This window comes from Colwellia sp. BRX8-7 (assembly GCF_014077275.1).
GTDB lineage: Bacteria > Pseudomonadota > Gammaproteobacteria > Enterobacterales > Alteromonadaceae > Colwellia_A.
This window is the reverse complement of record NZ_JACGVP010000005.1, coordinates 1-57,671: the sequence shown is the minus strand read 5'-3', so window position 1 is coordinate 57,671 and position 57,671 is coordinate 1. Positions and strand designations below refer to the sequence as shown.

The following is a 57,671-nucleotide window of genomic DNA, read 5'->3' as shown; positions in this document are numbered from 1 at the left end:
TCTGGTACGCATTGGCAAGTAAGCAAAGCAGAGTACCAAACTTTGTTAGCAGAGAGTGAATATGCCGCTTGGGTTGCTGCTTGGGGATACCGTGCAAACCACTTTACTGTCAGTATCAATCACCTAGATAACTTTTCGACTATTGAAGAGGTAAATATCGCCGTTAAAGCAGGTGGATTTTTATTAAACACTACCGGCGGTGAAATCAAAGGCGACTCAATCGTTAAACTTGAACAATCGTCAACCATGGCAGATAAAGCTATTGTTAAGTTCTCAGATGGAGAAGCAGAGATCCCTAGCTGTTTTTATGAATTTGCTAAGCGATACCCATTAGATTCTGGCGAGCTATATGCTGGTTTTGTTGCGGCTTCTGCAGATAAGATATTTGAAAGTACCAACGTAGCAGCATAATTGTTGTTCGACACCCCATCAATGGGCTAGATTATAGCGAGCAGAAATAAAGCTCTGTTCGCTAAACTTTTACAACATTGATATGACTTTGCATCGCATAGTTCCCCCCTTTCATTCCACTGATATTAGTTGCATTGTCGATTAGAAATATCAAACACCTTTCATTGGTGCTCAGCCTTTCTATTTTGGCACTGAAATCGGATCCTTTGGTTCGAATAAGAACTTATCCTTTTCCGATATTATGATTAGTTTTTCCTGAACTAGTATTTAAAGCATCGCTGACGACTGAAAGGGATTAACCCTTACTATTTATTCTCTTCTATTTATTCTCTGCTATTTATAGGTAAGCGTTTCATTTAACGCCCTCTAATTTTTAATGTCTGGCATTTACCCTTATATAAATACAGCAAACGTTAAAGTTCAGTGAACAATAAATATCGCTTGTTAAATATTAACCATAAAAAAACCCGCTAAGTAGCGGGTTTTTTAACAACTAAATTATTGTTTAAACAATTTTTAGAAGCGGATTGAAGCGCTTAAACGAACATAACGTGGAGTCTGCCAGTTCTGTGCTAAGCCGTAAGTTGGGCTAACAAAGTAGTTACCTGAACCGTCTTCATTGAAATCAGTTCTAGATTCATCATCATAAATCTCGTCGAATTCAGATGCTGTATCATTGTTAAATACGTTGAAAACATCTGCACGAAGATTTAAGTCAAAGTCTTCAAATTCAATGTCGTAACTAGCCGTTAAATCAAGGTTCCAAAGAGAATTTGTTGTACCTTCTGAACCACGTTTAGCTAATTGACCGCCTTTGTAGAATGACTCTGAACCATATGCCTGAGCAAATATATCAGTTGGGTGAATACCAAATGCACTTCTTGGCTTACCTGCTTGCCATGAGAAGTTTGCACCAATATTCAAGTCATCAGTAACTTGGTAAGAACCAAATACTTTAACTGAATGACGACGGTCATTTGGTAAGTTACCATCACCACCATCTAATAAACCAGGTTGGTCAAAGTTAGTTGTTAAACCAGCGTCATCTTGACCGTTGTCTGAACGAACTAAACCTTCGTTGTTACCCCAGCTATGAGACCAAGTGTAAGTACCAGTTAACATCCATTTGCCATCCCACTCTTTGTTAACAGTTACGTCAACAGCAGCATATTTACGGATAGCTTCAGGGTAGTTTAAGTCAGATGCAGGAATAGTGTATTCTTGATTAGCTAAAGGACCAGCATCACCATCAGGGTCAGTCGTTACAGTAATATCTGTACCTGGGTTAGTTAATACATAGTAATGGAAACCTGTACATTCAGTACAAGCTGAACCGAATTCACGATTAACATATTCATTAAAACCAAAATCGATTGCAACATCTTCAATAGTTGTTGCTAGCTCACGGTAAGTACCTTGAACTGCCATGCTCCATTCGTCATTTAACTGGAACTGGTAACCGGCAATGAATTCATCTGAATACATAGGGTCGATGCTTGAATCAACGATTGCGCCTGCTTCTGGAACATCACCGTTTGAGAATACATCTTGAGGACGACCAGTGTAAGTACCACCAGTTAGGTTAGGAACTTCTAACCCATCGCTGCTCATTCCGTCGTAGTTGTAGTAATCTTGAACATAAGTTTCAGCACCGGCTAAACGAATGTTAGTGTTAGCAGCGATTGGAAGATAGTAACGACCGTAGCTTGCCCATATTTTAGACTCGCCATCGCCCATAACATCGTATACTGCGCCTAAACGTAATGCCCATTGGTTTTCAAGTTTAATGAAAGATTCACCAATACCATTCTTGTTTTCAAATGAATCGTTACGAATACCAGCATTAATAACTAGATCGTCTGTAGCTTGCCATTGATCTTGAATGTAGTATGCAAAGTTTTCTGATTCAAAAGAACCACCGCTGCTGTATGTACGGTGACGTACATAATCAATAGTAGTATCATCTTCACCGATTACGTATAAGTAGTAAGCGCCACCAGAGTTAATTGTTTGTTGGTTTGCCGTTAGTGATTCTTTATCAACACCAAAACGTATTTCATGATCACCTAAGTACCAATCAGCATCGATACGAACAACTTGACGCTGATCATCACCTTCACCAATGCTAAAGTTAGCAAAGTTACCACCAGGAACAAACGCTCCAGTTCTAGTAAAGTTACGGTAAATAGCTGGGTTAGCATCTAAAACACTACCAGCTGTACGGTCTGTTTCATTGATACCGTATTGAACTGATACTGAAAAATCGTCAGTAATAATAGACGTTAATTTAGCTGTGTAGTTCAAACCACCATTGTCTTCAAAACTTTCTTTTGGTTCAGCACCAGTAGAACCAATATAATCAGTTCTCAATGTAGTTGTAGTGCTTTGATCAGAGAAAGCTGAGATTTCAAGGATATTGTTTTCAGTAATATACCAATCTACTTTTGCACCCCAAAAAGAATCATCATCTTTTTCTGAGTATAAACTTTGTGCAATACCATCTGGAGTAGAAGCTTGTCCACCGTTGTATTCAAATTCATCGCTACGCGGGCTGTATAGTGCGTAGTAGAAAAGAGTATCTTCGATGATAGCGCCACTTGCCCATAAGTTAACTTCGTAGAAGTCATTCTCATCGCCAGTGTTATCAATACGTAAAGTACCGTCATCACGTTTTTGTGATTGCTTATCTTCTCTTAAAGCATCTGGTTCGTAGTAAACATTTACGCCAGCTTTAAATTCGTTTGAACCACTTTTAGTTTTTGCGTTAATTACGCCACCAGTAGCACGACCAAATTCAGCCGAGTAACCACCAGTTTTAACTTCAAATGTGTCATACATTTCAAATGGTGGTTGACTAGAACCAACACCTGTACGGAAGTTAGTAATGTTAAGACCATTCACGTAGTAAGCATTTTCAGCTACAGATGCACCACCAATAGATGGGTTGTTACCAAAAGCAGAATCACCTTTAGTTGTACCCGGTGCTAATAAAGCAACACCAGTGAAATCACGTGCAACAGGTACTCTATCAAGAGTTAAAGTATCAACAACGATACCTGTGCTTGAACTTGTGATATCAACCATAGCAATAGCTGAACCAGTAACTTCAATACGCTCAATATCATCAGCAGCTAGAGTCATGTTAAGGCTAACTTTACCGCCCATACCAACTTTAACATCTTTTTGAGCTGTGATTTGGAAGCCATCTTTCATTGCTGTAATGTCATACATTCCAGGAGGAAGAAGCGGGAAGCGGAAAGAACCTTCGCTATCAGAAACAACAGAGCGGGTTAAACCAGTTTCTTTGTTTACAATTTTAATTGTAACTGAACCAAGAACTTGACCACCTTGGCTAATAGAACTACCAGTAATATAACCTGTTGTGTTATTTGCCATTGCGGGCATTGCTGCACTCAATGACATCGCTACTGCTACAGCAGTAATTGATTGTTTAAAGCTACGCTTTAAATTAGAATTTTTCATATTAGTGTTTCTCTCTGGACTTATAGTTTAAATATTTATTGTTTTAAATTCTTTGAATATTTCAACAAATTGTTACATTAGGTAACAATATCCATTAATTCTGCCTGAATATAGAAATATTACAACCCCTATTACAAAAATGTTTTTGAACTTTTTTATTAGTACCTAACCAACTGTTTACCAATGAAATAATCAACCTATTAACCAAACCATATCCAAATATGTATCGATTTATAGACGCTACAAACAAAAAAAAAGCCTTTTTGTAACTTTTTTGTAAAAATATTTTATACAAAATATCCGTATTAATTGAAATATTCCAAATATCAGTAATCAAATTAAGCTATAAATCACTTGAGGGAGCTACAATGAGTTCTACTTTATATAATGCAGATCAATTTAACTGCAGCTCTGCGGCTGAGCGATTTAAAAAATATAACGATTTACCTCGCCCAGAAATAATGCCAATGATTGATTTATCCCCATATTTACATGGCCCGTTAAAAAGTTAAGGGGGAATTTTCGTTAATGTTTAGGCAAAGTGTTGAGTAGAAAAATAATGATCAGTTTAGATGAGCAAGCAGCTAAGGTTCTACGCGACGACAGTTAACGCATGAAATAAACCTAGTTAATAACTGAGGTATCTAGATATATAAAAAAAATGCCAGCAAGATGCTGGCATTTTTATTAAGTTATCATTTAATTAGAAAGAAAGACGCGCACCTAAGTATAGTCTTCTAGGTTGAACCCATTCAATAGCTTCACCAAAGGCATAAATACCGTCACCCGCTTTAAGATCTTGTTCACGTACACCTGCTTGATCATCCAAGACATTAAACATATCTACAAAAAATTCTGCTTTGTATTCATCAAAATCATAAACATATTTAACACGAAGATCTAAAGTACCATAGGAAGCACTAGTGTTAGCTGCGACCACACCATCTTGAACCCAACGTGAAGAAATACCGCCAAAATCATAAGCATTATCTTCACGTAACGGGAAGTGACGACTACCGCGAGCGTAGTTAGTACTATAAAGTGTCCCCGAGTTCCAGTTGTAAACAGCACCAACTTCAATGCCATTGTCAAAATAATAACTACCTGCCAGTTTCGCTAAGTATTTAATATTACCCGGTTGATCACCCCACATATTAGGTGCGGCTGGATCTAACTCTAATACATCACCTTGGTAATCAGCGTTGCCATCTGAGTTTGAATTACCTTGCGCATCGTTATAAGTAAAGGACGCAAGCATTGACCAATTGTCTGTACGGCGTTTACGGAAAGTTGCCTCAAGACCTTGATATTCACGTTTTGCACCAGACAGTGTGCCGATAACAAAGTTTGATTCAGGAGCTTCTGAATATCCAAAGTATGAATAAGGTAAGTAAAAGGGTGAATTTACTAATGCTTCATTATTTGGATCTGAGAAAGTTCCTAGGTCATAATCTTCCATGATATCTTTGGTTACACGCTTAGTGTAAGTAAGATCAATACTCATATCGTCAGATAAGGCTTGCGTATAACCAATTAATAACTCGTCCGTGTAGGGCGTTTTAATACTGGGAGCGAAAAAGGCATCTTGACCACCCTTTTGACCACCACGTGTACGGAATGTTAGCCAGCGGTCACCAGCAAAAACTTGCTCTTCACGAACAGGGCCCGTCAGATTACCCGCAAAACTTGTCATGTCGGTACGAATCGGATCATAGTAGCGACCAACAAAAGCAAAGACTTTACTTTCCCCATCATTATTAATGTCCCATGCAGCACTTAAGCGAGGAGCAATTTCCCAGTCGAACGTTTGAATCGTATCGCCTGCAGATGAAATATGCTCATATTTTTCCGAACGTATGCCAATATTCACCGAAATACCATCATCATTGCTCCATTCATCTTGAATAAAGAATACTTGACCTTCAATTGACATTTCAACCGGAGCTGTTTGGGTCATATTAATGCGATAAACATTATTTAAACCATTTGGATTACCCGTAGTACTATTAAAAGTCATCTCATCTAATTCTGCACGACTAATTTCACCATCATTATCTGAATCTAACAGGCCTAAATAGTATGCGCTATCAGTTGCTACCATCGCATCTAGAATGCCATCTACGTCACTGTCTGAATCAGAAATATCGGTAGTTCCTGTCCAGCTATCGCTAACATAGCTACCAAAGGTAGCACCTGAATTTTGACCTGGAATTGATGTGTATTGTGCGCCGTCACCAGTATATTCTAGGCTGGTTTTAAAGGTACTTTTAGTTTGTGAGTAACCGGTTTTAATAACATGAGAGCCAAAATCACTCGTATCTAAATAATATTCGGCAGTAATTTTCATTTCAGTGCCATCACGACTGGTAATAGAGTCAGAACCGAGTCCACCGAGTGAAAGATCACGACCCGTAGGGTTACCCCCTAAATAAGCCACATCATTTCTTGAAGATTGGTCTGCGGCTAAACTAGACAGTTCTCCTTCATGTGAAGCATATTCTGCAGTAACAATTAAATCATCCCATGTATGAGAGTATTCAAAATGCAGATTATCACCACCTTGTTTTCGAGCTCTATCTCGATTATTAAAGAGTGACGCATCAGCTGAACCACTTATTTCTGTTGGATCGTTAAAGTACGAAACAACAAAACGATCATTTTGAGTTGCTTGCCAAGTTAATTTAGCAAAACCTAAATCAGCTTCATTAGTAATCGTGCGTTGAAGTGCACCCGTTTCTGGATCAGCAACATCTTCTTCAAGGTCTTTGACTTGATAAGAAGTAAAGAACCATAATTCATCTTTGATGATTGGACCACCAAGCGTAAAAGCCGTATCAAAGGTTGAAAAGCTATTTGCATCTTCATTTTTGTTATCAGCAACTAAGCCATCATTTTGCAGGTAGTAGTTAACAGAACCATGAAATTCATTACTACCTGACTTAGTAATAACGCGAGAGACTAAACCTGCACCACCGGCAAACTCAGCAGGAATACCACCCGTCAGTATTTGTTGTTCTTGAATAATTTCGGAGTTAAAGTTTGCACCAAATGTACCTGTGTTATTATCGGTAACATTAATATTATCAATATAATAAACGTTATCTGTAGATACCCCTACACTGCCACCACTATCACTATAGTTAACACCTGATTTAGAGGAAGGGTTTCCACCTGTAGAAGGTTTAGTACCTGGTGCTAATTGTAAGTATGCTTGATAATTACGCGCAGTAGGCAAAGATTCAAGCATTTCTAAAGTTAAATCAATACCTGATGTCGTTGAGCTAGTATCAATGGTTGCAACAGAGCCTCTCACTGAAATCACTTCGATATTATCCCCAATACCAGATAAGATGTAATTTACATCAAAGCTTTTACCTGACACTACACGCACTTTATCACGTGAAAAAGGTTCAAAACCATTACCTGTTATTTCAACTTCATATTTAGTTGATGGGTCTAAACCTGATAATCTTAAGTAACCATTTTTATCAGTTACGCCTTTGCGGCTAACTAAACTTTCAGAAGTGCTTACATTTACAACGGCACCCGCTACAGGTTTACCCTCTGCATCAGTTACTTGGAATTTTAGACCACCGGTATCTGCAAATGCTGTACTCATACCTAGAACAGTCGTTACAGCGATAGCTGCAATTGAGCGTTTAAAGTTTCGCTTTAAATTAGAATTTTTCATTATTAGTATTTCTCCCTGAACTTATAATTTTAATTATTTAAAATCATGAGGTTAACTTTTAAACAAATCGTTCGTTTAATTAACAACCCCTTGATACTGCCTGAATATGGAGATATTACAAGCCTTTAGGTCAAAGTTATTTTGAACTTTTACAGACGAAGCTAACCACCTGATATTTATATAAATGTCTATTTATTCGTACAGTAATGTTTGCAACAATATATCTTTTTCAATAAAAAAAAAGACTAATTAATAGACATATTTCAATCTAAATTGTTTTTATAAATAACGAAAAAATAGCAGTGACCAACCTTGATCAAACGCCTACATAAGAGGTATGGTATATTTTTTTATAAAGGTTACATTTTTAATGGTTACAGATACTGAAGGTTACATCCATATTATTGAATACTTGACTGAGCATTTCAGTTTATTTGAAAACTCCTCCTCAGTAAGTGCTGATTCAGATACCGTTATGAGCGTTATTGAACAAGAATTAAGTGAACAAATCATCAGTATTTGCAGCCAGAACGAAGCGTTGTCTTTTAATCAGCGCAATACTATTATTCGAGAAGTTGATGCTATTGTTTATGATTTAGAAGAGATTCTTTCTGGCGTTATTAACAACAAAGTCACTAACGAGCAAAAAACATTCATTAAAGAATTTGCCTTACTGATTAAGAATTTATTTGATAGCGAAATTCACAGTCAGTTTTTATCTTAAGGCGTTGAGCGAATTATTTCGAGCAATAATATTTACCAACAAAAAACCTGATCACGACCCAAGTCTTTCGCTTGATATAATGCTCGGTCAGCGCGGGTAAAGAAATCATCAAAGTTATCATCTGCAAATCTTATACAAGTAACACCGATACTAACAGTTACTTTAATTTCGCCCTGCCACTCACCTTTTATAATTAGATTACTTTGATTAAGTCGAATACGCTCTGCGACAACCTTTGCTGACTGCAATGTAGTTTCAGGGAGCAATATTGAAAATTCTTCACCGCCAATACGGGCTAAAATATCTTCTTGTCGAAGACAAGGAAGTAAACATTGAGCCACTGACATTAGCACCTTATCCCCTATCGGATGGCCATAGCTATCATTGATATCTTTAAAGTGGTCAATATCAATAGCAATCAAGGATAGAATGCGAAGGTGCCTTTTAGCACGATGAAACTCTCGTTCAGCATGATCAATAAAATAGCGGCGGTTATACAGCTTAGTTAATGAATCGGTATTTGCTTGTTTTCTAAATTCTTCTTTTAACGCATACAATTCACTGACGTCGGTAGAAAATCCAATTAACGTTGGAAGTTCACCTTGGTGTTGATAAGGAATTTTTGTACTAATATAGTAACGTACATTACCTTGTTCATCTGCTGAGGTTTCTTCTATGGTTTGTTTTTCGCCCGTATCAAAAACTTTTTGATCAGATTGGTTAAAATGCTCAGCAACATCAAGTGGTAAAACCTCAGTGTCTTTCTTACCAATAATATTTTCTGCTGACGTACCAAATAATTCAGCAACTTTACTGTTTACATATTTAAATGTTCGCTCATTATCTTTCATGTAAATATAAGCATCAACATTATCAAGTACCGTATGAAGTAATTTTTTCTGTGCTTTAATTATTTTTTGGAGTTTTTTTTCTGCTGTTATATCTGTTGATACACCACAAATACCGATGACATTGTTAGCATCATCGAACAAGGGTTTTTTAACTGTTTTATATATCCGGGTTTCTTGTAGGGATTTGATGAAGTTTGTTTCTTCATTTTCTACAGTTATAGCCTCTTTAATAACCTTTCGATCATTTTCTTTTAGTTGCTGAGATAACGCTAAATCAAAAAAATGACTATCATCAAAGCCAATGATATCTGTTAAGTTAATATTAAATAAATCCAGTACAGCCTGGTTTACATAGGTATAGCAACCATGAATATCTTTAGTGAATATACAAGTGCCAACGTTATTTAACACTTCCGTTAACATCTTAACGTCTACGGATAAATTATCCTTTGACGGTGAAGTAACGGGTAATGGTTTCTTTTTACTCACTAATAAACCTTAACTGTTGATGATATTACAGAAAGTTTAATTGTAGTTGAAAATTAATAATAGGCATTATGCTTGCGACATAATCGTTATTTAGCCAATATTTATTCAGTGGGTAAGCTTGCATAGTGCAGAGACTGGAGAGAGGATTAAGCGCTAAAGTTATCTTGATATAACCCAAGAGAAAATGACTTTCTATTGGGTTATTAAATCATCAGTGTTAATAAGCTATGACTTTAAATTAGTAAGCGCCGGCCGCATAGGTTAATTCATAGCTGTGGCTGTATATTTCTAATATATTACCAAAAGGGTCTTCCATGTAAATCATACGATAGGGCTTTTCACCGGGATAGTAGTAACGCGGCTCTGCCATACGTTTTTTACCACCTGCTTCGACAATTTTTTCCACCAGTTCTTCAAGATTAGGATCTTGCACACAAAAATGAAACACGCCTGTTTTCCAGTATTCAAAGTTGTCTTCTGGATTTTCTTGATTAGCAAATTCGAATAGCTCAACGCCGATGCGGTCACCTGTCGACATGTGGGCTATTTTAAATTTACCCCAATTAGCGCCAAATACGTCGGTACACATAGCGCCAATGGGGCTATCATCTTCAATGATTTCTGTTGGTTTCATTATTTCATACCAACCTAAAACGCCAGTATAAAATTCAACAGCAGCCTCTAAATTAGGGACTGAAATACCGATATGGGAAAAAGTTCTTGGATATGCTTTACTCATTTTTATTACCTCGTTAAATTTGATAGACAAAGTATAGTGAACTTTATAAAGTATATAAAATTATCATTTGTAATATAAATGAGTACATTTTGTTATGATAAATCTTATTTGGTTAAAAACATTTTGCACGCTTGCTGACGTTGGACATTTTACCCAAACAGCAGAAATTCTTTTTATGACGCAATCAGGGGTAAGCCAGCATATAAAAAAACTTGAAGCGCAGTTGGACATTTTATTATTAACGCGGGAGGGTAAGTCTTTCTCATTGACCGATGCGGGTATTAAATTACGCCAACAAGGACAAGATTTATTAGAAACATCTGCTGATATCGAAGCTTCAATTAAACAAGATGATGCTTTTATCGGTGTCATTAAAATAAGTACACCTGGCAGTGTCGGCTTAAAACTATACCCAAAGATGCTTGATATGCAGCAACGCTATCCGGCGCTTATTATCGATTACACCTTTGCACCCAATAAAAATATAGAGCAAAATTTAATTGAGCGAAAAATTGACCTGGGGATACTCACTGAGTTAAATAGGAGCCCACAGTTAGCCTACAAAAAAATAGCCATTGAGCCTTTGGTTTTAGTAACGTCAAGTGATATCACAAGTATCAACTGGCAAGTGCTTACTTCTATAGGTTTTATCAGCCACCCTGACTCAGAACATCATGCACAACAATTATTGAGTAAAAATTATCTTGAATTTGAACATACAAGTCAATTTAAGCACAAAGGATTTTCTAATCAAATAAGTTTGATTTTATTGCCCGTTAGCCAAGGATTAGGTTTTACCGTATTACCCCTGCATGCGGTAAACGCTTTCCCAGAGCAAAGCCTGATAAAAGTACACACATTGGAGATACCGGTCAGTGAAACTTTATATCTTTGCCAAAACAAACATTCGTTTGACACTCAAAGGAGTCAATTAATTAAAAAATCGATTCGTAAATTTATTTTATAACATTGACTATAAAAACTCACTTAGCCTATTAATTTTTTAGCGATAAGCAAACACTCAAATCGGCTCATCGTGACTTAATTGTAAATTTATTTCCAGCCGACCCGCCATTGGTCACTGACTTTTAGATCACGCCAATCTATGGTGTATTCATTATGAGTCATCACCGCTTCGATAACACAGGCAATTACTTTTTGTTCTTCGTCAAACTCCACCTTAGTGATAATAAAGTGTTTTTCTTTATTGGTAATATCAACTTTAGTCCACTTACTATTGATGAGGGCTTTGGGATTAATTTTATTCATCTTTACCTTAGTGTATAAGTTATTGTTTCAAAAAAGACAGTGTAAATATCGATAATGAAAATTGCCCAGGGACTTTTTTAGTCATTAAAAATCCGACTTCTTTAATATCTTCTGAGTTAAGTAAAGGCGCATTTGGTATAGCCCTTCCACGAAAAGTTGCTTTAAAGTCTGCAAGCTCGAAGATATGATTTTCACGCTTATTAGCGACGGTTTTAAAGTCATGTTTATAAGCTAACCGGTAGCCATTTACATAAATAATTAGCCTTAATTGATAGGCTTGCCCGTCACCTTCGGTGTTAATAACAAGTTTCTTATAAGATTGTGGAAGATTATCGACAGCACGAAAAACCGAACTAAAGCCGCCATTATTGTCTAGAGAGATGCTACCGCTAAAAATGCCATGATCTTGAGCAAACATCATTTCCCCGTTTGATAAGCCGCCCATAACGCCATCATTGGTTATCCGCCAGCGTCCGTTTTCTTGTTTTGAAAAATCAATCATATAAGCCTTCTTATTGCCACTTGAATTATCATTGGCCTGGTTATTAATATTGTTACCACTGGCATAAGCACTGAAAAACAAACATAAAATTAAAATAAATCGCATCAATAAATTCCACTTAATTATTCTATATCGCCTTATAAATACGCAAAATAAACTTGTTAAGATCAAAACCACTAAAAATGAGCTAAAATTAATACTCTAACGTATGTAGTGTTAGATTTAATTTAAAATAATAACCAACGAGTAAAAATATATGCGCATTTTTTTATTGATATTGTTTATCAGCCTTGCCTCAGGTTGTAGCACAAAATATACAAATCAATCAGTCACAGGTAAAGCTTTTCCAGCGGTTACCGGACAAACATTAGAAGAAAACACAGTCAATATTCCAGCCGATTTCAACAAAGAATTTACTTTATTATTAGTAGGCTACAAACAGAATTCACAGTTCGATATCGATAGATGGTTAATCGGTTTAGATATGACTGAAACTAAAGTCCATGTCTATGAGCTCCCGACTATTCAGGGATTGTTCCCAAAAATGTTTAGTACTTTTATCGACAATGGTATGCGTGCTGGTATTCCAAAACCTCTTTGGAAAGGGGTGATTACAATTTATGAAGACGGTGATAAAGTTCAAGCTTTCACTGGAAATGAAAGCCCTAATAACGCGCGAGTATTACTGTTAGATAAAAATGGCATCATCGTTTATTTTTATGATGACGGTTTTTCAGTTGCAGCGCTTAATGAGTTGAGAGATAAGTTAACGCCATCGAGCTAGTGTAACTTTGTTGAGACTTGTGCAATAGACAGCAATTAACCGTTATTGTCTTTTGCCAACTTTATCTATTTACCCAAGGTTTATTCTTATCTATTTATATACCCATGCTTCTTTATTTCCTTCAACCTTGTTGTCAAAATATTTTGAAGCACGACATATTAACTCACCACTTCACCCTTGATTTTTACCGCACCAAAACGGGGCACTTAATCACATCAGTGCAATTTTCTCGGTTACTCATCATTTCAGAAACCCACTAACCTCAAATAAAAACCCTTTATTACAATGAATTAGTAGCAAAACACTGTTTACTAATGATCTGGCATAAGACTTGAAACTCTAATGATAATGAATAATTATCTACAGTGAAAATTATGCTCTCTGCTTTTATTGAACAACACAAACTACCTGATGAATTCAGCGACACCGTTAGACTGCATTACCAACCACTTGCTGAGCGAATATTGGGGCAATTCAAAAAACACAACACACCGTACTTTGTCGGCATCAATGGCTGCCAAGGTAGTGGAAAGTCAACATTAACAGATTTTCTCGCTGAATATTTAACAACACAATACCCTCTTAATGTGGTGGTAATGTCTTTAGATGATTTTTATCTAACAGGTGAAAAACGTCAGCAGCTTGCAGAAAACATTCACCCATTATTAGCGACAAGAGGTGTGCCAGGCACTCATGATATGGCGACTCTTGAGCACGTACTTTTGCAATTAAAAGCTAAAAAAACGGGGTTTTCTATCCCTAGATTCAATAAGGCTACCGATGAACCCTATCCAAAAGAGCAGTGGACTGTGGTTGATAAACCAATAGATATTATTTTATTAGAAGGATGGTGTTGGGGGGTAAAGCCTCAAACTGAAGAACAACTAAGGTCAGCTATTAATGAACTTGAATTGCAGTATGACGCTAAAGGTGAATGGCGAAATTACGTTAATCAACAACTGAGCGAGGCTTATGTTCCCTTGTACAAAAACATGGATTTTTGGTTAGCACTGCAAGCACCATCATTTGACTGTGTTTATAAATGGCGATTAGAGCAAGAACAAAAATTACAAGCTAGAAACATCAACTTAGCTAATTCAAAGGTAATGTCTCCTGAAGAAATATTAAACTTCACCCAATATTTTCAGAGACTTAGCGTACAGAGCTGCACGACTATCGCACAATCTGCCGACGCAATATTTTACTTAGATTATGCTCGCCAAATCAAAGATGTGCCGCTAAAGGAAGTACGATGAGCTCATTAAGAACACTTGTTTTTAGTGACTTAGATGGAACCTTACTCGATCACTTCACTTATCAATCAAGGCCCGCAGATAAAACACTTGCGCAATTAAAATGTGCAAATATTCCGGTTATTTTAAATACCAGTAAAACCCTTGCTGAATTAGCCATTATTCATCGTGAACTCAAACTAGATACCCCCTTTATTATTGAAAATGGTGCCGCTATTTATATACCTATAGCTACTTTTTCAGCACAACCTGCTGACACTGAAATTGTTGGTGACTATTGGGTAAAATCTTTCTGTTTACCAAGGCAGCATTGGTTATCTTTATTAGCTGAACAAACTGATGAATTTAAAAAGTATTATCAAGGTTTTTCCACTATGTCTGCAGCTGACCTTACCGAAATAACAGGGCTGTCGTTAACAGAAGCTAAGCGCGCTCAACAAAGGCAATATGGTGAACCCATTCAATGGTTCGGTGATGAGGTCAGCAAAAATAGCTTTATAGAGCATCTTATTGATCTAGGAGCCAATGTTGTTCAAGGTGGTCGGTTCATTCATGTCGGTGGCTACTGCGATAAAGGCCAAGCCCTAATTTGGCTAACTGAGCAATATCGAGAAAATTTTAATAACCCTGCAATTCTGACCATTGCCTTGGGTGATGGTGAAAATGATAGCCCAATGCTAGAAGCCGCAGATATCGCGGTACAAATTCGCTCACCCGTTCATAACTTCCCCAAACTCTATCGCCAATTTAAAACGACTCGTACGCAAGATTATGGTCCTGAGGGTTGGGCTCAAGCACTACAAACCCTGCTTGCAAAGCAACTACTTTCATCTTCTACTATTATATAAGAGGTAAACCATGGCTGATTTTTATCAAAACGGTACAGTAACCACGCTACATAACTTAGCACAGCGTGAACCAGCAGATATGGCAGCTGAAATACTAGCCTTCTCTAAAAAGCGCTCTTTAGGGCTTATTTTACCTTCATTATTTTCTGAATTAGAAGGCAAAGCCTTACCCGATATTATTAATAAAATTAAAGGTGTCGAATATTTATCAGAAATAGTTATTGGTCTTGACCGTGCCGATCTTAAACAATATAAACACGCCTTAACTTTCTTTGGTCAACTGCCGCAACATCACCGAGTATTATGGAATGATGGTCCAAGATTACAAGCGATAGATGCAAAATTACATGCCCTAGGGTTAGCCCCCAAAGAGTTGGGTAAAGGCCGTAATGTTTGGTATTGCATGGGCTATATTTTAGCTTCGGGTAAAGCGGAGTCAATTGCCCTACATGATTGTGATATTTTGACCTACGAACGTGAACTACTAGATAGACTACTTTATCCTGTTGCTAACCCTATGTTTAATTACGAGTTTGCTAAAGGTTTTTATGCACGAGTTGCCGGTGGAAAAATAAATGGCCGTGTATCTCGTCTATTAGTAACACCGCTAATTAAAGCGTTGAAAAAAACAGTCGGTCATTGTGACTATTTAGAATACATGGACAGTTTTTTATATCCTTTAGCGGGTGAATTTTCTTTCCGTCGAGATGTATTAAACGATATTCGTATTCCTAGTGATTGGGGCCTTGAAATTGGTGTGCTCTCAGAAATGTATCGCAACTATTCGCCTAACCGTTTATGCCAAGTTGATATTGCGGCGACCTACGATCATAAGCATCAAGATTTATCTTTGGATAATACTGATGGTGGTTTATCAAAAATGTCGATTGATATCAGTAAAGCCTTTATTCGTAAACTTGCTACCCAAGGCGAAACGTTCACGGCAGAAAAATTCAGAACATTGAAAGCGACTTACTATCGTATTGCGTTGGATTATGTCGAAACTTATCGAAATGATGCCATGATGAATGGCCTTAAACTTGATATTCATAATGAAGAAAAAGCAGTTGAGATGTTCGCACAGAATATATTAACCGCGGGCAATACCTTCTTAGATCAACCCATGGACACACCGTTTATTCCTTCTTGGAATAGAGTAGTTAGCGCCATACCTGATATTTTATCGCAACTAAAAGAAGCGGTAGAGTTAGATAACGAAGAATTCAGACAAGCATTATAAAAAAAGGTGCCACATGCCAACGCAAGATAATCAGTTAACACCTAAATTGCAGGGTAATTTAAAAGAAAAGTTAGTTCAGCAGCTTTCGACTATCTATCACGATGTCCCGCTTGAAAAGCCAGTAAGTGATATTGCCCAATCTCTGCTTGATATTATGGGGTTATCTAAAGAAACAATGGCGGCGAAGCCTTTCTCAAACCATTGGTCAGAAGAAGATATTATCTTAATAACCTATGGCGATAGTATCGTTAAGGCTGATGAAGCACCACTCAAAACGTTGAAGACTTTTTTAGACACTAACGTTAGCAATACGATTAACAGCGTGCATATTTTACCTTTTTTTCCTTATAGTTCTGATGATGGTTTTTCAGTTATCGATTATTCATCGGTAAATGAGTCGTTAGGTACTTGGCAAGATATTGGCCAGATAAGTGAACATTATCGTTTAATGTCTGATCTCGTCATCAATCATTGTTCAAGCAGAAGTGCATGGTTTGACAACTTCATTAAAGGTGAAGGACAAGGCAGCGATTATTTTTTTACGGCTCTTGCTGATGATGACTTGTCAGCCGTTGTGAGACCAAGGACATCGCCCCTCTTAAAGGAAATTGAAACTGGCAAAGGCAAACAATTTGTTTGGTGCACATTCAGTCATGACCAAGTTGATTTTGACTTTCGTAATCCTGAAGTTTTAAAAGCTTTCGCTTCTATTATTAAACAATACCTTGATATGGGTGTAAAAATATTTCGTCTAGATGCCATCGCGTTTTTATGGAAAGTAGTAGGAACACCCAGTATTAACTTACCGCAAACTCACGAGGTGGTCAGGTTATTAAGGACGCTTATTGAGTCAGCTAAACAAGATGCTGTTATTATCACTGAAACCAATATCCCCAATACGCAGAACCTCACTTATTTTGGTAATGCCAATGAAGCCCATGGGATATATAACTTTTCATTACCGCCGTTGTTATTAAATACCTTGCTAACGGGTAACTGTTTATACCTTAAACGCTGGCTAATGAGTATGCCTCCTGCGCAAGATGGCACTATGTATTTTAACTTTATTGCATCACATGACGGTATTGGTTTACGCCCGGCAGAAGGATTGTTAGATGAAGCTGAGCTGGATAATTTAGTACAGGCAGTAGAAAATTTCGGTGGAAAAATATCTTGGCGCACTACAGATACCGGCCAACAAAAAGCCTATGAAATGAACATATCACTTTATGATGCAATGCAAGGCACAGTGCGAGGTAAAGATCAGTGGAATTTTGAGCGTTTTATTTGTGCACATGCCATTATGTTTGCCCTCGAAGGCATACCAGGTATCTACATTCACAGCATGCTAGGCACACAAAATGATTATCAAAAATTAGCAAATACCCATCATAACCGTGCAATTAACAGGCGTCGCTGGCATGTAGAAGCTTTAGAAGAAGCACTTAATGACAGTAACTTACACCATGCAAAAGTGCTTTCATCATTAAAATCTTTATTGGCGTTAAGAATTAAACAACCCGCCTTTCATCCTAACGCAACGCAATTTACCCTGCATTTAGGTTTGCAATTGTTTGGTTTTTGGCGACAAAGTAAAGACCGAAAACAAAGCATGTTTTGTGTGAGTAATATTTCTGATCAACCGGTAGTATTACCCTTGAGTGAGCTGAACTTAATTATTACCGAATCATGGTTTGAACTTATTACCGCAGTAAAAATAACAGAGTTAAACCAAGAGCTTACTTTGTCACCTTATCAAACAGTATGGATATCAAATATATAAAGTGAAAAGTTAAAAATAAACGCTATACTAAAAATAATTTTGGTATTAACTGCAGATTAGCTTTGGAATAGCAGGGGGGATTATCAATGCATGATTATTTTGCACCTCATGGTGAATTCAAATTACACGTGAGCAATAATATAATTATCGCGCGCTTAACGGGTTCCTGGAATAAAGAGTGTGCGGAAAATTTTTCACAAGCATTTATAGCGCAAGTGAAATTGTTAAAAATACAAAAATGGGCGCATTTAGTCTTCTTAGATGACTGGCAAATAAGTGTTCCTGAAATTGTCCCTGTTGTTGATGAGTTAGCCGCTTTTTGTATTTTAAATGGTTTAGAAAAATCAGCGCAAGTCGCCAATGAATCAATGATGAAAAAAATGTACCTCGATAAAATGGCAATTGAAACACGCAGTAACTTTGAGAGGCGAATATTTTCTGATCAAGATAAAGCGATTAGCTGGCTCAATGAATATGGTTTTACTACAGAAAAAGGATTAAAAGCTTACGAATTAGTATAGCTTGATGGTGCTGCTAGAAGTTTTTCGTAAACACTAAAAGCAACTGTAAACTGCTTTTTTCTTCAACTAGAGGACTGTCAGTAATACTTTTATCAAACCAAGTGTATTCGAGATTTAAGCGGGTATATCCGCCAAAAAAAATAGGGGTCGCGATTGAAAATCCAAGATTTTTATTAACGCCACTGTGACCAAGGTAAGCCCCCCTATTTTGATTCACTTCATCTTTAGAAACACCATAATAGTAATCAACATGATGTTTATCTAAGAAACTGAGTGAAATTGAGGGTTCGAAAAATATTGGCCCATACCTAAAAACATGACCAATCGTTGATTTTATCTCAAAACCATTTGAGCGATTTAGTGCATCAAACATCGAAGAAAAGCCGATTTTCCAATCATTTTGTTGATAATCAACACCAAAGCCGACATCAAATGAACTTTTTCTTTTTCTCATCCCTTCGAAAATAGCACTATCAGATTCATCAAACCCTTGGAATCTTGGGGATAATTTTGCGGAGAGAGTTAATCGATTCGAATTTATTAACTTATAATTAATAAATGGTCCAAATACTGATAAGTTTTCTCCTTGATATCCCAATAAAGGTAAAGGCATTACTCGGGTGTTATATCCCTTATATATCTCTTTATTAACACTGATACCTACGCCGTATAAAAAACCTTCGGTTTTTTTTCGCTCAACAGATACGACTGTCCCCTGCTCTGAAAAAACGTAAAAAGCTGGAAAAACTAAAATTAATATTAAGGCTTTATAAATGCTTTGTATCATTGGGTGATTCTCACTGGATTTTTATCATACCGAGTATACGTTTAAAAGTGCAATGAGGTTTAAACCTCCGATGAAATTAACCGAGTAACAGCTTGTTATACATTTATCATAACTCTATTTATTCAGTGTTAATTTAATAATACGGTTATTAAAAATAATATTAATTATAACAAAGAGTAAAGTGCAGCCTTGTCTTTATTGTTAGCTAGGTACAATAATTAAAATATCTCAGCGAGGTGATCGACCTTGGCCTAAACTACGTATAGTTAAGCATAAATTATATTATCGGGTAAACCTAAAATGAAACACTTGAGCCATAACGAATTGTTAAAGATGGATTCACGCTACCGGGCTCAACTGATCAATAGTTTATCCGGATTTAAAAGTGCTAACCTCATTGGTACACGCAACAAGCAAAACCATAACAATTTAGCGATATTTAGCTCTGTTGTCCATTTAGGCTCTTCGCCTGCTCTAGTTGGTTTTATTACTCGCCCAGACATCGTCGAACGCCATACTTTAGAAAACATTCTGCAGACTAAACAATTCACCATAAATCAAGTTAATGAAAGTTTTTGGCAAGCGGCACATCAAACATCAGCACGCTATAATGCCGACCAATCAGAATTTGAGCAAACCGGTTTAACGCCTTATAACGTTGATGGTATCAATGCCCCTTTTGTTAAAGAAAGTCACTTAAAGTACGCCTTGAAACTACGTGAGATAGTGCCAATCGAACTTAATGGTACTCAATTAGTAATAGGTGAAATCACTGATATTATTTGTGATGAAGTTGCTATTAAAGCTGATGGCTATATTGATATCGAATCATTGGGTACGGTTGCTATTTCAGGACTAGATAGCTACCACACCAGTCAACGCTTATCACGATTGAGTTATGCTAAGCCAGAAGTTCAGCCTAGAGAAATTTCACTTGATGGCCAGGCACTTGACGGTAATTCATTTGAAATCTAAATAAGCTTCACTGAACTCTAGGGACAAAAATGAAAAGTTGGCAGTTACTTGGCTATCTTGGTCTACTACCTTTTGCAGGTTTTTTATATTTAAGTGTTGTGCTAGAAGACTCTTCTGTGTGGGCACAACAAGCTTTTATAGCCTATAGCGCTATTATAGTCAGTTTCATTGCTGGCACATTGTGGCGTAAAGCCGAAGACAATACTCGGTTAACACAGCAAATTATTAGTAATTTATTAAGCTTAATCGCTTTTACCGCTTTACTGATGCCCGGTGATTTGGCCTTAATAGTATTATCATTCAGCTTTATGTTTTTATTTTTATATGAAAAAAAATTAGCGATAACAGAGCAAATAAACGATGTTGATGTGGCTTACATGAGAATGCGTTTTTGGCTAACTTTTATTGTTCTCTCACTGCATACCAGTGCTTATTATCTGTGGTTCATTTATATAGCCACCCAGTAACTTTTAGGAAAATTAATGCTAACTATATTTTATGATGGCAATTGTCCAATGTGCGCAACTGAAATGATCCACCTAAAAAGGCATGATCAAGACAACATCATACTTTTGGTCGATATACACCAAGAAAATTTTTCAAGTCTTTACCCTGCAATTGATTTTTCAGCCGCTATGAAAATATTACACGCAACTTATAATGGTAAAATTCTACTCGGTTTAGAAGTCACGCATAGGGCTTGGACACTTGTTGGTAAGGGTTTTTGGGTAGCTCCTCTTAATTGGCCAGTATTTAAAACACTAAGCCACTGGGTTTACTTAGGAATGGCTAAATACCGTCATCAAATTTCAGCACTTCTCGCCAAAGTTTTTGGCATAAAAACAGCAAACTGTAATTCAGGAACTTGTTATGATAAATCAACTAACACTGATCATTGGCGCAAATAGCGACATTGGCAAAGCAATTGCCACCCAAGTAGCTTCTTTGGCTGATACTGGCCTTATTCTTATTAGTCGACAAGCCATTGACGAGAAAGACACTGTTGAGGAGCAAAACAGCCTTAAAACTAAAAAAATTATCGTTAAAGATTACCAACCGCAATCAATAGACAATGCTATAGCAGAATTAGTTGCGCATAGTGAGTTACCCATAAGCCAAGTCTTTGTCTGTAACGGCATACTGCATAGTGATAAATTTCAACCAGAAAAACGTCTAGAAGACTTCGATGCACAAGCATTTGAGCAAGTTATTAGCGCAAATACATTAACCCCAATGTTATGGGTTCAGAAGTTGACACCAATACTGACAAGGAAGTCACCCTGTAAATTTATTGTTTTTAGTGCCCGGGTCGGCAGTATAAATGATAACAAATTAGGCGGGTGGTATAGCTATAGGGCATCGAAAGCAGCATTAAATATGATGCTTAAAACTGCATCTATTGAGTTGGCAAGAAGAGCAAAGAATATAAAGCTAATTTCTTTTCATCCCGGTACTACAGATACGCCGTTGTCTAAACCTTTTCAAAAGAATGTCCCTGCAGATAAACTTTTTACCAGTGAATTTGTTGCCAAACAATTGCTAACTATTGTTGCTGATACTCCTATTGATCATACCTTGAGTTATCTTGATTGGCAGGGCAAGTCTATTAATTGGTAGCTGACAGTAATGGCCGTTAAAAGTTAATTATTCCAAGTTACTTTTTGATTTAACTATTGAAGTTAAAAACAATAAAAAAACTGCAATGAGATTTGCAGTTTTTATTAGGGATTATTCATTAAAGGTGATTATTTTTTAGTAAAACCGTCAGCTATTTTATGAAAAGATTCAAGCGTCACTTTATTATCATATTCAATCGAAAATCTGCCATGGAATAATAAGGTTATTGTTAAGTCTTTATAACCTAACCAACATGTATATCCATCAAAGTCATGCCAAGCTTTAATACCAGAATACTGATAAACACCATCGAGTTTAGTACCCTCTTTGGTGATATGGTCATAGATTTCTAAAAAATCTCTTAGCGTTAATTGTCTATCCTTCATCAGTTAAAACTTAATCATTTGGCTGCATCGACCACTGCTACTGCTGGTGCCACACATTTCATCATAAGCTGTTTGATACTCTAGTGCAGCGTTAAATATATTATTATCTCGAAGATAATTTTTAGCTTCAACTAAAGATCCCATCACAGCAACATCTCTAGATTGGGTTAGACCAATAAAGTTATTGAGAGAATCAACCGCGCCAACTAAATAATGAGTCGATTCAGCGACACCAATAATAGTAGGTATAGTTGCTTGATTACTGTTAGTTAATGTATTCATCATAATAATTCTCCAACTTGAGTATAGCTATCATTACGGTGATACGAAGATTAAAGATCAACTTCAGTAAAATTCATAGTTGAATTTTACTAACCTATCACCTTAAAATATCTCGTTTGTCAAAAGATGCTCCTCTCTATTATCCTTTAGCTAGTATTCCGCTACAGCCATTAAGGAACATCTATGAAGAGTAAAACTGTCTGGTATCTCCACCTCCATATAATGGATGAATGGAAATGTGTATCCTCTGGTAGCCTTGTTCATATCAAAAAAGCCCAGAGTATGTATATACAAAATGGCGTAACCACACCACTAAGGGTTGCACATAGTAAATTGATTAGTTCAAACAGTTAAATTAACAGATAACGCTTTTAAGCGAATAGCTAGGTTTATAATCAATATTACCATAGCGGCTAAAGCTGGATTAGAATTGACTGCTGATCTTTCTTGGTCATTTTACTGACCACTAGTAAATAAGAATTATCCATCATTCTCTCTAGCTCGCCCTGAGGAATTGAGCCATCTAAGATAATAGTATTCCAATTAGATTTATTCATATGATAGCCGGGAATGATGCCTGGAAAAATATCACGTAATATCTCTGCCTCATCTGGGTCACATTTTAGGTTCATCCAAAAGTGGCCTTTAGCGTCTTCTGCAACCTTGGCACTTTTAGCGTTTGAACCATGAGAAATCGTTGCAAACAGTTTGTTTTTGACCTTGAAAACGCTAACGTCATCGCCAAATGGATAATAAAGTGAGCTTGCTGGTTTAGCTGATAAATAGTGCTCAGCCATTTGTTGGTTCATAGATTTCATTGACGTTTATCTCTATAAATTAAAGGCTTAAATTTACGGTCTAATGAATTTAAGCATAGCAGTAAAGAGTGACTTTGGGTTAGTGAGCAAGATGGGCAGATGCTTCAGCCTAAAAAAATACCGACAAACAATCTATCGGTATTTTTTAGCAAAAGCTGAGCTTAGCTTAAATTAATAATAAGAAACTTGTGTTGGGATTGTTAAAATACTTTTACCGAAACGCTTTAACCAATAATATATCGCCGCAAAAATGGCAATGACAATGGTGATGCTAATTCCCGCTGACAACGGATTAGTAGCAAAGGTTGCCACTTGATAAGTAAATGTCGCCGCTAAATAAGCCAATGAAAAGCTCCATAAAGCCGCAAATCCAGCCCAACGACTGCCAACTTCACTCTTTATTGCGCCCATAGCTGCTGCACAAGGTGTATAAAGCAAAATAAATAACAAGTAACTAAATGCGCCAATTTTACCGGCAAATGCAGCCTGCATAACGGTGAATGTTCCTTCATTAACGCCTTGTTCTTCTGCGGCGGTATGTAAGTTGGTAACATCTCCGATATCAGTCCCTAAAGGATCATCAGCTTGAATACCTAATAAGTTTTCTTTTATTGAATCCGTCGCGTCAGTCCACAACTCAGCCATTGACTTTAATGCTTCTGGCTCTGCATTCACATCGGTATAGAGACTATTAAATGTAGCCACTAAAGCCTCTTTCGCAAACAAGCCGGTAATAATGCCAACACTTGCTTGCCAGTTATCTTCCTTAATACCCATAGGTGCAAGTAAAGGGGTAACAACCTGAGCACTTTTACTTAATACCGACTCTTGAGAGTCTTGATGACCAAACTGACCATCAGTACCTAATGAGTTAAAGAAGTTGAGTACACAAACCACTAAGACAATCGTTTTACCTGCCCCCAAAATAAAAGACCGAGTACGTTGCCAAACACGATGCACGAGATAAGAAAGCTTAGGTATTTCATAAAGCGGTAATTCCATAATATTGACAGAATTTTTGCCCATTAATACCGTGTGCTTTAATAAAAATCCAGTGAATAGTGCTGCCGCTATACCGATTAAGTACAATAAGAAAACTAAGTTTTGCCCAGAATCAGGGAAAAATGCCGCAGCAAATAAAGCATATACCGGTAAACGTGCCCCACACGACATAAACGGTGACATCATTATGGTGGTGATACGTTCACGTTCACTATCAAGAATTCGTGCCGACATTACAGCAGGAACCGTACAACCAAAACCAACAATTAAAGGGACAAAAGCCTTGCCGGGTAAACCAATTTTTTGCATAGCACTGTCAACCACAAACGCTGCACGCGCTAAGTAGCCACTGCTTTCTAAAATAGATAAACCAATAAATAAACAAGCGATGATTGGAATAAAAGTAGCGACCGTTTGAATACCTAAGCCAGCTCCTTCAATTAAGGTTAGCAACCACTGAGGTAAATCATAACTTGATAAAAATCTTTGCGGGTAATCGACAAAAATAGCGCCGGCTAAAATATCAAAAAAGTCGATAAAAGCACTACCAACATTGATTGCAAACATAAACAATAAGTACATCATGCTAAGAAAAACGGGGACACCTAACCAAGGATGAAGGATAAAATGGTCAAGGCGGTCACTTAAACTTATTGCCGGTGCTTTTTTGGAAACCGGTAGACCCTTTTTAACATCGATCAATAACTGCTGAATAAACTCGTAACGCGCCTGCATAATACTAATAGCATCGGTATTGGTTTGCTGACAGCCACCTTGATCATTACAAGCGCCACATTCAAGATCAATTAACACCTCAGTTGAGTTTTTGTCAGCGAGTTTATTGACAATATCTGCTGATAAAATTAATTTCTTTGGACGTTCACTTGCTTTAGGTAATTCAAGTAAAGCCTGTTCAACTTGTTTTAAGGTATCTTTAGCTAAGCTGTTGGCAATAATAACTTTACAGCCAAGTTCTTTGGCTAAAATATTTATATCAACGGTTTGCGCTTCTTTTCGATCAGATTTATTGATAACCAATAATACCGGTAAACCGAGTTCAAGTAGCTGAGTCGTTAAATACAACTGACGCTTTAATTGCGTCGCATCGACGACATTAATTAAACAATCAATGTCATTATTTTTAAGAAAATCTTGGGTAATAGTCAGGTCTTTACTTTGTTCAGTTCGAGTGGCGAGAGAACTAATACCAGGTAAGTCTGAAAGTAAAACTTGCTCATTATTAAATGAGAAGCGCTGCTGTTTTGTCGCTACAGTGACGCCAGTCCAGTTTCCTGTTTGTTGTTTCGCGCCCGTTAAAGCATTAAAAAACGTGCTTTTTCCTGAATTGGCAAAGCCAACTAGAGCCAAATGTAAAGCTTGTGACATTAGACGATTTCTATACCTATTTGTTGAGCAATACTCGGTGCTAAGCAAATTTTAGTACCATGGAGATGAAAGGCAAGTGGCCCATTAAATGGTGCTTTATGGGCTAATGATATCTCAGTTTTTAACGCAAAACCCTGCTCGATTAACTTTGAAGTCAAATCGAAATTTGTTGGCAACGTGCGGATCACCGCTCGTTGGGTACGCGTCAATTGTGAAAGGGTCATAAACAACAACTCAAATAATAATGATTATCATTTGATTCTACTTTACTATTAACTTTTCAGCAAGCGTATATAACAGCGTAATTGATCTAAATCAGCTTAAATTAATCTACTGATAAATTTGATTTAAAATTTAATAGTTTAGCAGGCGTTCAATATAATCATATTAAAAATATAACTGGATTTATCTGCGCAGCTTACGTAAAAATAGCGAAAAGGTAAGAGAGGTATTGTTATTATGAAAATTAAATATTACCTAATGAAACATCGCTGACAAATCCAAATAGCTTGTCAGCGATTTACTGTTTAATGACGGTATGATTTATAGATTAAAAGCTATATGTCATTTCTGCCCATGCACTGGTACCTTCTTCAGGTAAACGGTCCATAAACGTTACATCACTGCCTTTGACTCGGTTATAGCCACCTAAGTGATTTTGATATTCTTTATTGAGTAGATTATCAACGCCAAAACGAAGCGTTAATTGATTATTGACGTAATATTGAGCGTCTACATTCATCACACCATAACCAGCACTTGTTTGTTCCTGATTAGTTAATGAAATATCTTTTTGTGCGGCGGCCATCACTAAAACCATATTTACAGACCAATTCTCACTAAAGTAATTGGCACTTAACTGACCATTCAATGGCGCAATACGATACAAGTTATCATTAATATCACGACGTTCGCCACGTACGTAACTGACCACGGCTGATAATTGTATTTGATCATTTATAGTGTAATAGCCATTTACATCAGCACCATAAAGCTTAGCATCTACATTAGTAAACTTTAGAGGGTTATCATCACCCGCCATCATTTGGGCCATCATTTTTGCTGACATATCCAACATACCTAAAGGAGTACCTTGAATATAATCATCAATATTTTGATAGAAGAAATGAGGTGTGATCATAACTTTTTCAGTTTGGTAGGTAAAACCGACATCTGCTTGATAAGCTGTCTCACTGTTAAGATCCATATTACCCACATAAGTGTTACCGTCGGCCAGCCCACCCGTTGATTCCATCGGGGTCCAGAGGTAAAGCTCTTGATATGAAGGCGCTCTATTTTTTAAACCTACGCCTATATATAATGATAAATCTTTCGATAATTGAGTTTCCGTGCTTAATGCGATATCTATATTGGTATCATTAACACTGTGATCACTGTTATTAAAGTTATCCCGTAAGTCTATGGCTAAATCAGCCATCGTTGGCATAGCTGAATTCATATTATCCATCATTGCAGAGCCCATCGGCATAATCATCATTGCCATAGATGTTGCCACTTGACCTGCATCTAATTCAGCTCTTTTTAAACGGGCGCCTAACTGAACTTTAGTATTGTTAAAGGTTTGCTGCCATTGTGCAAATAGCCCAAAGCGATCATCTTTGACATCATTAAAGTTTACCACGGCAAACATCGAGTTATTTGGATTGGTGATCACAGAGTCATGCTTGGCTAAATAACCATCGAAGCCAAATTCTAACTCACCAAAAGTAAAAGATTTACCCAGCGAAAAATTAAAATTAGTTGTTATACCCGTAGCATTATTACGACGATGTTTTTCTGGATTATTATTCAATCGCTTTTCAAAGTTAGTCATACCATGATCGGCATCGGTGTAGCCTAATAACCAGTCTGCTTGCCAATCGGCCCAGGTAAAGTTACCGTCTAAACTTGCTCGGTGACTATAAATATATTCTATATCCATAGGTAATGCTGGCGTACCCGAATCTTGGGTATCTGTATAATGGTAGCTAAAACCTGTTTCACTACTCTCGCCAAAATAACGTAAATCAGTGCCAAATTGTCGTTTAGCAAAATCAGTTGGCGATATAATTTTACCATCGCCACTTTCCATATTCTCACCTTCTTGAACATTGCCATAAAAAAGCCCAGCAATATCACCTTTGGTAAGATTAACCACCGATGATAATGTTTGCGCTTCATTATTACTTCGAACACCTGCTTGTAAATCACCATTTATCACGAGTTTCTCGCTATTATTGGCTTCTGCTTTACGCATTTTTACATCAATAGCACCACCCAGGGTATTTATGCCGGCAGAAACCGGGGCGATACCACGATAGACAGTCATAGACTCAACAATTAATGGCGTAGAATAACTTAAGGGTGTGTCCATAGCATTAGGACCAGCGCCAATGACAGCTTGTCCGTCAAGTGTGGTTGAAATTCGGTCGCCATATAGGCCACGATATTGTGCAATACCCGTTACCGGGCCATTACTGTTGACATTTGCACCGGGGACCGACTTTAACCAACTCGCTAAATCGGGCTCCGTAGTCTTCCCTTGGGCATAACTTTCATTATTTTCAATGCCGAGATGGTGACGTTGATGAGTGATAGTGATCACTTCAATCTCATCGAGGTTAGCCGTTGAATCAAACGTATTATTAGCAAAAGCACTAATAGACAAAAGACTGCTAAAAACTAATGAAGAGCTTATTGCTAAAGCAATGGGTTTAATTGAAAACGTCATAGTTGTTTCACTTACTTGTTTGAGTATACCAAATAGAATTAATACTATTGTGTTAGCTATAATCAATAAAAACAAAGTAAAAACAGTGAACTGCGACATAATGTCGCAATAAAAAATGACTTACTTGACCTAAGTCAAACAAGACATTTTAGAAGAGTAATCGTTATTTAACTAAAAACCTTAGCTACAGAGCTGATTAACGTTAAAAGCAAAAAGTGCACAACTAGCTTATTTTCAAAGCAGACTAATTTAACCTATTAACGGCAGTTACTTTAAGCAACATAATTGCTTTAAACTTAGACAATAGTTAATAACTTATTGTCTTAATTACGGCGCTCTGCATTTTTATCTCCTAAAGTTTTCATGATATCTCGCCAAGTTAATATGCCAACGGGAATGCTATCTTCATCAACAATAGGAATACATGACGTTTTAGTCTGATTAAAAATATCAATGGCATCAAAAACATTAGCGTTAGGCGTTAAGGTGACCAATTTGCGATTCAGTATTTGATGCGCTTTCTTGTTTAAGGTTGCTGTATCTCTTGGGAGCTCTGCGGCAGTGCCGATATTAGGACTCAGTGCTTTGAGAAGATCTCTGTCTGAAATAACCCCTGATAATTGTTTATTATCAACGACCAGTAAATGATGAAAATTAGCATGTTCAAAAATATTTTTTATCGTCAATAACGTATCGTCCAAAGAGACGCTAACAAATGCTTTGGTCATGATGCTGGCTATTTTCATTACGCTACCTTTTATCCATTTTATTCTTAACTATACAATACATTAACAAACAACAAAGAGAATTTACTTTATTTGGGGATAATAGATGACAATTAACCTAACAATGGCACAATGAACTAAGACTCAAAATAAGGAATATAAATGAAAGGTTTAACTACCTTAATTTTATTGTGTGTTAGCACAATAAGTTATGCCACCGAACAAGCAGAAGAAATATTCAAACAACTTGCTCCGTCACTTTATCAAATAAGACTTATAGACATCGCCAGCGGTGAAAAGTCATCAATTGGCTCTGGTTTTCAAATTAGTGCCGACGGCTTAATTGCAACCAATTATCACGTTATTTCTGGCTATGCGCGTCATCCCAATAAGTACACGATTGAAATTTTTGATCACCAAGGTAAAAAAGCGCCACTGACTTTGCAAAGTGTTGATGTTATCAATGATCTAGCCTTGGTAAAAAGAACAACCGATGGCGAAATGCCTTTCTTTAAAATTGCAAAGCGTGTCCCCCAAAAAGGCGAAGAGCTTTATTCGTTAGGTAACCCGCACGATTTAGGCATGATAGTAGTACCCGGCACTTACAATGGTTTGAAGAATGAATCTTTTAACGACCGCATCCATTTTACCGGCTCGGTGAACTCTGGGATGAGTGGCGGACCTGTCGTTAATAAAAACTCTGAAGTCGTTGGAATAAATGTAGCGACTTCAGGTAATCAAATCGGATTTTTAGTACCACACGATAAACTGCTTAACTTATACAAGCGTTATAAAACAGGTAATCCTGAAAGTATTGCAGCACAAATGGCACAACAACTTGCCGATAATCAAGACAAGTTAATTACCACCTTGTTAAATAGCGAATGGCAGATGCGCCCTTTAGGAGAAGGTTTAATTCCCGTGGTTAATATTCCTTTTATTCGTTGTTGGGGAGAGTCAAACGCTGATAAGGCAGATGCTATTGTTCTAGCCGTGGTTGCTAATTGTTCTTTGGATGAAAACACTTACATCTCAAATGATTTTTTCACCGGCTCTATTGAAATGGAATATCGCTATATGCAAGCAAAAGAACTTAGCGACACTAAGTTTTATCAAATATTTGAGCGTCAATTAACGCAAGTCATGCCAGGAAACAAAGCGGGTAAAGATGATGTTACTGAGTTTCAATGTCAGCACGATATTGTTACACCATCAAACCAAGCGATTACCAACAAATCAGTTTTTTGTACCCGTGCCTACAAAGATTTTCCTAAATTATTTGACGTTTTATATATAGCTATTTCTGTTGATAAGGGCGACCAAGCCTTACTTAGCCACTTTACTGTCGCTGGCGTTACGCAAAATAGTGCACTCAAGTTTACAGAGAAATTTATGGAGTCTATTTCATGGAAATAATCATAGAAGAAATTACTCGCGCCCATAAATTAATAGCTCGACATAAATTTATGCAAAATCACATCAATATTGGTCGTGGTTATGATAATGATATTATTATGGCGGACCCACATATTTGTGCCCAACACCTTAGTCTTAATTTTAATGGTGAACATTGGCTGCTAAACGATGAAGGCTCTATTAACGGCAGTTTTTATGACGATGAGTTTTCAAAAACAAAATCAGCTGTCCATCAGCACATCGTTCGTTCTGGACAAGTCTTTATGATTGGCAAAAGTTTAGTACGCATTGTTTTTCCCGATCACCCCGTACCTGAAAGCATTAGTTTTAGCCCTTTTGAAAATATTTTAACCTTAACAAGACATCCGGTCTTTTTAGCCATAAATATTTTATTATTTGCCAGTGTTACCGGCTGGTTATTTAACCTTCACAACCCTGTAGAAGTCAATTTCACTCAGTTATTAGTACCGGCTATTGGCATGACTTTACTCTTTGGGCTTTGGCCTATTGGTGTTGCTTTGGTTTCTCATTTAACCAAGCATGATGCTAGATTTTGGGGACAATTAGGCATCTGTTTTGTCTTTTATAATTTAATGTGGCTAAGTGATTTTATTGAAAACATCACCAGCTTTAATGCTTCATCTCAGTCAATACTCAGCGTACTTGCCACTTTCTTACCTATTGTATTGGCATTTTGTTTATTCTGGCTAAATTGCCAAATTGGTTTTCATATGAGCACTCGACGCAGAACAGTAATAGCAAGTTGCATGACGCTGCTATTGTTTGGTGGTAGCTTCTTAATTCAGTTAAGTAAAAAACCTGAATTCAGTATCCGTCCCGCTTTTAATACCACGTTAATGGCGCCAAGTTATTTATTTACTCACAGCAATAATGTCCAAGGCTTTCTTGAGAGCAGTAAAACATTATTTAACGATGCGCAAGAAGCAGCACTTGAAGACAAATAAAGCGCCTTAATAAACAGAAAAAGCTAACGAGTTCGTTAGCTTTTTTGTTTGTTAGCCCAGAGAATAATGACTGAGTGATGACGACACATTAAGGTCGAGGAATAAAACCTACCGCATCATAAACTTTTGCTAATATTTTACTTGCTCTAGCTGATGCTTTTTCAGCGCCTGCTTTCATCACTGCATCTAAATAAGCCTGGTCCTCACGGATCTGATGATATCTTTGCTGAATAGGTTCTAATAAAGCAACCACAGCATTAGCAACGTCACCTTTTAAGTGCCCGTACATTTTATCTTCATATTGTGGTACTAACTGCTCAACGGTTTCACCTGTACAACAAGACAATAAAGACAATAAATTTGATACACCTGGTTTTTCTTCAATATTGAAATAAATATTAGCTTCTTCATCAGAATCAGTCATGGCGCGTTTGATTTTTTTACTGATTTTTTTAGGGTCTTCTAATAAGCCAATAAAATTACCAGGATTAGCGTCTGATTTTGACATTTTCTTTGTTGGTTCAAGTAAGCTCATTACTCGCGCACCAAATTCAGGAATATAAGGGGCTGGCACAGTGAATGTGTCACCATGAAGATTATTAAAACGAGTCGCTATATCACGAGCTAATTCTAGATGCTGCTTTTGATCTTCACCAACCGGGACACGGTCAGCATTATAGAGAAGAATATCTGCTGCCATTAAGACTGGATAAGTAAATAAACCTGAATTCATATTTGCTTCAGACTTTTGTGACTTATCTTTGTATTGCGTCATTCTGTTCAATTCGCCCATTTGTGTGTAACAATTTAACACCCAACTAAGCTGAGCATGTTCAGGGACATGTGATTGAATAAAGATGGTACTCTTTTCTGGGTCAACGCCGCAGGCTAGATACAAGGCTAGGCCATCAAGCGTCGCCTTTCGCAAATCAGCGGGGTTTGGGCGAACAGTAATAGCATGTTGATCAACCAACATGTAATAGCACTCATGGCTATCTTGCATGCTAACCCATTGTTTTAACGCACCTAAATAATTACCAATGGTTAAATCACCTGATGGCTGACAGCCGCTTAATACGATAGGTTTACTCATGATTTCTCTTTATTTTATTTGATTTATTTGTTAATTAAACTATTGGCTAACTGTCGCTAATTCGCTGCGCATTTCATCAATCGCCAGCTTATAATCTGGCTTTGAGAAAATGGCTGACCCTGCAACGAACATGTCAGCGCCCGCCGCCGCTATCTCAGCAATATTGTCTGCTTTAACACCGCCATCAACCTGTAAACGAATATCACGTCCACTAGCGATGATGCGCTCTTTTACTAATCTCAACTTATCCAATGTGGTTGGAATAAACGATTGACCACCAAAGCCAGGATTAACTGACATCAACAAGATAACATCGAGTTTATCCATAACAAAATCTAAACAATTCAATGGTGTGGCCGGATTTAGTACCAGTCCCGCTTTACAGCCATGGTCTTTTATTAATTGCAGAGTACGATCAATATGATCACTTGCCTCTGGATGAAAAGTGATAATATCTGCGCCTGCTTTAGCAAAGCCTGGAATTAGACTATCAACCTGCTTGACCATTAAATGTACATCAATAGGTGCGGTAATACCGTAATCACGTAGCGACTGACAAATCATTGGGCCAAAAGTTAAGTTAGGCACAAAATGATTATCCATTACATCGAAGTGCACAACATCGGCACCCGCAGCTAAAACCTTAGCAACATCATCACCTAAACGTGCGAAATCAGCAGACAATATAGAAGGAGCAATTAAAAATGAAGACATAGATAAACCTTTTTAGAATATTGCGCAACATTATAACAACGACCTAAGGGAAAACTCTATAAATTCATGCGTCCAAGCGTTATTTAACTCAATGTTACCTAGCGATTGCTCTTTTAGTGTCGAATGATCATGATTATTTCGTGCTCTGATTACTTTTTATAACCACGGCTTAACTATAACGTGAAAGACTGCCAAGAAAGACCACTCCATACCAGATAATACCAGTCGATATTTTATGAAAATACGAATCGATATTTTATGCACTTTTTATGAGCGTTAACGATTTAATTGCACCAATAAAGCTCGTCTATTAGTGAGAGACCCTCATAATAAAAAAACAACCTCACCAAGTCATTGAAATAATTATGTAAAATTTATTAATATTATTATGTCGCTCAGGCATCTACCTTGCAATGTATGGTTTAGCCCTAAAATATTAAATAAAAAACTACTACATAAAGAGACTATTATGAAAAAAACACTATTATCGATATCGCTCACATCTTTACTTGCCGCTACTTCATTATTATCAACACAAGCATCAGCTGTTGAAGGTTTATCTGCTAATGTTGCTGCTAGTAGTAACTATATATGGCGTGGTGTTAGCCAAACAGACAATGCTGCCGCTATTTCTGGTGGTATCGACTATGCTGACGATTCAGGCTTTTATGCTGGAGCTTGGGCTTCAAATGTCGATTTTGGTGATGATGCGAGTGCTGAACTAGATTTCTACTTAGGTTTTAGCGGCCAATTAAACGAAGATGTTAGTTATGATGTGGGTTATATTTATTATGCCTACCCTGACTCAGCCCAAACAGATAGTACTAACGAATATGATTTTGGCGAGATATATGGCTCTTTGGGCTATTCATATTTTTCACTTTCAGCAAGTTACGGAATTCATAACGACGACGGTGCTGCTTTTGCTGATGCCAGCTTATATATTGCAGCGGGAGCAGAGTTTGAAGTAGCTGATGGTTTAACCTTAGCTTTTCATCTTGGCGATTATTCTTTTGACGACGCCATGATCGCAGAAGATTATAACGATTACAGTGTTAGCTTAAGTAAAGATGGCTTTACCTTTGCGGTATCTGATACCGACATCGATAATGATGATATGAAGTTTGTCATTTCTTATTCGGTTGATATCGACTTATAAATAAAGATAAGCCAGTAATAATTTTACTGGCTTTTTAAAGATAGTTAAAGACAGTGCAAAAAAAATCTTCGCGTAGTACAATTATATTAGTGTTGATTTAAAAATAAACGGCGGCATAGCTAAGATATTTAAACCTAATTAATATATTTAGCGAAACCAAAAAGCCGATATTCATCACAATAACGATTTGCATCCATTAGTGAAATTTTACCTAATTAAATTAAATTTTAAGGATTTTACATGCAAATAATTATTTTTGATGATGCTGAACAAGTTGCAGAGCATGCAGCACTATGGGTCAGTGAATTAATCACTAAAAAAGCCAAACCTGTGCTCGGTCTTGCTACCGGTAGCACCCCGATTAGCCTCTATAAACATTTAGTTAATAAACATAAAAATGAAGGGCTAAGCTTTAGCCACGTCTCGTCATTTAACCTTGATGAATACCATAATATTAATGCTAATAATGCTCAAAGTTATCGGAGTTTTATGAAAGAGCATTTATTTGATAACGTAGACATAGCACAAATCAATACCTACCTACCAACGTGTAACCATAACCAAAACCCTCGTGAACAAGGGCTTAACTACGAAAACAAAATAAAATCATTAGGGGGTATCGACTTACAAATATTAGGTATTGGCGCTAATGGCCATATTGGTTTTAATGAACCGACGTCGAGCTTATCATCTCGTACCCGTATCAAAACATTAACCCAGCAAACACTGACAGATAATAGCCGCTTATTTAAAGACGGTGAAACACAACCAACAATGGCAATGACCATGGGTATTGGCACTATTATGGATGCTCGCTATGTGTTATTAATGGCGACAGGAGAAAATAAAGCCCAAGCAGTAAATACAATGATCACCGGAGCTTTATCCGCTATGTGTCCGGCATCCGCATTACAGATGCATGAAAATGCAGTTATTTTGTTAGACAAAGCAGCTGCAAGCCAACTACAAGATCATCAGTATTACCTTTGGGCTGATCAGCAACACCGTAAAATCAACGAAACTTATGGTTTTTATCATAATTATTAACAAAGTGAATGCTTCAATAAAAGGTCCCTAATCTAGGGACCTTTGTTGAGGTGAGATTTAACTTAACTTTTGTAGTTTTTTGTCTCGGTACATTTTGCTGTCTGCTATCGAGATGAGTTGTTCTAAGCTCTTGGATTGTTGAGGAAATAACGCTAAACCGAATGAGAATCTCAATGATAATTTATGCTTTGCCACCTAGTAAACTTTCTCTTGCAGTTGCTGAAATCGATCGTTTATATTATATCTCGCAGTGACTAATGTTTGAGCTGTGTTTCCTTGTGCTAATAACAGCACAAATTCATCTCCGCCCCATCGACAACAAAAGTCATCGGCACGTAAAGTGTTTTTTAAGTTAACCGCGAAGGCTTTTAACAGTTCATCACCGATATTATGACCGTATGAATCATTAACGCGTTTAAAATCATCTAAGTCTATCATTACTAGACTGTAGCAATCATTTCTGGTCAGTGTAGCGGAAAGTTTATCGAAATATGCCATTAAAGCGTATCGATTATCTAAGGTGGTTAGCGGATCATGGAAAGCTTGTTCCGTCAGCTTTTCATTGAGCACTTGAATATCGGTAATATCAGTCACTGTAACGGCTACAGAGTTAACTTGGTCTGAATGACTATCAAAAACAGGCTGATAAGCAACTTTGAGAAAAAGCATTTGTTTTTTATTTTCTGAATAAAACCAATCAGTATAAGTTCTCACCTTGCCTGAAAAACATAAATCGAGCTCTTTCTTAACCACTTTATTGAAAGCTTCTTCTCCTAAGACCGTTATAACATGTTGGTTAATAATGTCCGCTTTTGGCAAGTCCCATTTAAGGCTATATTGCTCATTAACTGACAAATAGTGATAGTTTTTATCAACTAAGGACAATAAATTATTCGAGTGGTCGACTAAATCAACAACAGATGAGTCCTGTAGTAATTCAGCACTATATTCAATAAGAAACAGAATCGGCTGTTTACTGATAATACTGACATACACCTCTATATTTTTTTGGATAAAACTAAAATGTGTTAAACATTTATCATTTGAGCCTAAAGGCATATTAGAAATGTTGAGAATGAATTCAGATAAACTAACCTTACTGTCACATAATGCAAAGAAGTCATCTCCCTCATTAATATGATATTTATGCTTGATGTGTTTACTACGACTAACTACAGTTCCTTGCTCATTAATAATTAAAGCGGGAAAGTTAACATAATTGAGTAAATCAGTGTTCAATGGAAAATCCTTTTTCTATTTTTATCAGTAAATTAGATAAATAATCTGTATATTAGACAAATATACAATTTAGCATAGACTAGCTATATTTTACTGTCAAAAATATATGCATTTTTTATAATTTATATCGACTTTACCCTGTTATGTTACACAGGTAATCATTGTTCATCGCCACCACGTTAGCGATCACCTTGAAATAAGTTGCTCGTTCGATAACGCTAAAACGTGTAGATAATAATGATGAAATATATTTAGGATTGTTTTAGCGCGAAAAGTAAGCGACTATCAAGTGTCACCCAACAAAAGGATTATATGATGCCAACGGAAAACTTATCAAAAAAAACAAATTCTTCTGATAAAAGTAGTAGTTTTAAAACGACCGCTAAAAGCGTCGGCGCCGCTTTTTTTGGCGTACAAAGTAATAAAAACCGCGATAGAGATTTTAGTGAAGGAAAACTAAGCCACTTCATCATTGCTGCTGTAATCGGTGTAGCTATATTTATAGGCGTGTTGATCGCGGCAGTATCTTTAGTTTTACCTTAAGATAAGTGACTTAGAAGCTTACTTATAAAGTACCAGTAACTCTGCAACTTTATTACGTTTACTCGCCTTTTGACTAATAGTGCGCGCTACTTGTATCGTTTTTTGCTTACTGGCATGCTCATATATTTTACGTGTCCAGATAGTGTCATGATTACTGATCAATACTGATATTTTATCTTGCTCAGTGACTTCTTCAGCAATATTGGCTAAATCAGCTTGCTCATCTAAACCAAAGCCATTACCAACATAACTGGTAAAACTAGCTGTTTTACTTAATGGTACATAAGGGGGATCACAGTAAATGACATCGCCACTTTTTGCCCTGGCAAAAGTTTCTCGGTAACCTTCACAAACAAAAGTGGCTTTCTTAGCTTTTTCGGCAAAATACAGCATTTCATTTTCAGGAAAATATGGACGTTTATACTTACCAAAGGGAACATTATAACCGCCCGATTTATTATATCGACATAAGCCATTATAACCATGACGGTTCATATAAAGAAATACCAGCGAACGAAAGTAGCTGTCACTACTGGCATTAAACTCTTTGCGTAACCGGTAATAAACTTCAGATTGATTATATTCAGGCGTAAAGTATATCGCTGAATCTTTGATAAATTTTTGTGGGTTTTCTTTAATAATATTATAGAGATTGATTAAGTCTTGATTTATATCATTTAACAAGTAATGGTCAAAATTACTGTTCAGAAATACTGAACCAGCACCGACAAAAGGTTCGACTAAACGCTCCCCTTTGGGTAACATTTTATTAATTACATCGCTGAGGCCGTATTTTCCGCCAGCCCACTTTAAAAATGCTCGATGCTTTTTGATCATTTAACCCATTTGCCTTACAACTCATTATTTAAGTGCTAGGCTTAAATAGACGTTTAAAATAGAAAACGAATTGTATCCTGATTAGCTTATTATTGGGAGTCTTGATAAGCATTGATTTCATTATTAATTGCTTGAAGTGACTTTACCCACGGCTGATAAACTTTAATACTACTTGGCAGTAACGTAACAGCCTTTTCTGCGGCCAAACGAGTCTCAAAAACCTCAGAGGTTATCATTAGCATAGGTTGTTGATTAAATAGTCGGTAGTAACTTTTAATCTTGAGACCAACAAAATCAGGTATAAACTCCTGATATACGGAAAGACGAGTAAAACCAGCAATTTGTATAACAAAGCCCGATGGTGCGCTTATATAGTAACTGGCTTGGGCGCCAACATCTTCAATCGAGTTTACTGGAATAGCGGCTTGCGTAATCAGGGGGGTCACTTTATTTTCTGACTTTTTAACGGATAAAGCCTCTATTACGGTTTTACCCGTTGATAAGGTAACAGAAGCTTTATTTTCAGTATCCCCTTTTTTATCAAGAAACGATGCAAAGCGCTTAACTTTATCGGTGGCTATTGGCTCTGTCGACTCAACGACGTCTTTTTCTGCGTTAACAATCGCTTGAACGATATCATTTGGCTCTGCCGGTAGACTAATTAGAACCTTTACCCCTGGGTCGGGTGCGGTTAACGAAAGAAATATATCTTCACTCTTCGCTGAAGCACTCACATTTTTATTATTATAGGCTGAAATAATACTGGTCGAGTTTGCTGGTACCGCTTTTAATTTAAGCTGGGTGTTCGCACTAAAAACATCCTGTTGAAACAACCAATAACCTGTTGCCCCTAAGCAAATCACGAAACAGATAAAAATTAAGGTCCACTTCGTAAAACGACTGAAGGTAAAAAGTGATGTCTTCACTTTGAATGCTTTGGAGTTAAGGGTTAATAACTGACCTGTTTCTCCAGATAAAACTGAGATTTTCTTATGGAATAGTGATTTATTTTGAGCCAATAAAAGTCCAGCTTTTGGCGTACCAAGCATAAGCACACTGATTGCATAATTGGCTTTTTTCGCTATGTCAGTTAATTGACATAGCTCATGTAAAATTTGTACGGAGAGAAACTGGGCGTGTTCGATGACAATATCAATGGTTTGCTTTTCTTGCTTAGATAAATTGATCAAGCTAACAGCTAAAGACTGCTCAGGATCAAATAGAGTGTCAGCGAAAAGTTGCTCAACAATACGACAGCGAATTTGAATATCGTTTAATTTAGGTGATATAGCGATAAAAGCAGCATTGTGATCATTACCCAAAGAGCCAAGAAACTGACTCGCTACTTGAGAATAAACATTGGCATCTTGGTCAACAACCAAAACGGCATGCTTTGAAAAGCGTAAAATATAATCAACGCGTGCGTTAGCACTAATGGTTGTTACACCTTGTGGAGCGTTATATTCTGTGGCATGTGCTTGTGCAGACATGTTTCACCTGTTCTGTATTAAAATTACAGAATTTGTTGAAGCATCTCCTCACTAATATCATCACGCATTTCTGATTGACCAATAGCGGTGGGTACGATTAAACGTAATACACCTGCCAAATTCTTTTTGTCACGACGCATGTGACAAATAAATTCTTCAAAGCCCATACTTTCAGGCGCTATTAATGGTAAATCAAACGCGGCAATTAATGTTTCTATACGACGAAGATCTGACGCTTCAAGCAAATTCATTGCTACTGATAACTTAGAGGCAAGTACCATGCCAGTAGCGACAGCTTCACCATGAAGCCAGTTACCGTAACCTTGATCGGCTTCGATAGCATGACCAAAGGTATGGCCTAAATTCAATAATGCCCTTACGCCGGATTCGGTCTCATCAGCGGCAACAATATCTGCCTTGCATTGACAGCAAGTTTTAACCATTTCAATCAGTGTGTTTTTATCTGCTGATTTTATTTTTTCAATATTGCTTTCTAACCAAGCAAAAAAATCACTATCACCTAAGATACCGTATTTAATCACCTCAGCCATGCCCGCATTGAATTCGCGGATAGGTAAAGTGCTAAGGCTATCAATATCAATAAGAACAGCTTTTGGCTGGTAGAAAGCGCCAATCATGTTTTTACCTAAAGGATGATTAACCGCTGTTTTACCACCGACAGAAGAGTCGACTTGTGAAAGTAATGTGGTTGGAACTTGAATAAAGTTGATTCCGCGTTGGTAACATGCGGCTGCAAAGCCAGTAATATCACCAATAACACCGCCGCCTAAAGCAATTAATGTCGAATCTCGCCCATGACCATTTGCCAATAAATGTGACATGATCACATCAAAGTTTGCAAGTGACTTTTGAGCTTCGCCATCAGGTAATATTATTTCGTCAATGTCGAAAGCGCTTAGTTTTGCTTTTAAAGTAGCAAGATATAACGGCTTAACAATATTATTAGAAACGATGCATACTCGTTTACCACGAATATGCTGAGTAAGCAGACTATTATTAGTTAATAGTCCGCTATCAATATAGATGGGGTAACTGCGTGTACCGAGTTCAACATTTAGCGTTGTCATTTTTAGGTCTTTTTTTGAGTGCCTAGCCGCTTTTAGAAATCTAAGCGCTCAACAATTTTATGGGCAACAACTTTAGCACTTTGATCATCTGTTTTTACAATAACGTCAGCAATTTCTTCATATAAAGGATTGCGTTCTATTGCTAGATTCTCAAGTACTGTGCGTGGTTCTTCAGAGGTTTGCAACAATGGACGTTTACGATCACGCTGCGTACGAGCCACTTGCTTGTCTATAGTTGTTTCTAAGTAGACAACTATGCCTCGTGCCGATAAGCGATTACGTACTTGTGTACTTATCACTGAACCACCACCAGTCGCTAAAACAATACCTTGTTTTTCACTTAGGTCTTCAATTACACCTTCTTCTCTTTTGCGAAAGCCTTCTTCGCCTTCAAGATCAAAAACCCATGCGATGTCTGCACCTGTTCGGCGCTCTATTTCCTGATCAGAGTCAAAAAACTCAAGATGTAGCCTATCAGCTAATTCTCTACCAATTGTGCTTTTACCAGCGCCCATAGGGCCGATAAGGAAAATATTACGTTTTTCTGCCATTAGATTAACTTCAGCTCGTATAAATAATTACGTTTACAAATATGAGGGAACCCCCTCCGAAAATTTTGAGGGCGTAATTATCGCAATTGTTCGGTGTACATTGCAAGTTAACTAAGACGAAAATAAAATGAAATTACTCAGTAACTCACAAAGTTGTTTAAAAACGCTCAGTTACGATGCGTGGTGTCACAAAAATTAATAATTCTTTTTTCTCATTAAAGTTGTTGCTATTTCTAAATAGCCAACCAAAATAGGGAATATCGCCTAAAACAGGTACTTTTGATACTGTACTGATAATTGCTTGTTGATAAATTCCGCCAAGAACAATCGTTTCGCCATTATTAACTAGCACTTGTGTACCTATTCTCTGAGTATCAATTGCAGGTGCTTGGCCACTTTGTACATCAGAGACAGTATCTTGAGTAACAACTAAATCAAGAATAATACGATCGTCTGGGGTAATGTGTGGTGTTACCGTTAAACTAAGCACAGCTTTTTTAAATTGGGTTGACGTCGCGCCACTTGAGGATGCTTCTTGATAGGGAATTTCGACCCCCTGTTCAATATACGCTTGTTTTTGATTTGCCGTAGTAATTCTTGGGCTTGCGATAATTTCACCCTTGTTTTCTTTCTCCATCGCGCTCAACTCAAGATCCAATATAGTACCATCGGCTAATCGCGCCACTTGAAAAGCAATACTACCTGCTGGGTTTGCTACGGGTAAGTTAACATTTAATCGGTCAGCTAAATTAGGTACCAGTCCACTTGCCGCAGAATTAGCCCCCTCTAAGGAGCCAGAGCCCGCATATTCCCCGTCAGTATCAGTAACCCCCCAGCGTATACCTAACTCTTCATTAATGCTGTCTTTCACTGTGACCATACGCGCTTCTATAATGACTTGTCGTACAGGAATATCTAAAACATTGACCATACGCTTTATATCTTCGATACTTTTCGCCGTATCACGAATTAATAAGGTATTCGTTCGCTCGTCAACACTGACACTGCCACGTGTTGACAAAATACTGTTGTCATCATTTTTAATTAAGTTAGCAAAGTCGGTTGCCTTAGCATAATTTACTTGTACGTATTCAGAGTAGAGTGGCGCAAGTTCAGCGACTTGCTGTTTAGCTTGTAAATCACGTGCTTCACGGGCAGAAAGTTCGTCGCTCGGAGCAACCATTAAAATGTTGCCTTCCATACGCTTATCTAAGCCTTTAACTTTTAATATAATATCCAGGGCCTGATCCCATGGCACGCCGTCTAAACGCAAAGTCACATTTCCAGAGACGCTATCGCTGGTCACTAAGTTAAAGCCATTGTAATCAGCAATAATTTGTAAAACGGTACGAACAGGAATGTCTTGAAAATTTAAAGAAATAGCGCGACCACTAAAATCACCATCTTCTTCTAAGTAACCGGGCGCCTTATCATTTTTAACAACGGTTAATGAAAAAACATTATTAATCTGTTGATGCTTAAAAGTAAAATCACTATTGATATCGACAATAAATTTGGCATTGCGTCCCTCTCTAAAGGTTTCGATGCCAGTAACTAACGTACCAAAATCGGTAACATCTAATTTATAAAGTAAATCGTCAATAATTTGGGTGTTATGGAATTCGATATACAGCTTGCCAAGTTTGTCTGTCACATCAACAGCAACCATACTGTCATCAAGGTAAACCAGTATTTGTGCTTCATTGTTTTCACCATTACGAAAATCTATCGAATCAATGTTGTTAATAAAGGTATTACCTAATGGATTGACCTTGGTAATCGGCGAGTCGCCCACACCTTTATTGAGGATTAATGAGAAGAACTTACCATTTTGCTTAATATCAAAAACTGACAGTTGATCTAAGTGAACCGTAGCAACCACTTTTCCTGCTAATTTTTGCACGCTAACATGACTAACACCGGCATGTTCAACAATGGTTTTTAATAACTTTTCATTAAACTCATTCGCATCAAAGGTAATGCTAATTTGAGCAGGATTCATCGCCGTTTTCATCACGGGTGGATTAACAATGGTTTCGGTGAGTTCAAACTGCAACTCTATTTCATCGTTCTGTAAAGTATTATATTTAATACCGATTAGATCACTAGACCATGCCGAAAAAGCCAAAGAATAGAGCATAACTGCGGTGATAACACTTCGCGTTACCGTTAATGTAACTGACTGATTAGTTTTTATTTTATTAAATAGCAACATTACTTCCCTTGCCCCTCTGTACCTGACTTGACCATTTTAAGTGTCGTCTCACGTTCGACCCAACAACCAGCGCCATCAGCAATTAATTCTCTAACTTTAACATCAAATGGATTCACCATTGTAATGCGACCATGATTCAATCCTAAATAACTTCCAACAGCAACTCGATGTAAGGTTGCATCAGAGGCCTCAACAAGTGCCCAAATAATCTCTTGTTCTCCTAAAGTTCCACGCATTGATAAGTTGCTGAGCGGATACTTTTCCAAGGGCTGCTTGCGGCGACGAGGATCTGGACTCAAACATCCTGACATCTGTTGAATTTTCTGTTGGATTGCTTCAACTTCTGGTTTATCAAATGGACTTCGTAACCCTTGCGCTGAATAGTCAAAATGACCAAACTTTGAAATTACCGGCATAGGTTTAATAACATTGGGTGTATTTGCCTGCACTGTCGCTATATGGGTACGTAAATCACTGGTATCATCAAAGCAACCACTGACACTGATAACAAGCGCAATAAATAAGACTGACTTTTTCATTTTTCTTCAGCCTCTCGATAACGATAAGTTTTTGCTTGTAGTTTTAAACCCAGCAAACCATTTTCCATATTGTTAATATCGACATCAAAGTCATGCAAAGTAACAATTCGAGGTAACCCAGCAATTTTACTGACAAAGTTACCAAACTCATGATAAGAACCAACCACTTCAATATCAATAGGAAGTTCAATATAAATTTCACGGGTTATTTCTGGCTGCCAATTAAGCTTAACAAATTTCAGCCCACTTGTTGTCCCAACAAAAGTTATATCATCAAGTAAGCCAGGGGTTTCATGACTTTCAGGCAAACTTCTTAATTGATTGGCAAATAAGGCCTCTGCCTCTTTCATTTGCTGCTCAAATAATTCTAAATTGGCAGCAACATGGTATTTTATTTGATATTGGCTTTTTAGTGTAACTTCTTCCGCCGCGTAATTATCGAGTGTTGTTATTTTATCACTGATTAATAAAAAATAACCTAACACCAAAACCACGATAGCGATAAAAACGGCTAATGTTATTTTGGCTGCTTTTGGCCATTGCCCAACGTTATCAGCCTCTAAACCTTCAAATTGTTCAAAGAATTGAGTTAAATCTATGTTCATGATTTACCTCCGTTAGTGATGACTTTTCCGTCATCTCCACTATTTAATAAGCCTTTAATACGCACCCGCATTTTAAAGTCACTCAATAATTTGTTTTTTGCTTCATTGGTCGTAATAGATTCTAAAATTGCATCGGTAAATAACACCGAGCGCTCTATTTCACGGATCATATTCGCTAAATGATTATTCGATTCACTTTTGCCAACGATGTTAATACTGTTGCCCTGTTTTTCAAGACGGGTCAAATAAACACCTGTTGGCACTATTTTAGCTATTTCATCAAAAACTTGGGTACCCACATTTCGGCTGCGCTGAAGTTGTTCAACCACTTGAGTTCTTTTTTGTAATTCTTTTTTCTTTTCGTTTAAGTTTTTAATTTTTATAATACGGGCGTCTAGAAGAGCAATTTCTGTTTTTAAAAACTGATTACGTGAATTTTGACCATCAATACGCATTTGGTAAAATTGACTAATAATAAAAACCATTGCGAAGGCGATTACGGCAACAATAGTAAGTAGGGTAAAATACTCACGTTGTTTGGCTTTTTCGGCTTCTTCGCGCCATGGGAGTAGATTTATAAATGCCATGAAACAAAGCTCCTCAATGCTAAACCTGCTGCTACCATATATTGAGCGGCGGTTTTATCTAACACATCTTTATCTACACTGTCGGCAACGGTCATCGATTTAAAAGGATTGGCAATAATAGTATGGATACCTAATTCTTCAGTTAACAAGGCTTCAAGACCTTCAACATTAGCACTACCACCTGAAACAATAATATAATCTACTTTCTTTTTCCCACTAGAGGTTAAGAACATTTGTATTGCACGGCGAATTTGCTGTGTAAAAATGGTGTGAAACGGTCCTAAAACTTCAAAGGTATAATTAGGCGGCAAGTCATTCGTTATTTTGGCATGCTCGGCTTCTTCAAAGGTTTGATTATAATATGAAACAATTGATCGAGTGTATTGTTCGCCGCCAAAGAGTTGATCACGGCTATAAATATGTGCGCCAGCATCAGTCACCGAAAACAAGGTCATCACCGCGCCCACATCAACTATAGCAACCGTTTTGTCTTTAGCATCATCGGGTAATTGCGATAAACTTAAATCGTAGGCTCGACTCACGGCATATGACTCAACATCAATAACCTTAGTTTGAAATCCTCCCAATTCTAAAGCCGCAACTCTCGCTTCTACTGATTCGGTTCGAGCAGCACTTAATAAAACATTAACCTTGGTTGGGTCTGATTCATTAATGTCCAGTTTTTCAAAATCTAAACTAACCTCATCTAAAGGGTAAGGAATTAAACTATCGGCTTCAATTTCAATTTGACTGGCGAGCTCGTGCTCAGACAAATTAACGTCCATATAGATAACTTTAGTAATAACGGTTTGTCCAGAAACGGCTGCTGCAGCTTGATTGACTGAAGAGGTAATTTCTTTTCTGATTTTAGTAACAACTTTGCCAACGGCATCAATGTCTTGGATTTCTCGGTCAATAATAGCGCCACGGGGCATAACTTCTGTTGCTAATGCTTCCAGCACATACCCTTCATCATCTTGACTTAACAAAACCGCTTTTATTGCATGAGAACCAATATCAATACCAACTATTAAAGATGTATTCTTTTTAAAAAGACTGCTGAGCATAACATCCTACTAATATGAGTAAATTCACTAATAACGACACAATTTAAATAAATAAATTTAAATAAACATTATTGCATTGCTTTATATTAGGCATAAACCTGAGATAAATACATTTATTACATGCTTTTAAAGGATATACTAGTGTTATTAATCGTTTTTTTGTCCAATATTGAGAGAAAAATTTAGTGCTTTTATTTAAACGTCTCATAAAAGTAGGGCTAATCTTTATATTTTTAGCTTGTTTGTCTTTAGCCGCTTTATATTTATCAATGCGCAGTGAATTGCCCAGTGTGACTTCATTAAAAGACATGCAATGGCAAACGCCGATGCAAATTTTTAGTGCCGATAATAAGTTAATCAATCAGTTTGGCGAAAAAAAACGCATCCCCTTAAAGCTTAACGAATTTCCACAACAACTGATTAACGCCATTTTAGCCAGTGAAGACGATCGCTTTTATTCACATTTTGGCGTCGACCCAATTGGACTAGGCAGAGCTGTACTCGGTAAACTGATGGGACAAAACAAAGGGGGTGCAAGTACCATTACCATGCAAGTGGCACGAAACTTTTTCTTATCCTCTGAAGTAACCTACACTCGAAAAATCCGTGAAATATTTTTAACTTTCCATATTGAAAGTTTACTCACAAAAGATGAAATACTCGCCCTGTACATGAATAAAATACCGTTAAGTCATCGTAGCTTTGGTTTTGGCGCAGCAGCACAAGTATATTACGGTAAAGATGTTAAAGACTTAACACTGGCACAGATAGCGGTACTTGCTGGTTTACCTAAAGCACCTTCTAACAGAAACCCTATAAGTTCGCCTGATAACGCCAAGACCAATCGCGCAATTGTTTTACAGCGTATGTATAGCGCAGGCTATATCAACTCAACAGAGATGGAACAAGCAAACCAAGCCCCTATTACCGGCAAGAGACACAGTGTAGAAATTGAGTTGAATGCGCCATACATAGCAGAGATGGCACACCAAGAGATGGTCGATCTCTATGGAAAAGAGCTTGCCTATACCGGTGGCTACAATGTTTATCTAACGGTTAACTCAGACTTTCAAAGAGCAGCACAAAAAGCAGTAATCGATAACTTACTGTCATACGATTTGCGACATGGATATCGTGGCGCAGTCGTTTCTTTACGCCCAGAGTTAACTGAAAATACAAGTACTATTGATAAGGTAGCTGAGCTCAGCGATGATGAAGTTATCAAAGCGCTTAATAAAATCGATAATTATCAAACACTTTTTCCTGCTGTGATCACAGGTATTGCTGAACAGTCAGCGACGATTAAATTTTTAGGTCATCAAGATAATAACCACATCACTTTGCAAGAAGGCGATATATTATGGCAAGGCATGTCGTGGGCACGCGAATTTATTAATGATGAAAAACAGGGCGCTGCACCTAAGCTTGCCAATGAAATACTCCAATATGGCGATGTTGTCTTTGTTATTAAAACCGCGCAGGGTTTTACATTAAGCCAGCTACCAGAAGTGAGTTCTGCTCTCGTCTCTTTATCAACAGATAATGGTGCGATAAAAGCAGCTATTGGCGGATTTAGCTTTCAGCAAAGCCAGTTTAATCGAGTTACACAGGCAAAACGACAAGTGGGCTCTAACATAAAGCCCTTTATTTACTCCGCCGCTTTAGATAATGGCTTTACCTTAGCCACACTCGTCAATGATGCGCCAATTAACCAATGGGATGAAAGTTCAGGTTCAGTTTGGCGTCCAGAAAACTCTCCCCCTATTTATAACGGCGACATTCGGGTTCGATTAGCACTTGCACAATCTAAAAATGTTATCGCTGTTAGACTATTAAGAGCGGTTGGATTAGACAAAATAATTCCGCATTTAACAGCCTTTGGCTTTGTGCCCAACGATTTACCACGAAACGAAACACTTGCTCTAGGCTCTGCATCTCTAACACCATTAGAAGTGGCCACCGGATTTGCAACCTTCGCGAACGGCGGCTATTTAATCAGACCCTATTTAATTGATAGAATAGAAGATTCGTTTGGTAAAGTCCTCTTCCAAGCAAATCCAGCTATTGCCTGTGACATATGTTCACTAGAAATTAAGCAACGAGATATTAATAATTCCTCAGTCCCGGTTGAGCTTTTAGCTGAAAAAGACCTACGTCCACTTATTAAAGCTGAACGAGTGATTAGCCCGCAGAACGCTTTTTTAGTGACACAAGCATTAAATGCGGCAATTTGGGGTTCAGATTATCAAATGAAACCGTTTTGGCGAGGAACAGGATGGCGCGCACAAACATTAAAACGACATGATATTGCAGGAAAAACAGGGACAACAAATCAATCAAAAGATGCGTGGTTTTCAGGCTTTAGCCGTCGATTGGTCACTACTTCTTGGGTAGGCTTTGATGACCCTGGCAGAAGTTTGGGTAAAACACGTTATAATAGCAATCTCGATAAATATCAAATTACCGGTGGCGAAGCTGGTGCAAAATCAGCACAACCAGCTTGGATAGACTTTATGGAAGTAGCATTAGTTGCTCATCCTGAAGAACCTTTTATTCAGCCTGTTGATATAGTGTCAGTACGCATTGATAAAAGCAGCGGTAAACTGACCAATAAAACAGATAAAACCAGCTTTTTTGAATACTTTCAGTTTGGCACCGCACCAACAGAATCGGTAACACAAGATAATAGTAGTGAAATACTTGATGGCTCACGTATTTTTGATGAGAGTAGTAACGGCGATATATTTTAACCAGACAGTAATTTTCTTCCGATATCATTAGTCGCCTGACAAATGTTAGTTAGATACTTGCTGTAACTTGTCGCTATTGTCAGCTTTTGACTTTTATAACTTTCATTTGCAACTTATTCCTTACAGAACAAAACATTTATTTAATTGTTTTGTTCCTTTTACAAAAATAAATTCACTGTAGATTATGCGAATCAACAGCATAATTTACAGTCTCTCCCACAAAGCAAAACCAGCAATAAGCTGTTGTAATAAAACAATTAAAATAAATCAACATGGTTCTAATGGTAAAATATTTAGTTTAATTACTCAGTCACCGTATCTTCCCCCCTACCACTATAAATGAAAGTTATAGTGAAAACTTTCACAACGAAAGAAATTTTACTTTCGTTTTGTCTAATAATCGCCTAAAATTGCGTTCTCAAACATGTTTAACACAAAATGTTCACTGTCGTACTTTTAGGAGAGTATTCGCTATGGCTTCTTTAGAAAGCTCAATTGATTTATCTGTATATGGCATCAATGATGTTGCCGAGATTGTTTACAATCCGTCTTACGAGTTACTCTTTGCTGAAGAAACTAAGTCTGAACTGACTGGTTTTGATAAAGGCATAGAAACCGAACTTGGTGCGGTTAACGTCGATACGGGTATTTTTACCGGTCGCTCACCTAAAGATAAATATATTGTTCGTGATGATACTAGCCGTGATACGGTTTGGTGGTCTGATCAAGGTAAGAATGATAACAAACCAATGACGCAAGAAACTTGGGATCATTTAAAGACTTTAGTGACTACTCAACTTTCTAAACAGCGTTTATTTGTTGTCGATACTTACTGTGGTGCTAATGCCGATACACGCTTAAAAGTTCGCTTTATCACTCAAGTTGCATGGCAAGCTCACTTTGTTAAAAACATGTTTATTCGCCCTTCAGATGAAGAGTTGAAAGATTACGAACCCGATTTCATCGTAATGAATGGTGCTAAAACAACTAACGATAAATGGCAAGAACAAGGTCTTAACTCTGAAAACTTTGTTGCCTTTAACCTTACTGAAAAAATTCAATTAATCGGCGGTACTTGGTACGGCGGAGAAATGAAAAAAGGTATGTTCTCAATGATGAACTACCTATTACCTTTAAAAGGTATTGCTTCAATGCACTGTAGTGCAAACGTCGGTGAAGAAGGCGATGTAGCGGTATTTTTCGGCTTATCAGGTACAGGTAAAACAACGCTTTCTACAGATCCAAAGCGTCAACTTATCGGCGATGACGAACATGGCTGGGATGATAATGGTGTGTTTAACTTTGAAGGTGGTTGTTACGCTAAAACGATCAACTTAAGCAAAGAAAATGAACCTGATATTTATAATGCGATACGTCGCAATGCATTATTAGAAAATGTTAGCGTTGATGAGCACGGTAAAATTGATTTTGATGATAACTCAAAAACTGAAAATACCCGTGTGTCTTACCCAATTGATCATATTGAAAATATTGTTAAGCCTATTTCTCGTGCTGGTCATGCGAAAAAAGTTATTTTCTTAACTGCCGATGCTTTTGGTGTATTACCACCTGTTTCAAAGTTAACCCCCGCACAAACTGAATATTACTTTTTATCTGGTTTTACAGCTAAACTTGCTGGAACTGAGCGTGGAATTACCAAGCCGACTCCGACATTCTCAAGTTGTTTTGGCGCAGCCTTCCTAAGCTTGCACCCTACTCAGTATGCTGAAGTTCTACGTAAACGTATGCAAGCCGTTGGTGCTGAAGCTTACTTAGTTAACACCGGTTGGAATGGTACGGGTAAACGTATCTCAATAAAGGCTACTCGTGCGATTATTGATTCGATTCTAGATGGTTCTATAGATAGCGCTGAAACTACTGTTTTACCGTTATTTAATTTAGAAATCCCAACGAGTGTTGCAGGGGTTGAAGGCGATATTCTTGACCCTCGTGATACTTACATAGATAAAGAAGAGTGGAACACTAAAGCAGAAGATTTAGCTAAGCGCTTTGTTAAAAACTTTAGTAAGTTTACTGATACTGATAATGGTAAGTCATTAGTCGATGCTGGACCTCAGCTATAAAGACTTAATATTTAAATGTTATCACTAAAAAGCCGCTAAACTTAACGTTTAGCGGCTTTTTTCTGTTCAGGATGAACAGTCATCACAGCATGACCATTCTTAGTGAGACATCCCTTCTATGGCATCAGTCCATTGTGCAACGCACGGTTACTATGTGAATTTCAGAAAATTTATTTAATGGGTAATAAAACCTTGGCTGATAAACCGCCTTCAGTACGGTTAGTTAACAGAACATCACCACCATGGGTATTCACTATCTTCTTTATTATCGCTAAGCCTAAACCACTTCCTTCTGTGCCTCGCGCTTTATCCCCTTGCGTAAAAGGTTGGAACAAACGTTCTATATCTTCTTCAGGAATACCAGGGCCGTTGTCAGACACACAGAAATACACTGACTTTTTATCCGCTGAAATCCCGGTAATAATATCAATATCTCCATCAGAGTAACGTAAGGCATTCTGAATAATATTAGCAACCGCTCTCTTCATCGCAACAAAGCGTAGCGGTATTTCAGGTAGTTCTTGCTCTGAAAAATTTATCTTCCGACCATAAATAAGTTCGGTTTGCATCACATCATTAATTAAGTGATTGAGATCGCAAAGCTCAGGCTTATCTTTACTGTTATGTCGAATGTAGTCGATAAACTGATCAATAATACTGTTCATATCATCAATATCGCCTTCGATACCCTCTTTTAAAAACTCATCTTGTGTTGACATCATCTCCGCCGCAAGGCGAATTCTGGTTAATGGCGTGCGTAAATCATGAGAAATTCCGGCCATCAATAAGTTACGATCGTCTTCAAGCTGTTTTATACCTCGAGACATATGATTAAAAGCTTGAGTTACCGCAACAATTTCAGTGGTACCTAACTCGGCTAATGGCTGAGGAAACTCGCCACGCCCGACATCTTCTGCGGCTTTTTGTAATGCTTTTAAAGGACGATTTATTTGCCGAACAAACAACCAGCCGCCAATGACACTTAATAGGCCCAGAAACATTAACACCACTGTAAGCGGAGAAAAGTTTGCTTCTTCTAGACCTGAAAGGGGAATTCTGATCCAATAATGTGGCGCTTGCGGAGGCCTGATCCAGAATATATATTGCTCCCCTCCTTGGGTCAGTCTCAGTTCAGCATCACCATCAAGTAATTTTGACATCTCTTTAGAGCGATGCGCAAGATAGGTAGCTTCTGCCAACCCTGACGATAATGCGTCACTTTCACGATAAACTTCAATGCCCGTTTTTTCTTGAAATGATCTTGAGAATGCCTTTCTAAGCAGATCATCATCAATATCAATAAGCACAACCCGTACTTGTTTTGCTAACAACTCATTAGTTAGCTGAGTATTAGGTTGGATGATGTAATAAACCATAGATACCCAAGAAACAACTTGATTAATCAAGAGTAAAAAACCAATCAAGAGTACGGTTTGCCCAAAGGCACTACGTGGCAATATTTTCATGGTTTACATCCATAGTAAGGTCTTATCTTATATAAGGTAGGTAACGGTGTTAAATGCACTAATTGACTTCTTTACCTTCAGGCACAAAGACGTAACCTAAACCCCAAACCGTTTGAATATAACGAGGTTTTGCCGGATCTACTTCTAACATTCTTCTTAAACGTGACACCTGTACATCGATACTACGCTCTAAAGCTGAATAATCACGACCACGCGCTAAATTCATCAGTTTATCACGAGACAGTGGCTCTCTCGGGTGAGTGATCAGGGCTTTTAAAACAGCAAATTCGCCACTCGTTAAAGGCATATTAATATCACCTTTTACCATCTCTCTAGTGGCAAGGTTAAGTTGATACTCACCAAAAGAAACAATGTTCTCTTCTTGTGAAGGAGCGCCAGGAGCTTCTTGTACCCTACGTCTCAATACAGCTTTAATTCGCGCTAATAATTCTCTTGGGTTAAAAGGTTTTGGCATGTAATCATCAGCACCGAGTTCCAACCCAATAATACGATCAACTTCATCACCTTTGGCGGTTAACATGACAATTGGCATATCATTAGATTGTTGACGTAAGCGACGACATATAGATAAGCCATCTTCGCCAGGTAACATCAAATCTAAGACTAACAAGTGAAAGTTCTCTCTCTCAAGTAAACGATCCATTTGCTCTGAACTCGCCGCAGTACGCACGGCAAAACCTTGTTCAACTAAATATCGCTCTAAAAGCGCTCGAAGGCGCATATCATCATCAACTACTAATATCTTTTTAGTTTCATTACTCATCGGGGTCATCCTATAACAATCATCTGTTCACTATAATCTAAAAAAAGTAATAATAAAGCTGCCTTTAAGAATTAAAGTTAATGTATTTGTTACAATTTATGAAATTTGCCTTTTTACAAGCATAAGGAGATACAACACTTACTCTGTGTGACTAGGTTTAATTATTGAAGTGCTCAATCATCAAATAACCACGAAACTTATTATTACTTTTTTGTTATCGAGAACTTATCATTTTTGCCACATTGAACACGTTAAAACCTATATCTGTGACTATGCATAATGATTGATATTAGTCTTATTTACGGTTGATTACTTTTAAAGGGATACAGCCAAAATCGCTTTCTCAAAAGACAACTTTTTGGTCATAATATTTGAGACTCGATCAGCAATATTTAGGATCACTTTGTGCGCATTGCTGACGTTAGCTATTGGTTGTTCTTTAGGTCAACTGATAGCCATAAGCTGACCTTAGCTTTTGCAAAATCATAATGATATTCAGGGTAACAATAACCGAAATTTACTGCTCATTTGTGGGGGCAGGTTTAAGCCTCAAAGTCGACTGTGGAGTTCATATTCACTAACAAAGGATAAAACTCCTTTAGTACCCATATATTAAATTTTATTATCTTGTTTAATTCGGAATCCACAAATATAAGATAATGTAACTTGTTGTCTAAAGTCACCAGCTTGAGTTTATAGTAATACCAACGGATGACATTTCAAGACAACTGATTAAAAGTCAGTTGCTAGGCGGTGATATGCGTTGAACATAATACTCTATAGTGGTATTCAAATGGTTAATTACCATCACTGGTTTTTATGCCGTTGCTAGTGAAAATAAACCACCTAATAATTTTGCACTAAAATCAATCTAAATTTATACCAGTAAATTTTAAGGCATTAATTCAAAGGGTTGGTGAATTATATAGTGTCAGATAAATTTACAGTATTGCATTATTAAAACACGTTCAAGCTATTATCCTATTGTAACTTATGCATATTTCTTCATTGGTATGGTATTTGCACTCTTTAAGTTAAGTATAAAAACGAGAATAAATTAACTAACTTCACTCAAAATGAGTTGAAAGGGATATAAAATGAAATTTAATGTTTTAAAAGCTACATTAGCAGGATTAGTATTTACTGTGAGTTGTCTAGTTAACTCAGCTAATGCCGGACTTATAGTAAGTGGTGAAATTAGAAATATTGATGGAGATAACGATTCAGCAATCGATGACTCATTGATTTCCCAGATCTCATTCTATGTAAGTGCAGGAACGTCACTCACAATCGACTCGTTAGTACGAGAAATTAACAATACGGATTTAAATGGCGATGGTGAGATTACCGGATTTGACAATTATATGAGGCTGTTCGCAGGCACATCAAACCTCACCGCCAATGATGATTATTCATCCGTGGGGCGTGATAGCCTCCATGGGTATGATAGTTTGATCAATTACACATTTGCGACCGCAGGCACATACATGGTCACAGTGGGACAATTATTCTATTCAGAACAAGAAGCTTTACAGGGTTACGATACTAACAGGCTCTATAACAACAGGGAAACTGGTGGAGAGTTGGATCATGGTGACTGGAGATTAACGTTCACAGCTAACGGAGGTAGCGTGTCAAACGTGAGTGTTATAAACGGTGTAAGCCAAGTACCAGAACCATCAACACTTGCTATTTTTGCATTAGGAATAATGGGTTTAGCGTCACGTCGATTTAAGAAACAATCTTAAATTTACTGATTCAATATCAAAATTAATTATCGATGACAGTATGCCTGCATAAACCCATGTAACCCAATGTTGTCGATAATCATCAAGAAGCATTTGCCAATTTGGTTGATGCTTTTTTTTACCCTTAAAGCTGCATTAGTCGACGAATGTGTTTCCTAATGTCTGCTTACCGTCACAAAGCGATCAAAAAATGCTCCCATACTTTATCGTTTCTAATGACCGCTCTGTGGCATTAGTTAGCCTAATCACTCAACACTAAGTCGTTCACTTTTTTGCTTGTAAATTATCAAATGCTTAAGACTTCTTGGTGCGCATTGCTGACTTTAGAGATAAGTTTTTTGCGATATATTTTCTAATGAATTACTTTATAAATTATTGGTTATACAATCTAACTGTAAAAATACGCTAATATGACAATCTCCCCCGTTGAAATAACTATAATTTACAAGGAACGTTATGAACAAAGGTCTAATTCAACTTTCTCTAATAGCAGTTTTTATTCTAGCTGGCCAATGTTTTGCAAGCTCTTCATTAAGCTTTGATAAGCTTTTAAGGAGCCATGTTGATGAAAAAGGACCGGGAGTGTCTGTCATCGTGACCAAAGGTGGGGAAACTATATATAGTGGTTCTTACGGCATGGCTAATATTGAGTCTGGAAGGGTACTAAAGACAAACAGTGAATTCAAACTTGCATCAATAACAAAACAATTTACGAGCACGGCTATATTGATGCTGCAAGAGCAGGGTAAATTATCCATAAAAGATGATATTCGCAAATATTTTCCAAACTTCCCACCGCAACAAAATGAAATAAGAATCGAACACCTAATGAGTCATACTTCAGGATTTTACAGAAACCCGAAAAAAATAGCGGTACATAGAAAGACATCAACAACTTTAGAAAAATTAATGGTTTTATTGCTGAAGGAAAAAATTAAATTTCAGCCTGGTGAAAAGATGAGTTATTCAAATACAGGCTATCTGTTGCTTGGTAAAATTATTGAAATTGTTAGCGGGCAAACTTATGGTCAATTTATAGAAAGTAACATATTTAATAAATTAGGCATGAATAACAGCCATTATGGCGGGCTGGATTCAAATTCAAAAGGCGTGATAGGTTATTATCGAACACGTAAAGGTGTTATTAAAAAAGCAAATCCAGTAGATGTATCATGGGCTTTTTCTGCTGGAGGTTTAGTTTCAACAGTTGACGATTTGGCCACTTGGTATCGCAGCCTGAGCCAAGGAAAACTGATTTCAGCAGAAAGTTATAAGGTGATGATTACAGAGTTTAAACTTAATGATGGAAGTTCATCTCGTTATGGCTTTGGATTAAACAATATTAAAATCCACGAACGTAAAGCAATTATTCATCAAGGGGGAACTCCTGGTTTTAGAACTAGTTCAGTGTATTTCCCTGAAGAGGATATTTATATTGCAGTATTGAGTAATGACGGCTCCTCAAAACCTTTCAATTTGACTCTATTATTATCGGCTGAAATGTTTGCTATTAATCACCCTGGCTATAGCCGCTTTGATATTGAACAAACTCAACTTAATAAATTGTTGGGACGTTATAAAGTAGATAACGACTCAATACGTACATTGTTCGTTGAAGAAGGAGTTATATACACTAAAAGAGATGATTCATTACCTTATGAAGTAATCCCAATGTCTCTAAACAGCTTTTTCTACAAAGGTACATTAGCCTATTTTGTTATTGATGAAGATGATACAGGAAAGCTTACATTGAGCTATTACCCAAGACTATCATCTACTCCTCAAAAAGCAGTGAAGCTATAATTTGTAGGAATTTAACTTGGAAAAACTAAATACTCTATGAATATGACTTTTCAAGTTTGTCAAATTACCGTTAGTTTTATTTTTTGCAGAGGTTAACTTACAGTTTAAATGCTGATTATTTCGATATTATCCATACGAAAACTAATCCTAATCTCAGTTTTAACTCAATTACCTAATGTCTCGAATGTGGCAAAAGTGATCATCAGTGGTCAATCTCATTTGGTGATTGATAATATCAATCATTATACGCAGTCACATATCTATAAAGATACGGTGATATTTACTCTGTAGAAATAACCTGCTCTGTGTTTTGCTAAAATTTAAATATAAAAAAGACGCCTAAGCGTCTTTTCTTGAATTATCGTGAGCACTAAAATCTGCAATTATGCGATGCCTCTTTCAAGTATAGCGATACAACACCTGCTCTGTCTTGGCAACTTTGACAGTTTTGCTAAAATCTAGATATAAAAAAAGACGCCTAAGCGTCTTTTCTTTAAGTTCTCGTGAGAACTAAAATCTGCAATTATGCGATGATTTTAGATACAACACCAGCACCAACAGTACGACCACCTTCACGGATAGCG

General features: G+C 37.2%; 51 protein-coding genes (1 of these 51 running past the window's edge). 23 read left to right on the top strand and 28 right to left on the bottom strand.

Going from position 1 to position 57,671, the window contains the following annotated elements:
* On the top strand, window positions 1-411 hold the 3' end of the coding sequence (locus H4J57_RS06330; protein ID WP_182213800.1) for a DUF1338 domain-containing protein. The gene continues 411 nt to the left of window position 1, outside the view; the window shows 411 of its 822 coding nt (coding positions 412-822); the start codon falls outside the window, past its left edge; the stop codon is at window positions 409-411.
* A gap of 516 nt (window positions 412-927) precedes the next feature.
* Here the strand turns inward: H4J57_RS06330 and H4J57_RS06325 are convergent.
* Window positions 928-3,894, bottom strand: coding sequence for a TonB-dependent receptor (locus H4J57_RS06325; protein ID WP_182242283.1), 2,967 nt, complete (start codon window positions 3,892-3,894; stop codon window positions 928-930).
* Window positions 3,895-4,262: 368 nt separating this feature from the next.
* On the opposite strand from H4J57_RS06325, the gene H4J57_RS06320 reads away from it, so the two are divergent.
* The gene (locus tag H4J57_RS06320) at window positions 4,263-4,406 is read left to right on the top strand and encodes a hypothetical protein (RefSeq protein ID WP_182242282.1); all 144 of its coding nucleotides are present in this window, start codon (window positions 4,263-4,265) and stop codon (window positions 4,404-4,406) included.
* 191 nt (window positions 4,407-4,597) lie between these two features.
* Here H4J57_RS06320 and H4J57_RS06315 read toward each other — a convergent pair whose 3' ends face one another.
* Window positions 4,598-7,585 (bottom strand): TonB-dependent receptor, encoded by a 2,988-nt coding sequence (locus H4J57_RS06315; RefSeq protein WP_182242281.1) that lies wholly within the window; start codon window positions 7,583-7,585, stop codon window positions 4,598-4,600.
* A 370-nt stretch (window positions 7,586-7,955) separates the two neighbouring features.
* Between H4J57_RS06315 and H4J57_RS06310 the strand changes: the two genes are divergently transcribed.
* A complete protein-coding gene (locus tag H4J57_RS06310; RefSeq protein ID WP_182213806.1) occupies window positions 7,956-8,309 on the top strand; it encodes a DUF3802 family protein in 354 nt (117 codons plus the stop codon).
* 32 nt (window positions 8,310-8,341) lie between these two features.
* On the opposite strand, the gene H4J57_RS06305 is transcribed toward H4J57_RS06310, so the two are convergent.
* Together H4J57_RS06305 and H4J57_RS06300 are read right to left on the bottom strand one after the other, a co-directional pair.
* Entirely contained in the window at window positions 8,342-9,649 is a 1,308-nt protein-coding gene (locus tag H4J57_RS06305) for a GGDEF domain-containing protein (protein ID WP_310733706.1), read from the bottom strand.
* A 238-nt stretch (window positions 9,650-9,887) separates the two neighbouring features.
* Window positions 9,888-10,388, bottom strand: coding sequence for a lactoylglutathione lyase family protein (locus H4J57_RS06300; RefSeq protein WP_070375692.1), 501 nt, complete (start codon window positions 10,386-10,388; stop codon window positions 9,888-9,890).
* Between the two features lie 94 nt (window positions 10,389-10,482).
* Here H4J57_RS06300 and H4J57_RS06295 point away from each other — a divergent pair, with 94 nt between their 5' ends.
* A complete protein-coding gene (locus tag H4J57_RS06295; RefSeq protein WP_182242280.1) occupies window positions 10,483-11,355 on the top strand; it encodes a LysR family transcriptional regulator in 873 nt (290 codons plus the stop codon).
* Window positions 11,356-11,441: 86 nt separating this feature from the next.
* On the opposite strand, the gene H4J57_RS06290 is transcribed toward H4J57_RS06295, so the two are convergent.
* Window positions 11,442-11,657, bottom strand: coding sequence for a TIGR02450 family Trp-rich protein (locus H4J57_RS06290; RefSeq protein WP_182213809.1), 216 nt, complete (start codon window positions 11,655-11,657; stop codon window positions 11,442-11,444).
* A 19-nt stretch (window positions 11,658-11,676) separates the two neighbouring features.
* Window positions 11,677-12,264 carry a CIA30 family protein gene (locus tag H4J57_RS06285; protein ID WP_259366808.1) on the bottom strand — a complete coding sequence of 196 codons (588 nt, stop codon included), beginning with the start codon at window positions 12,262-12,264 and terminating at the stop codon, window positions 11,677-11,679.
* A 151-nt stretch (window positions 12,265-12,415) separates the two neighbouring features.
* Between H4J57_RS06285 and H4J57_RS06280 the strand changes: the two genes are divergently transcribed.
* From H4J57_RS06280 to H4J57_RS06255, 6 genes are all read left to right on the top strand, one after another.
* Window positions 12,416-12,943: a hypothetical protein gene (locus tag H4J57_RS06280; RefSeq protein ID WP_182242279.1), complete on the top strand. Its 528-nt coding sequence runs from the start codon at window positions 12,416-12,418 to the stop codon at window positions 12,941-12,943.
* A 374-nt stretch (window positions 12,944-13,317) separates the two neighbouring features.
* On the top strand, window positions 13,318-14,199 hold the full coding sequence (locus tag H4J57_RS06275) for a kinase (protein WP_182242278.1): 882 nt from the start codon (window positions 13,318-13,320) through the stop codon (window positions 14,197-14,199).
* Window positions 14,196-15,044, top strand: a complete 849-nt coding sequence (locus H4J57_RS06270; RefSeq protein ID WP_182242277.1) for a mannosyl-3-phosphoglycerate phosphatase — start codon at window positions 14,196-14,198, stop codon at window positions 15,042-15,044. The genes H4J57_RS06275 and H4J57_RS06270 overlap by 4 nt, the downstream gene beginning before the upstream one ends.
* A gap of 10 nt (window positions 15,045-15,054) precedes the next feature.
* Complete coding sequence (locus H4J57_RS06265) at window positions 15,055-16,284, top strand: glycosyl transferase (RefSeq protein ID WP_182242276.1); 1,230 nt, start codon at window positions 15,055-15,057, stop codon at window positions 16,282-16,284.
* Between the two features lie 13 nt (window positions 16,285-16,297).
* On the top strand, window positions 16,298-18,067 hold the full coding sequence (locus H4J57_RS06260) for an alpha-amylase family glycosyl hydrolase (protein WP_182230224.1): 1,770 nt from the start codon (window positions 16,298-16,300) through the stop codon (window positions 18,065-18,067).
* Between the two features lie 86 nt (window positions 18,068-18,153).
* Window positions 18,154-18,588, top strand: coding sequence for a hypothetical protein (locus H4J57_RS06255; RefSeq protein ID WP_182242275.1), 435 nt, complete (start codon window positions 18,154-18,156; stop codon window positions 18,586-18,588).
* A 13-nt stretch (window positions 18,589-18,601) separates the two neighbouring features.
* Here H4J57_RS06255 and H4J57_RS06250 read toward each other — a convergent pair whose 3' ends face one another.
* Window positions 18,602-19,375, bottom strand: a complete 774-nt coding sequence (locus tag H4J57_RS06250) for a MipA/OmpV family protein (protein ID WP_182242274.1) — start codon at window positions 19,373-19,375, stop codon at window positions 18,602-18,604.
* Between the two features lie 300 nt (window positions 19,376-19,675).
* Here H4J57_RS06250 and H4J57_RS06245 point away from each other — a divergent pair, with 300 nt between their 5' ends.
* From H4J57_RS06245 to H4J57_RS06230, 4 genes are read left to right on the top strand one after another with little or no spacing between them, the layout of a single operon-like run.
* The gene (locus H4J57_RS06245; RefSeq protein WP_182242273.1) at window positions 19,676-20,350 is read left to right on the top strand and encodes a flavin reductase family protein; all 675 of its coding nucleotides are present in this window, start codon (window positions 19,676-19,678) and stop codon (window positions 20,348-20,350) included.
* Between the two features lie 29 nt (window positions 20,351-20,379).
* Window positions 20,380-20,817 (top strand): DUF3429 domain-containing protein, encoded by a 438-nt coding sequence (locus H4J57_RS06240; protein WP_182242272.1) that lies wholly within the window; start codon window positions 20,380-20,382, stop codon window positions 20,815-20,817.
* Window positions 20,818-20,832: 15 nt separating this feature from the next.
* A complete protein-coding gene (locus tag H4J57_RS06235; RefSeq protein ID WP_182242271.1) occupies window positions 20,833-21,258 on the top strand; it encodes a thiol-disulfide oxidoreductase DCC family protein in 426 nt (141 codons plus the stop codon).
* Complete coding sequence (locus H4J57_RS06230; protein WP_182242270.1) at window positions 21,221-21,967, top strand: SDR family NAD(P)-dependent oxidoreductase; 747 nt, start codon at window positions 21,221-21,223, stop codon at window positions 21,965-21,967. The genes H4J57_RS06235 and H4J57_RS06230 overlap by 38 nt, the downstream gene beginning before the upstream one ends.
* A 128-nt stretch (window positions 21,968-22,095) precedes the next feature.
* On the opposite strand, the gene H4J57_RS06225 is transcribed toward H4J57_RS06230, so the two are convergent.
* The 7 genes from H4J57_RS06225 to H4J57_RS06195 form a co-directional block, all read right to left on the bottom strand.
* Complete coding sequence (locus H4J57_RS06225) at window positions 22,096-22,353, bottom strand: DUF3081 family protein (protein ID WP_182213831.1); 258 nt, start codon at window positions 22,351-22,353, stop codon at window positions 22,096-22,098.
* 3 nt (window positions 22,354-22,356) lie between these two features.
* Window positions 22,357-22,638 carry a DUF6482 family protein gene (locus tag H4J57_RS06220; RefSeq protein WP_259366807.1) on the bottom strand — a complete coding sequence of 94 codons (282 nt, stop codon included), beginning with the start codon at window positions 22,636-22,638 and terminating at the stop codon, window positions 22,357-22,359.
* A gap of 410 nt (window positions 22,639-23,048) precedes the next feature.
* Window positions 23,049-23,444 carry an MmcQ/YjbR family DNA-binding protein gene (locus tag H4J57_RS06215; protein ID WP_182242370.1) on the bottom strand — a complete coding sequence of 132 codons (396 nt, stop codon included), beginning with the start codon at window positions 23,442-23,444 and terminating at the stop codon, window positions 23,049-23,051.
* Between the two features lie 180 nt (window positions 23,445-23,624).
* On the bottom strand, window positions 23,625-25,841 hold the full coding sequence (gene feoB / locus H4J57_RS06210) for a ferrous iron transport protein B (protein WP_182242269.1): 2,217 nt from the start codon (window positions 25,839-25,841) through the stop codon (window positions 23,625-23,627).
* Window positions 25,841-26,065: a FeoA family protein gene (locus H4J57_RS06205; RefSeq protein ID WP_070375663.1), complete on the bottom strand. Its 225-nt coding sequence runs from the start codon at window positions 26,063-26,065 to the stop codon at window positions 25,841-25,843. Before H4J57_RS06205 ends, feoB begins: the two co-directional genes overlap by 1 nt.
* 326 nt (window positions 26,066-26,391) lie before the next feature.
* A complete protein-coding gene (locus H4J57_RS06200; RefSeq protein WP_182242268.1) occupies window positions 26,392-28,572 on the bottom strand; it encodes a TonB-dependent receptor in 2,181 nt (726 codons plus the stop codon).
* A gap of 323 nt (window positions 28,573-28,895) precedes the next feature.
* Window positions 28,896-29,318: a CBS domain-containing protein gene (locus H4J57_RS06195; RefSeq protein ID WP_182242267.1), complete on the bottom strand. Its 423-nt coding sequence runs from the start codon at window positions 29,316-29,318 to the stop codon at window positions 28,896-28,898.
* A gap of 141 nt (window positions 29,319-29,459) precedes the next feature.
* On the opposite strand from H4J57_RS06195, the gene H4J57_RS06190 reads away from it, so the two are divergent.
* Entirely contained in the window at window positions 29,460-30,713 is a 1,254-nt protein-coding gene (locus tag H4J57_RS06190) for a serine protease (RefSeq protein WP_182242266.1), read from the top strand.
* Window positions 30,704-31,678 carry an FHA domain-containing protein gene (locus H4J57_RS06185; RefSeq protein ID WP_182222459.1) on the top strand — a complete coding sequence of 325 codons (975 nt, stop codon included), beginning with the start codon at window positions 30,704-30,706 and terminating at the stop codon, window positions 31,676-31,678. Before H4J57_RS06190 ends, H4J57_RS06185 begins: the two co-directional genes overlap by 10 nt.
* Window positions 31,679-31,766: 88 nt before the next feature.
* On the opposite strand, the gene trpS is transcribed toward H4J57_RS06185, so the two are convergent.
* Both trpS and rpe read right to left on the bottom strand, forming a co-directional pair.
* On the bottom strand, window positions 31,767-32,771 hold the full coding sequence (gene trpS / locus H4J57_RS06180) for a tryptophan--tRNA ligase (RefSeq protein ID WP_182242265.1): 1,005 nt from the start codon (window positions 32,769-32,771) through the stop codon (window positions 31,767-31,769).
* Between the two features lie 39 nt (window positions 32,772-32,810).
* Complete coding sequence (gene rpe / locus H4J57_RS06175) at window positions 32,811-33,485, bottom strand: ribulose-phosphate 3-epimerase (RefSeq protein ID WP_182213845.1); 675 nt, start codon at window positions 33,483-33,485, stop codon at window positions 32,811-32,813.
* Between the two features lie 469 nt (window positions 33,486-33,954).
* Between rpe and H4J57_RS06170 the strand changes: the two genes are divergently transcribed.
* Together H4J57_RS06170 and nagB are read left to right on the top strand one after the other, a co-directional pair.
* Entirely contained in the window at window positions 33,955-34,644 is a 690-nt protein-coding gene (locus H4J57_RS06170; RefSeq protein ID WP_182213846.1) for a TorF family putative porin, read from the top strand.
* A 240-nt stretch (window positions 34,645-34,884) separates the two neighbouring features.
* Complete coding sequence (gene nagB / locus H4J57_RS06165; RefSeq protein ID WP_182222460.1) at window positions 34,885-35,691, top strand: glucosamine-6-phosphate deaminase; 807 nt, start codon at window positions 34,885-34,887, stop codon at window positions 35,689-35,691.
* 195 nt (window positions 35,692-35,886) lie between these two features.
* Here the strand turns inward: nagB and H4J57_RS06155 are convergent, their stop codons facing one another.
* Window positions 35,887-36,930, bottom strand: a complete 1,044-nt coding sequence (locus H4J57_RS06155; RefSeq protein WP_182242263.1) for a GGDEF domain-containing protein — start codon at window positions 36,928-36,930, stop codon at window positions 35,887-35,889.
* A gap of 315 nt (window positions 36,931-37,245) precedes the next feature.
* Between H4J57_RS06155 and H4J57_RS06150 the strand changes: the two genes are divergently transcribed.
* Window positions 37,246-37,473 (top strand): DUF2970 domain-containing protein, encoded by a 228-nt coding sequence (locus H4J57_RS06150; RefSeq protein WP_070375653.1) that lies wholly within the window; start codon window positions 37,246-37,248, stop codon window positions 37,471-37,473.
* An 18-nt stretch (window positions 37,474-37,491) separates the two neighbouring features.
* Here H4J57_RS06150 and H4J57_RS06145 read toward each other — a convergent pair whose 3' ends face one another.
* From H4J57_RS06145 to H4J57_RS06105, 9 genes are all read right to left on the bottom strand, one after another.
* Window positions 37,492-38,310, bottom strand: a complete 819-nt coding sequence (locus tag H4J57_RS06145) for a Dam family site-specific DNA-(adenine-N6)-methyltransferase (RefSeq protein ID WP_220463144.1) — start codon at window positions 38,308-38,310, stop codon at window positions 37,492-37,494.
* Between the two features lie 89 nt (window positions 38,311-38,399).
* The gene (locus H4J57_RS06140) at window positions 38,400-39,800 is read right to left on the bottom strand and encodes a hypothetical protein (RefSeq protein WP_182242262.1); all 1,401 of its coding nucleotides are present in this window, start codon (window positions 39,798-39,800) and stop codon (window positions 38,400-38,402) included.
* A 23-nt stretch (window positions 39,801-39,823) separates the two neighbouring features.
* Window positions 39,824-40,888 carry a 3-dehydroquinate synthase gene (aroB, locus tag H4J57_RS06135; protein ID WP_182242261.1) on the bottom strand — a complete coding sequence of 355 codons (1,065 nt, stop codon included), beginning with the start codon at window positions 40,886-40,888 and terminating at the stop codon, window positions 39,824-39,826.
* A gap of 32 nt (window positions 40,889-40,920) precedes the next feature.
* Complete coding sequence (gene aroK, locus H4J57_RS06130; protein WP_070375650.1) at window positions 40,921-41,439, bottom strand: shikimate kinase AroK; 519 nt, start codon at window positions 41,437-41,439, stop codon at window positions 40,921-40,923.
* Between the two features lie 157 nt (window positions 41,440-41,596).
* A complete protein-coding gene (locus H4J57_RS06125) occupies window positions 41,597-43,654 on the bottom strand; it encodes a type IV pilus secretin PilQ (RefSeq protein WP_182242260.1) in 2,058 nt (685 codons plus the stop codon).
* Window positions 43,654-44,193 (bottom strand): pilus assembly protein PilP, encoded by a 540-nt coding sequence (locus H4J57_RS06120; RefSeq protein ID WP_070375648.1) that lies wholly within the window; start codon window positions 44,191-44,193, stop codon window positions 43,654-43,656. The genes H4J57_RS06125 and H4J57_RS06120 overlap by 1 nt, the downstream gene beginning before the upstream one ends.
* Window positions 44,190-44,798 carry a type 4a pilus biogenesis protein PilO gene (locus H4J57_RS06115; RefSeq protein WP_182213857.1) on the bottom strand — a complete coding sequence of 203 codons (609 nt, stop codon included), beginning with the start codon at window positions 44,796-44,798 and terminating at the stop codon, window positions 44,190-44,192. The genes H4J57_RS06120 and H4J57_RS06115 overlap by 4 nt, the downstream gene beginning before the upstream one ends.
* Window positions 44,795-45,385, bottom strand: coding sequence for a PilN domain-containing protein (locus tag H4J57_RS06110; RefSeq protein WP_182242259.1), 591 nt, complete (start codon window positions 45,383-45,385; stop codon window positions 44,795-44,797). Before H4J57_RS06110 ends, H4J57_RS06115 begins: the two co-directional genes overlap by 4 nt.
* A complete protein-coding gene (locus H4J57_RS06105) occupies window positions 45,373-46,452 on the bottom strand; it encodes a pilus assembly protein PilM (RefSeq protein ID WP_182213859.1) in 1,080 nt (359 codons plus the stop codon). The genes H4J57_RS06110 and H4J57_RS06105 overlap by 13 nt, the downstream gene beginning before the upstream one ends.
* A 185-nt stretch (window positions 46,453-46,637) precedes the next feature.
* Here H4J57_RS06105 and H4J57_RS06100 point away from each other — a divergent pair, with 185 nt between their 5' ends.
* Entirely contained in the window at window positions 46,638-49,202 is a 2,565-nt protein-coding gene (locus H4J57_RS06100) for a penicillin-binding protein 1A (protein ID WP_182242258.1), read from the top strand.
* 473 nt (window positions 49,203-49,675) lie between these two features.
* Complete coding sequence (pckA, locus tag H4J57_RS06095) at window positions 49,676-51,286, top strand: phosphoenolpyruvate carboxykinase (ATP) (RefSeq protein ID WP_182242257.1); 1,611 nt, start codon at window positions 49,676-49,678, stop codon at window positions 51,284-51,286.
* A gap of 170 nt (window positions 51,287-51,456) precedes the next feature.
* Here the strand turns inward: pckA and envZ are convergent, their stop codons facing one another.
* The gene (gene envZ, locus H4J57_RS06090; protein WP_182242256.1) at window positions 51,457-52,752 is read right to left on the bottom strand and encodes a two-component system sensor histidine kinase EnvZ; all 1,296 of its coding nucleotides are present in this window, start codon (window positions 52,750-52,752) and stop codon (window positions 51,457-51,459) included.
* A 58-nt stretch (window positions 52,753-52,810) separates the two neighbouring features.
* Entirely contained in the window at window positions 52,811-53,536 is a 726-nt protein-coding gene (gene ompR / locus H4J57_RS06085; RefSeq protein ID WP_070375641.1) for a two-component system response regulator OmpR, read from the bottom strand.
* A gap of 1,097 nt (window positions 53,537-54,633) precedes the next feature.
* Here ompR and H4J57_RS19800 point away from each other — a divergent pair.
* Together H4J57_RS19800 and H4J57_RS06075 are read left to right on the top strand one after the other, a co-directional pair.
* A complete protein-coding gene (locus H4J57_RS19800; RefSeq protein WP_220470274.1) occupies window positions 54,634-55,284 on the top strand; it encodes a DVUA0089 family protein in 651 nt (216 codons plus the stop codon).
* A 456-nt stretch (window positions 55,285-55,740) separates the two neighbouring features.
* Window positions 55,741-57,087, top strand: coding sequence for a serine hydrolase (locus H4J57_RS06075; RefSeq protein WP_182203206.1), 1,347 nt, complete (start codon window positions 55,741-55,743; stop codon window positions 57,085-57,087).
* The last annotated feature ends 584 nt before the right edge of the window (window positions 57,088-57,671 follow it).

What these genes read in the sequence shown, in the direction of transcription:
- H4J57_RS06325 (WP_182242283.1), bottom strand. Translation starts at nt 3,894, where the DNA reads ATGAAAAATTCTAATTTAAAGCGTAGCTTTAAACAATCAATTACTGCT.
- H4J57_RS06320 (WP_182242282.1), top strand. Translation starts at nt 4,263, where the DNA reads ATGAGTTCTACTTTATATAATGCAGATCAATTTAACTGCAGCTCTGCG.
- H4J57_RS06315 (WP_182242281.1), bottom strand. Translation starts at nt 7,585, where the DNA reads ATGAAAAATTCTAATTTAAAGCGAAACTTTAAACGCTCAATTGCAGCT.
- H4J57_RS06310 (WP_182213806.1), top strand. Translation starts at nt 7,956, where the DNA reads ATGGTTACAGATACTGAAGGTTACATCCATATTATTGAATACTTGACT.
- H4J57_RS06300 (WP_070375692.1), bottom strand. Translation starts at nt 10,388, where the DNA reads ATGAGTAAAGCATATCCAAGAACTTTTTCCCATATCGGTATTTCAGTC.
- H4J57_RS06295 (WP_182242280.1), top strand. Translation starts at nt 10,483, where the DNA reads ATGATAAATCTTATTTGGTTAAAAACATTTTGCACGCTTGCTGACGTT.
- H4J57_RS06290 (WP_182213809.1), bottom strand. Translation starts at nt 11,657, where the DNA reads ATGAATAAAATTAATCCCAAAGCCCTCATCAATAGTAAGTGGACTAAA.
- H4J57_RS06285 (WP_259366808.1), bottom strand. Translation starts at nt 12,264, where the DNA reads ATGCGATTTATTTTAATTTTATGTTTGTTTTTCAGTGCTTATGCCAGT.
- H4J57_RS06280 (WP_182242279.1), top strand. Translation starts at nt 12,416, where the DNA reads ATGCGCATTTTTTTATTGATATTGTTTATCAGCCTTGCCTCAGGTTGT.
- H4J57_RS06275 (WP_182242278.1), top strand. Translation starts at nt 13,318, where the DNA reads ATGCTCTCTGCTTTTATTGAACAACACAAACTACCTGATGAATTCAGC.
- H4J57_RS06270 (WP_182242277.1), top strand. Translation starts at nt 14,196, where the DNA reads ATGAGCTCATTAAGAACACTTGTTTTTAGTGACTTAGATGGAACCTTA.
- H4J57_RS06265 (WP_182242276.1), top strand. Translation starts at nt 15,055, where the DNA reads ATGGCTGATTTTTATCAAAACGGTACAGTAACCACGCTACATAACTTA.
- H4J57_RS06260 (WP_182230224.1), top strand. Translation starts at nt 16,298, where the DNA reads ATGCCAACGCAAGATAATCAGTTAACACCTAAATTGCAGGGTAATTTA.
- H4J57_RS06255 (WP_182242275.1), top strand. Translation starts at nt 18,154, where the DNA reads ATGCATGATTATTTTGCACCTCATGGTGAATTCAAATTACACGTGAGC.
- H4J57_RS06250 (WP_182242274.1), bottom strand. Translation starts at nt 19,375, where the DNA reads ATGATACAAAGCATTTATAAAGCCTTAATATTAATTTTAGTTTTTCCA.
- H4J57_RS06245 (WP_182242273.1), top strand. Translation starts at nt 19,676, where the DNA reads ATGAAACACTTGAGCCATAACGAATTGTTAAAGATGGATTCACGCTAC.
- H4J57_RS06240 (WP_182242272.1), top strand. Translation starts at nt 20,380, where the DNA reads ATGAAAAGTTGGCAGTTACTTGGCTATCTTGGTCTACTACCTTTTGCA.
- H4J57_RS06235 (WP_182242271.1), top strand. Translation starts at nt 20,833, where the DNA reads ATGCTAACTATATTTTATGATGGCAATTGTCCAATGTGCGCAACTGAA.
- H4J57_RS06230 (WP_182242270.1), top strand. Translation starts at nt 21,221, where the DNA reads ATGATAAATCAACTAACACTGATCATTGGCGCAAATAGCGACATTGGC.
- H4J57_RS06225 (WP_182213831.1), bottom strand. Translation starts at nt 22,353, where the DNA reads ATGAAGGATAGACAATTAACGCTAAGAGATTTTTTAGAAATCTATGAC.
- H4J57_RS06220 (WP_259366807.1), bottom strand. Translation starts at nt 22,638, where the DNA reads ATGATGAATACATTAACTAACAGTAATCAAGCAACTATACCTACTATT.
- H4J57_RS06215 (WP_182242370.1), bottom strand. Translation starts at nt 23,444, where the DNA reads ATGAACCAACAAATGGCTGAGCACTATTTATCAGCTAAACCAGCAAGC.
- feoB (WP_182242269.1), bottom strand. Translation starts at nt 25,841, where the DNA reads ATGTCACAAGCTTTACATTTGGCTCTAGTTGGCTTTGCCAATTCAGGA.
- H4J57_RS06205 (WP_070375663.1), bottom strand. Translation starts at nt 26,065, where the DNA reads ATGACCCTTTCACAATTGACGCGTACCCAACGAGCGGTGATCCGCACG.
- H4J57_RS06200 (WP_182242268.1), bottom strand. Translation starts at nt 28,572, where the DNA reads ATGACGTTTTCAATTAAACCCATTGCTTTAGCAATAAGCTCTTCATTA.
- H4J57_RS06195 (WP_182242267.1), bottom strand. Translation starts at nt 29,318, where the DNA reads ATGAAAATAGCCAGCATCATGACCAAAGCATTTGTTAGCGTCTCTTTG.
- H4J57_RS06190 (WP_182242266.1), top strand. Translation starts at nt 29,460, where the DNA reads ATGAAAGGTTTAACTACCTTAATTTTATTGTGTGTTAGCACAATAAGT.
- H4J57_RS06185 (WP_182222459.1), top strand. Translation starts at nt 30,704, where the DNA reads ATGGAAATAATCATAGAAGAAATTACTCGCGCCCATAAATTAATAGCT.
- trpS (WP_182242265.1), bottom strand. Translation starts at nt 32,771, where the DNA reads ATGAGTAAACCTATCGTATTAAGCGGCTGTCAGCCATCAGGTGATTTA.
- rpe (WP_182213845.1), bottom strand. Translation starts at nt 33,485, where the DNA reads ATGTCTTCATTTTTAATTGCTCCTTCTATATTGTCTGCTGATTTCGCA.
- H4J57_RS06170 (WP_182213846.1), top strand. Translation starts at nt 33,955, where the DNA reads ATGAAAAAAACACTATTATCGATATCGCTCACATCTTTACTTGCCGCT.
- nagB (WP_182222460.1), top strand. Translation starts at nt 34,885, where the DNA reads ATGCAAATAATTATTTTTGATGATGCTGAACAAGTTGCAGAGCATGCA.
- H4J57_RS06150 (WP_070375653.1), top strand. Translation starts at nt 37,246, where the DNA reads ATGCCAACGGAAAACTTATCAAAAAAAACAAATTCTTCTGATAAAAGT.
- H4J57_RS06145 (WP_220463144.1), bottom strand. Translation starts at nt 38,310, where the DNA reads ATGATCAAAAAGCATCGAGCATTTTTAAAGTGGGCTGGCGGAAAATAC.
- H4J57_RS06140 (WP_182242262.1), bottom strand. Translation starts at nt 39,800, where the DNA reads ATGTCTGCACAAGCACATGCCACAGAATATAACGCTCCACAAGGTGTA.
- aroB (WP_182242261.1), bottom strand. Translation starts at nt 40,888, where the DNA reads ATGACAACGCTAAATGTTGAACTCGGTACACGCAGTTACCCCATCTAT.
- aroK (WP_070375650.1), bottom strand. Translation starts at nt 41,439, where the DNA reads ATGGCAGAAAAACGTAATATTTTCCTTATCGGCCCTATGGGCGCTGGT.
- H4J57_RS06125 (WP_182242260.1), bottom strand. Translation starts at nt 43,654, where the DNA reads ATGTTGCTATTTAATAAAATAAAAACTAATCAGTCAGTTACATTAACG.
- H4J57_RS06120 (WP_070375648.1), bottom strand. Translation starts at nt 44,193, where the DNA reads ATGAAAAAGTCAGTCTTATTTATTGCGCTTGTTATCAGTGTCAGTGGT.
- H4J57_RS06115 (WP_182213857.1), bottom strand. Translation starts at nt 44,798, where the DNA reads ATGAACATAGATTTAACTCAATTCTTTGAACAATTTGAAGGTTTAGAG.
- H4J57_RS06110 (WP_182242259.1), bottom strand. Translation starts at nt 45,385, where the DNA reads ATGGCATTTATAAATCTACTCCCATGGCGCGAAGAAGCCGAAAAAGCC.
- H4J57_RS06105 (WP_182213859.1), bottom strand. Translation starts at nt 46,452, where the DNA reads ATGCTCAGCAGTCTTTTTAAAAAGAATACATCTTTAATAGTTGGTATT.
- pckA (WP_182242257.1), top strand. Translation starts at nt 49,676, where the DNA reads ATGGCTTCTTTAGAAAGCTCAATTGATTTATCTGTATATGGCATCAAT.
- envZ (WP_182242256.1), bottom strand. Translation starts at nt 52,752, where the DNA reads ATGAAAATATTGCCACGTAGTGCCTTTGGGCAAACCGTACTCTTGATT.
- ompR (WP_070375641.1), bottom strand. Translation starts at nt 53,536, where the DNA reads ATGAGTAATGAAACTAAAAAGATATTAGTAGTTGATGATGATATGCGC.
- H4J57_RS19800 (WP_220470274.1), top strand. Translation starts at nt 54,634, where the DNA reads ATGAAATTTAATGTTTTAAAAGCTACATTAGCAGGATTAGTATTTACT.
- H4J57_RS06075 (WP_182203206.1), top strand. Translation starts at nt 55,741, where the DNA reads ATGAACAAAGGTCTAATTCAACTTTCTCTAATAGCAGTTTTTATTCTA.